At 62.2% G+C, this 57,671-nt stretch carries 53 protein-coding genes (2 of these 53 cut by a window edge); 31 read left to right on the forward strand and 22 right to left on the reverse strand.

Features of this window, described 5'->3' with window-relative positions; genetic code table 11:
- Window positions 1-719: the end of a CocE/NonD family hydrolase gene (locus AC1ECN_RS14115; RefSeq protein WP_477953267.1), read on the forward strand. The gene continues 1,285 nt to the left of window position 1, outside the view; 719 of the gene's 2,004 nt are visible here — the last part of the coding sequence; its start codon lies beyond the left edge, outside the window; it ends in the stop codon at window positions 717-719.
- Between the two features lie 3 nt (window positions 720-722).
- On the opposite strand, the gene AC1ECN_RS14120 is transcribed toward AC1ECN_RS14115, so the two are convergent.
- Window positions 723-1,634 carry an alpha/beta hydrolase gene (locus AC1ECN_RS14120; protein ID WP_477953269.1) on the reverse strand — a complete coding sequence of 304 codons (912 nt, stop codon included), beginning with the start codon at window positions 1,632-1,634 and terminating at the stop codon, window positions 723-725.
- A 224-nt stretch (window positions 1,635-1,858) separates the two neighbouring features.
- Between AC1ECN_RS14120 and AC1ECN_RS14125 the strand changes: the two genes are divergently transcribed.
- Together AC1ECN_RS14125 and AC1ECN_RS14130 are read left to right on the forward strand one after the other, a co-directional pair.
- A complete protein-coding gene (locus AC1ECN_RS14125; protein WP_477953271.1) occupies window positions 1,859-2,383 on the forward strand; it encodes an RNA polymerase sigma factor in 525 nt (174 codons plus the stop codon).
- The gene (locus AC1ECN_RS14130; RefSeq protein ID WP_477953273.1) at window positions 2,380-4,500 is read left to right on the forward strand and encodes a vWA domain-containing protein; all 2,121 of its coding nucleotides are present in this window, start codon (window positions 2,380-2,382) and stop codon (window positions 4,498-4,500) included. Before AC1ECN_RS14125 ends, AC1ECN_RS14130 begins: the two co-directional genes overlap by 4 nt.
- Before the next feature lie 63 nt (window positions 4,501-4,563).
- Here AC1ECN_RS14130 and AC1ECN_RS14135 read toward each other — a convergent pair whose 3' ends face one another.
- Entirely contained in the window at window positions 4,564-5,490 is a 927-nt protein-coding gene (locus AC1ECN_RS14135) for an SMP-30/gluconolactonase/LRE family protein (RefSeq protein ID WP_477953275.1), read from the reverse strand.
- Window positions 5,491-5,716: 226 nt separating this feature from the next.
- Here AC1ECN_RS14135 and AC1ECN_RS14140 point away from each other — a divergent pair, with 226 nt between their 5' ends.
- Window positions 5,717-6,793 carry a LacI family DNA-binding transcriptional regulator gene (locus AC1ECN_RS14140; RefSeq protein ID WP_477953277.1) on the forward strand — a complete coding sequence of 359 codons (1,077 nt, stop codon included), beginning with the start codon at window positions 5,717-5,719 and terminating at the stop codon, window positions 6,791-6,793.
- Between the two features lie 75 nt (window positions 6,794-6,868).
- On the opposite strand, the gene AC1ECN_RS14145 is transcribed toward AC1ECN_RS14140, so the two are convergent.
- Together AC1ECN_RS14145 and AC1ECN_RS14150 are read right to left on the reverse strand one after the other, a co-directional pair.
- Window positions 6,869-7,900 carry an L-idonate 5-dehydrogenase gene (locus AC1ECN_RS14145; protein ID WP_130657790.1) on the reverse strand — a complete coding sequence of 344 codons (1,032 nt, stop codon included), beginning with the start codon at window positions 7,898-7,900 and terminating at the stop codon, window positions 6,869-6,871.
- Between the two features lie 10 nt (window positions 7,901-7,910).
- The gene (locus AC1ECN_RS14150; protein ID WP_130657791.1) at window positions 7,911-8,852 is read right to left on the reverse strand and encodes a 2-hydroxyacid dehydrogenase; all 942 of its coding nucleotides are present in this window, start codon (window positions 8,850-8,852) and stop codon (window positions 7,911-7,913) included.
- 135 nt (window positions 8,853-8,987) lie between these two features.
- On the opposite strand from AC1ECN_RS14150, the gene AC1ECN_RS14155 reads away from it, so the two are divergent.
- The 13 genes from AC1ECN_RS14155 to AC1ECN_RS14215 all read left to right on the forward strand — a co-directional run bounded on the left by AC1ECN_RS14155 (window position 8,988) and on the right by AC1ECN_RS14215 (window position 23,492).
- A complete protein-coding gene (locus AC1ECN_RS14155) occupies window positions 8,988-9,752 on the forward strand; it encodes an SDR family oxidoreductase (RefSeq protein ID WP_018496302.1) in 765 nt (254 codons plus the stop codon).
- A 13-nt stretch (window positions 9,753-9,765) separates the two neighbouring features.
- Window positions 9,766-10,323 (forward strand): gluconokinase, encoded by a 558-nt coding sequence (locus AC1ECN_RS14160; protein ID WP_130657793.1) that lies wholly within the window; start codon window positions 9,766-9,768, stop codon window positions 10,321-10,323.
- Window positions 10,313-11,206 carry an NAD(P)-dependent oxidoreductase gene (locus tag AC1ECN_RS14165; protein ID WP_477953280.1) on the forward strand — a complete coding sequence of 298 codons (894 nt, stop codon included), beginning with the start codon at window positions 10,313-10,315 and terminating at the stop codon, window positions 11,204-11,206. The genes AC1ECN_RS14160 and AC1ECN_RS14165 overlap by 11 nt, the downstream gene beginning before the upstream one ends.
- Window positions 11,207-11,314: 108 nt before the next feature.
- On the forward strand, window positions 11,315-12,811 hold the full coding sequence (locus AC1ECN_RS14170; protein WP_018486092.1) for a sugar ABC transporter ATP-binding protein: 1,497 nt from the start codon (window positions 11,315-11,317) through the stop codon (window positions 12,809-12,811).
- An 18-nt stretch (window positions 12,812-12,829) separates the two neighbouring features.
- On the forward strand, window positions 12,830-13,870 hold the full coding sequence (locus tag AC1ECN_RS14175; protein WP_029873595.1) for an ABC transporter permease: 1,041 nt from the start codon (window positions 12,830-12,832) through the stop codon (window positions 13,868-13,870).
- A 51-nt stretch (window positions 13,871-13,921) separates the two neighbouring features.
- Window positions 13,922-15,019: an ABC transporter substrate-binding protein gene (locus tag AC1ECN_RS14180; protein WP_027688675.1), complete on the forward strand. Its 1,098-nt coding sequence runs from the start codon at window positions 13,922-13,924 to the stop codon at window positions 15,017-15,019.
- 95 nt (window positions 15,020-15,114) lie between these two features.
- Window positions 15,115-15,453 (forward strand): hypothetical protein, encoded by a 339-nt coding sequence (locus AC1ECN_RS14185; RefSeq protein WP_027688674.1) that lies wholly within the window; start codon window positions 15,115-15,117, stop codon window positions 15,451-15,453.
- A gap of 305 nt (window positions 15,454-15,758) precedes the next feature.
- Window positions 15,759-16,784 (forward strand): ABC transporter substrate-binding protein, encoded by a 1,026-nt coding sequence (locus AC1ECN_RS14190; protein ID WP_130657821.1) that lies wholly within the window; start codon window positions 15,759-15,761, stop codon window positions 16,782-16,784.
- A gap of 34 nt (window positions 16,785-16,818) precedes the next feature.
- A complete protein-coding gene (locus AC1ECN_RS14195) occupies window positions 16,819-17,736 on the forward strand; it encodes an ABC transporter permease (RefSeq protein ID WP_477953283.1) in 918 nt (305 codons plus the stop codon).
- Entirely contained in the window at window positions 17,712-18,461 is a 750-nt protein-coding gene (locus AC1ECN_RS14200) for an ABC transporter ATP-binding protein (protein ID WP_477953285.1), read from the forward strand. Before AC1ECN_RS14195 ends, AC1ECN_RS14200 begins: the two co-directional genes overlap by 25 nt.
- Before the next feature lie 37 nt (window positions 18,462-18,498).
- Window positions 18,499-19,872 carry an LLM class flavin-dependent oxidoreductase gene (locus AC1ECN_RS14205; RefSeq protein ID WP_130704118.1) on the forward strand — a complete coding sequence of 458 codons (1,374 nt, stop codon included), beginning with the start codon at window positions 18,499-18,501 and terminating at the stop codon, window positions 19,870-19,872.
- 58 nt (window positions 19,873-19,930) lie between these two features.
- Window positions 19,931-21,001, forward strand: coding sequence for an LLM class flavin-dependent oxidoreductase (locus tag AC1ECN_RS14210; RefSeq protein WP_075223767.1), 1,071 nt, complete (start codon window positions 19,931-19,933; stop codon window positions 20,999-21,001).
- A gap of 529 nt (window positions 21,002-21,530) precedes the next feature.
- Complete coding sequence (locus AC1ECN_RS14215) at window positions 21,531-23,492, forward strand: HAMP domain-containing methyl-accepting chemotaxis protein (RefSeq protein ID WP_130690500.1); 1,962 nt, start codon at window positions 21,531-21,533, stop codon at window positions 23,490-23,492.
- 147 nt (window positions 23,493-23,639) lie between these two features.
- Here the strand turns inward: AC1ECN_RS14215 and mctP are convergent, their stop codons facing one another.
- The 5 genes from mctP to AC1ECN_RS14240 form a co-directional block, all read right to left on the reverse strand.
- Entirely contained in the window at window positions 23,640-25,115 is a 1,476-nt protein-coding gene (gene mctP / locus AC1ECN_RS14220) for a monocarboxylate uptake permease MctP (RefSeq protein ID WP_130718401.1), read from the reverse strand.
- Window positions 25,105-25,302: a DUF3311 domain-containing protein gene (locus AC1ECN_RS14225; protein WP_018070686.1), complete on the reverse strand. Its 198-nt coding sequence runs from the start codon at window positions 25,300-25,302 to the stop codon at window positions 25,105-25,107. Before AC1ECN_RS14225 ends, mctP begins: the two co-directional genes overlap by 11 nt.
- A gap of 272 nt (window positions 25,303-25,574) precedes the next feature.
- Window positions 25,575-26,219, reverse strand: coding sequence for a two-component system response regulator MctR (mctR, locus tag AC1ECN_RS14230; RefSeq protein WP_477953288.1), 645 nt, complete (start codon window positions 26,217-26,219; stop codon window positions 25,575-25,577).
- Entirely contained in the window at window positions 26,216-27,601 is a 1,386-nt protein-coding gene (mctS, locus tag AC1ECN_RS14235; protein WP_477953290.1) for a two-component system sensor histidine kinase MctS, read from the reverse strand. The genes mctR and mctS overlap by 4 nt, the downstream gene beginning before the upstream one ends.
- Before the next feature lie 123 nt (window positions 27,602-27,724).
- The gene (locus tag AC1ECN_RS14240) at window positions 27,725-28,189 is read right to left on the reverse strand and encodes an Lrp/AsnC family transcriptional regulator (RefSeq protein WP_130680670.1); all 465 of its coding nucleotides are present in this window, start codon (window positions 28,187-28,189) and stop codon (window positions 27,725-27,727) included.
- A 163-nt stretch (window positions 28,190-28,352) separates the two neighbouring features.
- On the opposite strand from AC1ECN_RS14240, the gene AC1ECN_RS14245 reads away from it, so the two are divergent.
- From AC1ECN_RS14245 to AC1ECN_RS14265, 5 genes are all read left to right on the forward strand, one after another.
- On the forward strand, window positions 28,353-29,132 hold the full coding sequence (locus AC1ECN_RS14245; RefSeq protein ID WP_020572104.1) for an ABC transporter ATP-binding protein: 780 nt from the start codon (window positions 28,353-28,355) through the stop codon (window positions 29,130-29,132).
- A 47-nt stretch (window positions 29,133-29,179) separates the two neighbouring features.
- Complete coding sequence (locus tag AC1ECN_RS14250; protein ID WP_018070682.1) at window positions 29,180-29,953, forward strand: transporter substrate-binding domain-containing protein; 774 nt, start codon at window positions 29,180-29,182, stop codon at window positions 29,951-29,953.
- Window positions 29,954-29,965: 12 nt separating this feature from the next.
- A complete protein-coding gene (locus AC1ECN_RS14255) occupies window positions 29,966-30,691 on the forward strand; it encodes an ABC transporter permease (protein ID WP_477953293.1) in 726 nt (241 codons plus the stop codon).
- Window positions 30,692-30,703: 12 nt separating this feature from the next.
- The gene (locus AC1ECN_RS14260) at window positions 30,704-31,393 is read left to right on the forward strand and encodes an ABC transporter permease (RefSeq protein ID WP_130680671.1); all 690 of its coding nucleotides are present in this window, start codon (window positions 30,704-30,706) and stop codon (window positions 31,391-31,393) included.
- 120 nt (window positions 31,394-31,513) lie between these two features.
- Entirely contained in the window at window positions 31,514-32,422 is a 909-nt protein-coding gene (locus AC1ECN_RS14265; protein ID WP_024320296.1) for a homocysteine S-methyltransferase family protein, read from the forward strand.
- A 35-nt stretch (window positions 32,423-32,457) separates the two neighbouring features.
- Here the strand turns inward: AC1ECN_RS14265 and AC1ECN_RS14270 are convergent, their stop codons facing one another.
- Window positions 32,458-32,889 carry a MarR family winged helix-turn-helix transcriptional regulator gene (locus AC1ECN_RS14270; protein ID WP_018070678.1) on the reverse strand — a complete coding sequence of 144 codons (432 nt, stop codon included), beginning with the start codon at window positions 32,887-32,889 and terminating at the stop codon, window positions 32,458-32,460.
- Window positions 32,890-33,088: 199 nt separating this feature from the next.
- Here AC1ECN_RS14270 and AC1ECN_RS14275 point away from each other — a divergent pair, with 199 nt between their 5' ends.
- Window positions 33,089-34,903, forward strand: coding sequence for a chloride channel protein (locus AC1ECN_RS14275; protein WP_477953297.1), 1,815 nt, complete (start codon window positions 33,089-33,091; stop codon window positions 34,901-34,903).
- Window positions 34,904-34,995: 92 nt separating this feature from the next.
- On the opposite strand, the gene AC1ECN_RS14280 is transcribed toward AC1ECN_RS14275, so the two are convergent.
- The 5 genes from AC1ECN_RS14280 to AC1ECN_RS14300 form a co-directional block, all read right to left on the reverse strand.
- Window positions 34,996-35,766 (reverse strand): ABC transporter ATP-binding protein, encoded by a 771-nt coding sequence (locus tag AC1ECN_RS14280; protein WP_018070676.1) that lies wholly within the window; start codon window positions 35,764-35,766, stop codon window positions 34,996-34,998.
- Window positions 35,767-35,775: 9 nt separating this feature from the next.
- Window positions 35,776-36,759 carry an ABC transporter substrate-binding protein gene (locus tag AC1ECN_RS14285; RefSeq protein WP_075223773.1) on the reverse strand — a complete coding sequence of 328 codons (984 nt, stop codon included), beginning with the start codon at window positions 36,757-36,759 and terminating at the stop codon, window positions 35,776-35,778.
- A 40-nt stretch (window positions 36,760-36,799) separates the two neighbouring features.
- A complete protein-coding gene (locus AC1ECN_RS14290) occupies window positions 36,800-37,651 on the reverse strand; it encodes an ABC transporter permease (RefSeq protein WP_075223774.1) in 852 nt (283 codons plus the stop codon).
- A 10-nt stretch (window positions 37,652-37,661) separates the two neighbouring features.
- Window positions 37,662-39,014, reverse strand: coding sequence for an LLM class flavin-dependent oxidoreductase (locus tag AC1ECN_RS14295; protein ID WP_130665973.1), 1,353 nt, complete (start codon window positions 39,012-39,014; stop codon window positions 37,662-37,664).
- A 410-nt stretch (window positions 39,015-39,424) separates the two neighbouring features.
- Window positions 39,425-40,204 carry an IclR family transcriptional regulator gene (locus tag AC1ECN_RS14300; protein WP_075223775.1) on the reverse strand — a complete coding sequence of 260 codons (780 nt, stop codon included), beginning with the start codon at window positions 40,202-40,204 and terminating at the stop codon, window positions 39,425-39,427.
- Between the two features lie 217 nt (window positions 40,205-40,421).
- On the opposite strand from AC1ECN_RS14300, the gene AC1ECN_RS14305 reads away from it, so the two are divergent.
- From AC1ECN_RS14305 to AC1ECN_RS14340, 8 genes are all read left to right on the forward strand, one after another.
- Window positions 40,422-41,495 (forward strand): substrate-binding domain-containing protein, encoded by a 1,074-nt coding sequence (locus AC1ECN_RS14305; RefSeq protein ID WP_477953301.1) that lies wholly within the window; start codon window positions 40,422-40,424, stop codon window positions 41,493-41,495.
- A 34-nt stretch (window positions 41,496-41,529) separates the two neighbouring features.
- Complete coding sequence (locus AC1ECN_RS14310) at window positions 41,530-43,044, forward strand: sugar ABC transporter ATP-binding protein (protein WP_477953303.1); 1,515 nt, start codon at window positions 41,530-41,532, stop codon at window positions 43,042-43,044.
- Entirely contained in the window at window positions 43,041-44,003 is a 963-nt protein-coding gene (locus tag AC1ECN_RS14315; RefSeq protein ID WP_477953305.1) for an ABC transporter permease, read from the forward strand. The genes AC1ECN_RS14310 and AC1ECN_RS14315 overlap by 4 nt, the downstream gene beginning before the upstream one ends.
- A complete protein-coding gene (locus AC1ECN_RS14320) occupies window positions 44,000-44,941 on the forward strand; it encodes an ABC transporter permease (protein WP_477953307.1) in 942 nt (313 codons plus the stop codon). The genes AC1ECN_RS14315 and AC1ECN_RS14320 overlap by 4 nt, the downstream gene beginning before the upstream one ends.
- A complete protein-coding gene (locus AC1ECN_RS14325; RefSeq protein ID WP_477953309.1) occupies window positions 44,938-45,894 on the forward strand; it encodes an amidohydrolase family protein in 957 nt (318 codons plus the stop codon). Before AC1ECN_RS14320 ends, AC1ECN_RS14325 begins: the two co-directional genes overlap by 4 nt.
- Window positions 45,887-47,197, forward strand: coding sequence for an alanine racemase (locus tag AC1ECN_RS14330; RefSeq protein WP_477953311.1), 1,311 nt, complete (start codon window positions 45,887-45,889; stop codon window positions 47,195-47,197). The genes AC1ECN_RS14325 and AC1ECN_RS14330 overlap by 8 nt, the downstream gene beginning before the upstream one ends.
- 37 nt (window positions 47,198-47,234) lie before the next feature.
- Window positions 47,235-47,579, forward strand: coding sequence for a RidA family protein (locus tag AC1ECN_RS14335; protein WP_024320306.1), 345 nt, complete (start codon window positions 47,235-47,237; stop codon window positions 47,577-47,579).
- 135 nt (window positions 47,580-47,714) lie between these two features.
- Window positions 47,715-48,728 carry a succinylglutamate desuccinylase/aspartoacylase family protein gene (locus AC1ECN_RS14340; protein WP_477953313.1) on the forward strand — a complete coding sequence of 338 codons (1,014 nt, stop codon included), beginning with the start codon at window positions 47,715-47,717 and terminating at the stop codon, window positions 48,726-48,728.
- Window positions 48,729-48,753: 25 nt separating this feature from the next.
- On the opposite strand, the gene AC1ECN_RS14345 is transcribed toward AC1ECN_RS14340, so the two are convergent.
- The 7 genes from AC1ECN_RS14345 to AC1ECN_RS14375 all read right to left on the reverse strand — a co-directional run.
- The gene (locus AC1ECN_RS14345) at window positions 48,754-49,938 is read right to left on the reverse strand and encodes a hypothetical protein (protein ID WP_477953315.1); all 1,185 of its coding nucleotides are present in this window, start codon (window positions 49,936-49,938) and stop codon (window positions 48,754-48,756) included.
- A gap of 119 nt (window positions 49,939-50,057) precedes the next feature.
- The gene (gene iolD / locus AC1ECN_RS14350) at window positions 50,058-51,893 is read right to left on the reverse strand and encodes a 3D-(3,5/4)-trihydroxycyclohexane-1,2-dione acylhydrolase (decyclizing) (RefSeq protein ID WP_477953317.1); all 1,836 of its coding nucleotides are present in this window, start codon (window positions 51,891-51,893) and stop codon (window positions 50,058-50,060) included.
- Window positions 51,890-53,803 (reverse strand): bifunctional 5-dehydro-2-deoxygluconokinase/5-dehydro-2-deoxyphosphogluconate aldolase, encoded by a 1,914-nt coding sequence (locus tag AC1ECN_RS14355; RefSeq protein WP_477953318.1) that lies wholly within the window; start codon window positions 53,801-53,803, stop codon window positions 51,890-51,892. The genes iolD and AC1ECN_RS14355 overlap by 4 nt, the downstream gene beginning before the upstream one ends.
- Before the next feature lie 121 nt (window positions 53,804-53,924).
- Window positions 53,925-54,866, reverse strand: coding sequence for a sugar phosphate isomerase/epimerase family protein (locus AC1ECN_RS14360; RefSeq protein ID WP_477953320.1), 942 nt, complete (start codon window positions 54,864-54,866; stop codon window positions 53,925-53,927).
- 79 nt (window positions 54,867-54,945) lie between these two features.
- Window positions 54,946-56,118, reverse strand: coding sequence for a Gfo/Idh/MocA family protein (locus AC1ECN_RS14365; protein ID WP_477953322.1), 1,173 nt, complete (start codon window positions 56,116-56,118; stop codon window positions 54,946-54,948).
- A gap of 118 nt (window positions 56,119-56,236) precedes the next feature.
- Window positions 56,237-57,142: a sugar phosphate isomerase/epimerase family protein gene (locus tag AC1ECN_RS14370; RefSeq protein ID WP_477953324.1), complete on the reverse strand. Its 906-nt coding sequence runs from the start codon at window positions 57,140-57,142 to the stop codon at window positions 56,237-56,239.
- A gap of 93 nt (window positions 57,143-57,235) precedes the next feature.
- Window positions 57,236-57,671, reverse strand: the 3' portion of a protein-coding gene (locus AC1ECN_RS14375; RefSeq protein WP_024320314.1) for an ATP-binding cassette domain-containing protein. 377 nt of this gene lie beyond the right edge of the window; only the last 436 of its 813 coding nucleotides appear in the window; its start codon lies beyond the right edge, outside the window — the gene reads right to left on this strand; the stop codon is at window positions 57,236-57,238.

Consider the following 57,671-nt stretch of genomic DNA (forward strand, 5'->3'; position numbering starts at 1 on the left):
GGAATCTCTGTGCCCGGCTCGTCGATGTCCATCCGGACGGCACGGCAACGCGTGTCGCCTTCGGCGTCGTCAATCTTACCCACCGGGACGGCAATGCAGATCCCAAGCCGCTGATGCCAGGCGAGAGGGTGTCGATCMGGCTGGTGCTCGATGCCTGCGGTTATCGCTTCCGTAAGGGGCATCGCATCCGCCTTTCGCTTTCCACCGCCTATTGGCCGATGATCCTGCCGCCGCCTGATGACGAGGGCATCGAGGTCGATATCGCCGCACTCGGCCTCGGGCTGCCGATGCTCGGCGAGCACCAGCGGATAGACATCAAGGAACCGGCCAATCCCGATCCGCTGCCGAAATACATCGAGCATGCGGGCGCCGCGACCAAGCGGCAGGTCGTCCGCGACCTCTCGGCCAACCGAACGAACTATCACATCCACGAGGATACCGGGCTCGCCGAACACCCTGAGACAGGTCTCTCGACCCGGCAATTGCGGGAGGAAGTCTGGTCGATTTCACCCGACAATCCGCTGTCGATGACCGGGACGTCGACCTGGACCTGCGACATGCGCCGCCCCGGCTGGTTCGTGCGAACGGTCGCGACCGCACGGATTGCCTGCACCCGGACCGACTGGGTTATCAGCGCTGTCGTCACCGCCTTCGAGGACGATGTTCAGGTCTTCGAAAAGGTCTTTGCGGAAAAGCGGATCGCGCGCGACCTGATGTGACCATCAGGCCGCCGCAAAACGCCTTGTGGCCTCGCAGACGGCGCGGAAGCCGTCGCGTGCGCCATCGCTCATGTGGCGGGCGCGCAGCCAGGCATGCACCATCTGCGGCTCCTCCCGGAACCAGACTTCGACGCCCTCCGCGGTGAGCCGGGCGGCATAGTGCCGGCCGTCGTCCCGGAGCGGATCGAAATGCGCGACCGTGATGAAGGCCGGCGGCAGCCCGGCAAGCGAAGCTGCCTGCAGCGGCTCGGCGATCTCATTGCCTGCCGGTGACTGCAGGATCTGGCGGTAATAGGCGACATCCGCCGTCGTCAATCCCGGCGCCGCCGCCATTTCGACATAGGAGCCTGCAGCAAGGTCGCCGCCGAGCGCCGGATAGATCAGGACCTGGCCGACAACGCCGGACAGGCCCTCGTCGCGCGCCCGCAAGGCGAGGCCCGCCGCCAGATTGGCCCCGGCGCTGTCGCCGATCAGCACGACCTTGCTGTTGGCGGAAAGCAGATGCTTCAACACGGTAAAGCCGTCATCCGTCTGCGCCGGCCAGCGATATTCAGGGGCCAGCCGGTAATCGACCGAAACGAGTTCCGCACCGGCAAAGTCGGCAATCTCGGCGCAGATGGCATGATGGCTCTCGAGCGAACCGACAACGAAGCCGCCGCCGTGAAGGTAGAGCAGAATGGTCCGCGTGCTGATTTTGCGCGGACGGTAACGCCGGATCGGGATGCGCTGGAGCATGCCGTCCGCAAAGATCATCTCCGGGGGCAGCGGGCGGTCAAAGCGCGCACAAAGAGCGTCGTACCAATCTCGCTGCTGCTCGATCGACGCTTGAACGGCGTCTGGCGGATAGAAGGCATCGCAAATCGCCAAAAACTGCAGGATGCCCCTTTCGGTGGGGACAGGCGGTTGAGCGGACATGGAGGTCCTTTCGCGATTTGGGACGATGTAGGTCACGTCCTCGGCCGACTCTGTCCTCATCATGCGCCTTTGTGACGGGGACGATCTGTCTGGCCGCGACCCATGAATGTCGCCCCACTCAAAATTTCCGATAATTTTTTTGCCATCAACCAAAGGAAAGCCATCCGAGAAACGTCTCAATCTCGAAATAGCATCTTGCTTGGTAGCATGGGGTAGGTGCGGAATTGGACGCGGAGCTCATCGAACGAGCGCAGGGCGGTGACCGGGAGGCCTTCGGGCAGCTGGTGTCGCGCCATTATGATTTCGTCCATGCGACGGCATGGCGCTGGTCGGGCAGTTCCACGGATGCCGACGACATCGCCCAGGAGGTCTGCGTCAAGCTCGGCGCGGCCATCCGCAGCTTTCGCGGCGCCAGCCGCTTCAGGACATGGCTCTATACTCTGACACTCAAYGCCGCCCGCGACCATAGACGCAAGCTTGCACGAGAGGAGCACACATTTCGCGCCTACGCCGCCGAACCGCAGCCCGATGCGCCGGCGGGAAATGACGACGAGCTATCGAGCGAATTATGGGCAGCCGTGCGCGCCTTGCCGGAAAGGCAATGCGACGCCGTGCTGCTCGTTTACGGCGAAGGTCTCAGCCATTCGGCTGCTGCCGATATCATGGGCTGCTCGGAGGCGACCGTGTCCTGGCAGGTCCATGAGGCGCGCAAAAGGCTGAAGACCGTGCTCGGCAAGGAAGAGGTATGACCGTGGACAAGGAACTCGAAAAGCTCTCCCGCCTGACACCGCCGGCAGCGACGCCGGAGGCGCGTGCGCGTGCGCTTGCTGCCGCGATGCAGGCCTTCGACACCGCAGAAAATAATGCGCCGGCAGCCCAAGGAAATGCGAAAGGCTGGCGTCAAAGCTCCATCATCCACTGGATATGGAGCCCTGTCATGAACAAGAAATTCCTCGCTGGTTCAGCCCTTGCGACGCTGCTCGTCATTCCCGCCGCCGGTTATTTCACCTTCGAGCTGACCCGCAACCAATTGCCGATCGTCGACCAGACTGAGATTGCCGGAAACCTTACGAAAAGTGAGGCGTCGAAACAACCGGCCGCAACCGCCGGTCAGCCGGTTACGGTCGCGCCGCAAATACCGACCGGGAACGACAGCCTGGCTGAGCAATCTGTTGCTGTCGCGCAAGCGCTGCAGGACAAGGAGGCACCGGACCTCGCGAAATCCGATTCGTCGCAGACATCCGAATTCGATGCCAACGCCGCCCTCACGAACAAGCCGGAGGGTTCTGCCGCGGCACTAGGGGCGGCCAAACGCTCTGTACCGGCCGCTCCCGGCGTCGCCCCCCAACAGCAATTGGCCGAACCGATGGCCGCGATCGCCCCCTCGCCTGCTCCGCCTGCGGAAGGGCGTGTCCAGATGCAGCTCGATCCCAATCGCGAGCGGTTTGCCAATGCAGCGGCTAATCCGATCAAGAGCGTCGCGACGGAGCCGGTTTCGACCTTCTCGGCCGATGTCGACAGCGCGTCCTATGCCTTCGTCCGCCGGTCGTTGACAGGCGGGGCGATGCCCGATCCACTATCGGTCCGCGTCGAGGAGATGATCAATTATTTCCCCTATGACTGGCCGGGTCCCGATAATGCCGATCAACCTTTCAAGGCGACGGTGACTGTCATGCCGACCCCGTGGAACCACGACACGGAATTGATGCATGTGGCGATCAAGGGCTATGACATTGCGCCGGCGACCACGCCGCATGCCAATCTTGTCTTCCTGATCGACGTGTCGGGCTCGATGGACGAGCCGGACAAGCTGCCGCTGCTGAAGAGCGCCTTCCGGCTTCTGGTCAACAGGCTGAAACCCGACGATACCGTCTCGATCGTCACCTATGCCGGCAATGCCGGCACGGTGTTGACGCCGACACGCGTGGCGGAGAAATCGAAGATCCTGTCGGCGATCGACAGGTTGGAGCCCGGCGGCTCGACCGGCGGCGCCGAAGGCATCGAGGCGGCCTACGATCTTGCCAAGCAGGGCTTCGTCAAGGACGGCGTCAACCGGGTGATGCTGGCGACGGACGGCGACTTCAATGTCGGCCCGTCGAGCGACGAGGACTTGAAGCGCATCATCGAGGAAAGACGCAAGGACGGCATCTTCCTCACCGTTCTCGGCTTCGGGCGGGGCAATCTCAACGATTCGCTGATGCAGACGCTGGCCCAGAACGGCAATGGCAGTGCTGCCTATATCGACACCTTGGCGGAAGCGCAAAAGACGCTGGTCGAAGAGGCCGGATCGACGCTGTTTCCGATCGCGAGCGACGTCAAGTTCCAGGTCGAGTTCAACCCGGAACGGATCGCCGAATACCGGCTGATCGGCTACGAGACGCGGGCGTTGAACCGCGAGGATTTCAACAATGACCGTRTCGACGCCGGTGATATCGGCTCCGGCCACAGCGTTACGGCGATTTACGAGATCACGCCCAAAGGCAGCCCCGCAGTGATGAATGACGACCTGCGCTATGGGGCTGCCGATAAGGCGCCGGCCGCGGCCGCTGACAGCGCCCATCACGGCGAACTTGCCTTCGTCAAGATGCGCTACAAAAAGCCGGGAGAGGACAAGAGCGCGCTCATCACCACGCCTGTCGACGACAACAACGCGGTCGCCACCCTCGACGTCGCGCCGCAGGATGTCCGTTTCTCGGTGGCCGTCGCAGCCTTCGGCCAGAAACTGAGCCACGTCGCGGCCGTCGACACCTATTCCTATCAGGCGATCGCCGATCTCGCCGCGGCATCGCGAGGGGCGGATGCCTTCGGCTACAGGTCGGATTTCCTCGGTCTCGTCCGGCTGGCGGACGGCCTCAGTCAACGATGAGGCAAGAGGCACAAAACCGCGCTCAGCAGAGGCCGTCCCAAAAGGGCGGCCACTGCTGAGTGATCATCCCAGTCTCGATCCGTTGGCGGTGAGATAAACAGCGTAGAGAGACGTGCTCGCAGTGATGAAGAGACGGTTCAATTTCTCGCCGCCGAAAGCGACGTTGGAGACGCCCTCGGGAATATGGATCTTGCCGATCAAAGTGCCATCCGGATCATAGGCGTGCACACCGTCGCCGGCGCTCGTCCATATCCGGCCTTTCCGGTCGACGCGAAAACCATCGAAAAGGCCTGAGGTACATTCTGCGAAAACGCCGAGATCGGTCAACCTTCCCTCATTCGAGACCGCGAGCTTTCTGATGTGACGCGGACCGCCGGGCAGATGCGTTGCCCCGGTGTCGGCGACGTAGAGCAGCGTCTCATCCGGGGAGAAAGCCAGTCCATTCGGCTTGACGAAATCGGAGGTCACCTGATCGGTCGAGCCTGTTGCCGGATCATGCCGGTAGACGTGGCATCCGCCGATTTCCGCTTCGCCATAGTCGCCCTCGTAGTCGTGGAGGATGCCGTAGCTCGGGTCGGTGAACCAGATGGTCCCATCGGACTTGACGGTGACGTCGTTTGGAGAATTGAGCCGTTTGCCTGCAATTCGATCGGCCAGAACGGTGATCCTGCCGTTGAAGTCCGTGCGCGTGACACGGCGCGTCAGATGTTCGCAGGTGATGAGCCGGCCCTGATCGTCGACCGTGTTGCCATTCGAATTGTTGCTGGGCGAGCGGAATACCGATGTATGCCCGCTGGTATCGTCGTAGCGCATCATGCGGTTGTTGGGGATATCCGAGAAAACCAGATAGCGCCCGGCGGCAAACCAGGCCGGTCCCTCCAGCCAACGGCCGCCCGTCCAAAGCCGCTCGACGCGGGCGTGACCGACGAAGCAGCTTTCAAAACGCGGGTCGAGAACCTCAAACCTCGTACCGTCAATTTGCCCGAACATGATGCTCCTCCGTTTCCTTCAAATTGTTATCGATATCATCTTGTCGCGTTTTGAGGGCTTCGTACAGATGCCGATCGGCCGGCCTTTGCGAAAAAGCCCCAGGAATCCTGGTTCTTGGACTTTGGAATGGTGCATTCCTGCAATAATATCGATTGTACGATGATAGCGATAACTTTATCGTGTCTTAGACCACCCAACTCGGAAGCTTGTTTGAAAGCGGAGACCAGTGAAAAACGAGGATGAGCCGAAAGACAAGCGTCTAAAGCCGGGAGACGCGCAAAAGCTGACGATGGCGGAGGTCGCCAAATATGTCGGCGTCTCTGCCATGACCGTTTCACGTGCCTTTCGCCAGGATGCGAGCGTTTCCGAGGAAACCCGGAAGCGCATCATGGAAGCCGTCGACGCGCTCGGTTATGTGCTCGATCTGTCTGCCGGCAGTCTTTCGTCAAGGCGGAGCGGCTTCATCGCCGCCCTGGTGCCCTCGATCAACAATTCGAATTTTTCCGACACCGCACGCGGCATGACCGATGCGCTGCAGAATACCGGCCTTCAACTCCTTCTCGGCTATACCGACTATTCGGCGGAGAAAGAGGAAGAGCTGATCGAGGCGATGCTGCGCCGCCGCCCCGAAGGCATCATCCTGACCGGTGGTTCGCACACGGCGCGCGCGCGGCGGATGCTCGTAAAAGCCGGCATTCCCGTTGTCGAGACCTGGGAACTTCCGGAAGATCCGATCAATCAGGTCGTCGGCTTTTCCAACAGTGAGGCGATGTCCCTGCTGGTGCGGACGCTTGCCGGTCAAGGGTATCGGAAGTTCGGCTATATCGGCGGAACGACGGCGCGCGATACGCGCGGCAGCCAGCGGCGAAGCGGTTTCCAGAAAACTGTCGAAGAACTGGGCCTCGGACCGGGACGGATGATTTCCTTCGGCGTGCCGCCCATCACGATGGAACAGGGCGGCCAGGCAATCGTCAGCCTGCTGGAGCGCTGGCCGGACACGGAAGTGGTTCTCTGCGTCTCCRACCTTTCCGCCTTCGGCGCCATCATGGAATGCACGCGCAGGGGAATGAAGGTTCCGCGGGACATCGCCGTTGCCGGTTTCGGCGATTATGAGATCTCGTCCATCTGTCATCCGCGCATTACCACCATCAACGTGGATTGTTATGGCATCGGTCGCCAGGCCGCCGCCCGCCTGCTGGATACCCTCCATACCGGTGAGGCGACCGGCGATGAGATCACATTGACAGGCTATAAGGTTGTCTTGCGCGAAAGCACGGACCGGAACGGCGCGCCGACCGCTTGAGATTAAAGCGCCGCGCGTCTTTTCAGATGCGCGACGATGCAACACTTTGAATGGCTGCAGGGATCATACAGTCGGTCAGAAGGCGATCTGCACTTTCATGGACTTGCTGCGGTCGCCCGCCAGCTCGAAGGCGGCAACGGCCTCTTCGATCCCGAAAACACCTGTCAACAGCGGCTTCAGATCGACGCGACGCGCGTTGATCAGTTCGACGGCGAGCGCAAATTCCTCGTGAAAACGGAATGTCCCGCGCATCTCGATTTCCTTCGAAACGATCATGTTCTGCGGGATAGAGACATCGCCGCCAAGGCCGAGCTGCACGAGAATGGCGCGGGGCTTAAGCGTCTCCAGGCCGGCGCGCACCGCCTTCTCATTGCCCGACGCTTCGAACATGACATCGAAATATCCCTTGTCAGCGCTGTAAGCCGCAAGGTCGGCAGCATGGGTGGCAACGTTGATCGTTCTATCGGCGCCGCTGGTGCGGGCGATTGCCAGAACGCTGTCGGTCACGTCGGTCGCGACGATCTCACGGGCGCCGAGAACGCGCGCCGCGACGATCGCCAACATCCCAATGGGGCCGCAACCGGTGACCAGCACCCGTTTGCCCAGCAGCGAGCCGGCGCGGCTTGCCGCATGCAGCGTCACGGCAAAGGGTTCGGCAAAGGCGGCCTCGTGAATGGAAATGCCGTCTGCGACCTTGTGGCATTGCCAGCGCTCCGCCACCAGCCGCTGGCGAAAGCCACCCTGAATATGCGGCATCGGCATGGCGCTGCCGTAAAACCGCATGTTGAGGCAGTGGTTTTGCTGTCCTTTCAGGCAATATTGGCAATGGTTGCACGGCCGGCTCGGGGAAACCGCAACACGGTCTCCGACGGCAAGGTCGGTGACGCCGGAGCCCAGCGCCTTGACCGTTCCGGCGATCTCATGGCCGAGGATCATCGGTTCGCGCAAGCGAACGGTGCCAAACCCACCGTGGTTGTAATAGTGCAGGTCGGAACCGCAGATGCCGCCGGCTTCGATGGCAATCTCCACCTGCCCGGCGCCAGCAACCTCCGGCTCGCGCTCTTCGATCCTCAGATCCTTGGCGGCATGAATGACGATGGCTTTCATATCGGGACCCTCACACGACGGGAGTTGGAAGCGGGCTACCTGCAAAATGCGCAGCGAGATTGTCTCTGACCAATTGGCCCATGGCCTTGCGGGTCTCGACAGTGCCAGAGCCGTGATGGGGCTGCAACACGACGTTTTGCAACGTCAGGAAACGGGCATCGATCTTGGGTTCGTTCAGGAAGACATCAAGGCCCGCAGCCTGGATGGTGCGGTCTCGAAGGGCTGCGATCAGCGCTTCTTCGTCGACGGTCGTCCCGCGGGAGACGTTGATCAAGATGCCGTTAGGGCCGAGCGCTTTAAGCACCTCAGCATTGATGATCTTCATGGTCGCCTCCCCGCCGGGGACGATGACGATCAGAAAGTCGGCCCAATCGGCAAGCGCGATAAGGTCGGGCTCGTAGGTATAGGCAACATCCGTGTGGTCATGGCGAGCGAAATAGGAGATGTCGCAGCCGAACGCAGCAGCCCTTCTGGCGATTGCCTTGCCGATCCGGCCCATGCCGGCGATCCCCACCTTCTTGCCCGAGACGCGCGTCACCAGCGGCATGGCGACACTGCCCCACTGGCCGGAGCGAACGAGGACATCGGCCTGAGGGACCTGCCTTGCTGTGGCAAGCAGCAGTCCGATGGCGATATCGGCGACATCTTCGGTCAGCACATCGGGGGTATTCGTGACGCGAATGCCGTTGGCGCGGGCATAGGACAAGTCGATTGCGTCGGTGCCGACGCCGTAACAGGAGACGATTTCCAGTTTCGGCAATTGCGCCATCAGTTCTGCGGACGCTCCCAGTTCGCCGCGGGTCGCTATGGCGCGGATATCCTTGCCGACCCTGGAGATCAGCTCCTGCCGGTCTGTCGCTTCCCAGAGGCGATGGATGCGGTAGTTCGCCTCCAGATCCACCATGTCCCATTCCGGATAAGCTCCGGCCATCAAGATTTCTACCTCAGGCATTCCGTTTCCATCCCGCATTTTGACAGTTGATTATGTTATCGATAACATATAATTCGGAAAAGGGATGTCAAGTGAGTTTCACCGTCAGCGGCAGTTGAAGCCGTTGCCCGCGGAGAGACCGGAGGAGTGATTTGCATGAAGAACTTGTTTGATCTTACCGGACGGCGCGCCCTGATCACCGGCTCGAGCCAGGGGATCGGCTATGCCCTGGCCGAAGGCCTGGCGCAGCATGGCGCCGAGGTGATCATCAATGGCCGCACGCCCGAAAGCGTCAAACGTGCGGTCGAGAGCCTCAAGGATCAAGGCCTGTCTGCCCATGCGGCGATCTTCGACGTGACCAGCAAGGACGCTGCCAAAGAAGGTATAGACGCGATCGAAACCGATATCGGGCCGCTCGACATCCTGATCAACAATGCCGGCATGCAGTTTCGCACGCCGCTGGAAGATTTTCCGGCGGACAAATGGGAGCTGCTGCTGACCACCAATATTTCGAGCGTATTCTACGTCGGCCAGGCAGCGGCCAAACCCATGATCGCCCGCGGACAGGGCAAGATCATCAACATCGCCTCCGTTCAAAGCGAACTGGCGCGCCCCGGCATTGCTCCCTACACGGCGACCAAGGGCGCGGTGCGCAATCTGACCCGCGGCATGTGCGCCGACTGGGCCAAATACGGTCTGCAGATCAACGCTATTGCGCCGGGCTATTTCAAGACGCCGCTCAACCAGGCGCTCGTCGACAATCCCGAGTTCTCGTCCTGGCTCGAGAAGAGGACGCCGGCCGGACGCTGGGGCAATGTCGAGGAGCTGGTGGGTGCCGCCGTTTTCCTGTCGGGCCGCGGCTCGTCGTTTATCAACGGGCACACGCTTTATGTCGACGGCGGCATCACGACCTGCCTCTGATAGAGACGAGACCATGGGCTTCGAGCAAAAGGCATCGCCTCTGGCCATTGTCGTCATGGGCGTCAGCGGCTGCGGCAAATCCTCGGTTGGAGAACATCTCGCCGCTCGAAACGGCGTGCTGTTTCTGGAGGGCGACCAACTCCACCCGGCTCAAAATGTCGAGAAAATGGCGCAGGGCATACCGCTTGCTGACGACGACCGCCTGCCCTGGCTCGACCGGATCGGCGAAGAAATAAGGACCGCGCAAGAAACGTCGCAAGGATTGGTGGTTTCCTGTTCGGCGCTGAAGAGAAGCTATCGCGACAGGCTAAGACAGGCCGCGGGCGGGCGCCTGGCCTTTGTTTTCCTCGAAGGATCCCGCGACCTGCTGCTGTCGCGGATGCAGGCTCGCCAGGGCCATTTCATGCCGGCGTCGCTGCTCGACAGCCAGCTGCAGACGCTGGAGCCGCCGACCGGTGAAGCTGGTGTGGTGACGGTGGCGATCGATAATGCGTTGGATGATATTGTGGCGCTGGCTTGTCAGGGACTGAGCGGCATGGCCGTCAAGGGAGGAGATTATCATGCAGGATGACTACAGAGCAGATGTCGCCGTCATCGGTGCCGGCATCATGGGAACGGCGATCGTCACCCGATTGATCGAAACCGGGCATAAGGTATCGGTCTTCGACCTGGATACCGAAAAAGTCGCGGCTTTGGAGGCCAAGGGCGCACGCGCGGCCGGCTCCGTGGAGGAAGCGGTCTCACGGTCGGCGTTTTGTGTGCTCAGCCTCAATCACGCCAGCATCGTCCGCGCCGTCGTCTTCGGCGAAAAGGGTGTTGCGGCGGCGGCAAATGTCGACAAGGTGTTGATCGACATGTCGTCGATCGACCCGGCCGACACGGCTGACATGGCGATGCGGCTGCGTCGGGAAACCGGCATGGCATGGGTGGATTGCCCGCTCTCCGGCGGCGTGCCGGGTGCGCTGAGCGGACGCCTGACGATCATGGCTGGCGGCAGCGCTGAGGATTTCGAACGGGCGCGCGTGGTGATGCGGCATCTTGCCGCCAATTACACGCTGATGGGTGCATCCGGCGCCGGGCAGACCACGAAGCTGATCAATCAGCTGTTTTGCGCCGTGCTGTTTCAGGCCGTCGCCGAAGCGGTCAAGCTCGCTGAAGCCGGCGGCGTCGATCCGGCCGCCATTCCGGCAGCCCTTGCCGGCGGCAGGGCTGATAACCGGATAATGCAGGAATTCATGGCAAAATTCGCTGCCCGGGATTTCTCTCCGACAGGCAGAATCGACAACATGTTGAAGGACCTGGATTCACTTCAGGCCTTCGCGCTGAAGACCAAGACGCCATTGCCGATGACCGGCTCGGTGGTCGAAATTCATCGCCTGATCTGCGCTGCCGGCCTCGGGCCGAAGGACTCCGCCGAGATGATGCGTCTTCTCGACGGATTTCAGGCCGGCTGACATCAATCTCTCCGAGAAATTCGAGATCGTCATCTTTCCGCTTGACCATCCATAAATGTTATCGATAACATATGATCAATGACAACCGCAGCTTTGGGAGGAGCCACAGTGGAAGCCAAGAGACTGCTGGAGTTCCAGTCGATCACCAAGAGCTTCGGCGGCACGCAAGCGCTGCGGGACGTCTCGATCGACCTGCGCGAGGGCGAAATCCTCGCGCTGCTGGGGGAAAACGGCGCCGGCAAATCGACGCTCATCAAGACGCTTGCGGGTATCTACAAGCCCGATAGCGGCGACATCCTTTTTCGCGGCCAGAGCTACCATCATCGTCCCCCGAAGCCGAACGAACGGCAACAGGTTGCCTTCATCCACCAGGATCTCGGTTTGATCGAGTGGATGACGGTCGGCGAGAACATGGGCCTGTCACAGGGCTTCTCGATGCGTCGCGGCCTGATCGATTGGAACAGGACCCAGGCGCGCGCCAAGGAAGCCTTGAAACTGGTCGGCTGCGATTTTGACCCCACCACGCGGGTCTCGGCGCTGTCGCGCACCGAAAAGTCGCTTGTCGCCATTGCCCGTGCGCTTGCCGTCGAAGCCGACGTTCTGGTGCTCGACGAGCCGACGGCGAGCCTTCCCGCCGATGAAGTCGATCGGCTGTTCAATGCAATCCGCCCCTTAAAGGATCGCGGCGTCGGGATGATCTACGTCTCCCACAGGCTGGACGAGATTTTCCGGATTGCCGATCGGGTCGCTGTTCTGCGCGACGGATGCATGGTGGGACAGAAGCCCGTCAGCGAGACCACCCCCGACGAGCTGGTGACGATGATCATCGGCCGCAGCGGCGACAGCCTCTTTTCCAAGACGGCGATTACGCCCGGCAAGGCGATCGTCAAGGTTCGTGATCTCGTTTGCGCCGGCACAGGCGCGATATCGTTCGATATCCGCGAGGGCGAGCTTCTGGGCCTGGCTGGATTGCGTGGCGCCGGTCAGGAACGGATCGGCCGCGCGCTGTTCGGTTGCGAGCCCTTCAACGGCTCGGTTCTGCTGCATGACGAGGCCCCCGACCTTTCCAGCCCGCGGCGGGCCATGGCGTCGGGCATCGGCTTGATCGCCCGTGACCGGACGGAGGAGTCCGTGGCGCTCTCACTTTCCATTCGGGAAAATACCTACCTCAATCCGGGCGCCGTCGGACGTGGGCTTTTGTCCTTCCTGTCGCCGCGCGGCGAAGCTGATCTTGCCCATAAGATCGGTCATTCCGTCGGCCTGCGGCCGAACGACCCGGATCTGCCGGTGGAGGCCTTGTCGGGCGGCAATCAGCAAAAAGTCGTCGTCGGCCGCTGGCTGGCGACCGGCCGCAAGCTGCTGGTCGCAGAAGATCCGACCGCCGGCGTCGATATCGGGGCGCGTGCGGAGATCTACCGTCTGATCACCCAGGCGCTCGAGGCCGGCCTCGCGGTTGTCGTGGTGTCGACGGACTTCGAGGAAATCGCCCATATCTGCCACCGCGCGCTGGTTTTCTCGCGCGGCAAAATCGTCAGCGAACTGACTGGAAGCGCTCTGACGACGGAGGCGGTCATCACGGCCGCATCCGCATCGGAAGCCGCTTGAGCCACCGGGAGAACAGCCATGCAATCCATTGAATCCACGGCCCTGGAGCCGACCAAGAGCGAAATGGCAGGTCTGTCCACAGGACAGAAGATCGGACGCCTGATCCCGGTCTACGGGCTGGTGATCCTGACCGTCGGGCTGATCGTCATCTTCTCGATCCTTCTGCCCGATACCTTCCCGACCCTGTTGAACGTCCGCTCGATCGTGTCCGACAAGGCCATCATTGCGCTTCTGTCGTTGGCTGCGATGATCCCGATGGCATCGGGTCGCATCGATCTGACCGTCGGCTATGGCATCGTGCTCTGGCACATTCTTGCCATCAGCCTGCAGACCGCCTACGGCCTGCCCTGGCCGGTCGCGGTCGTCATCGTTCTGGCGCTCGGCGTTCTTACCGGCTGCATTAACGGTCTGCTGGTCGAGGTTGCGAAGATCGACAGCTTCATCGCGACGCTCGGCACCGGAACGGTTCTATACGCGCTTGCGCTCTGGCACACCGGCGGGCGGCAGGTGGTCGGCGTCCTGCCTGATGGTTTCTATGCGCTGAACGGCACCATGCTGTTCGGCCTGCCGATCACCGGCTTCTACGTGCTCCTGATCGCAATCTGCATGTGGATCGTGCTCGAATACCTGCCGATCGGCCGCTATCTCTACGCCATCGGCGCCAATCCGAAGGCGGCCGCACTCAATGGCATTCCGGTCCGCAAATTCGTGATTGGTGCCTTCGTCACCTCGGGGCTGCTTGCGGCTCTGACCGGGGTCCTTCTCGCCTCGAAGCTGCGGATCGGCCAGGCGAGCGTCGGCCTCGAATATCTCCTGCCGGCGCTTGTCGGCGCGTTCCTCGGATCGACGACGATCAAGCCGGGGCGGGTGAATGTCTGGGGCACCTTGATCGGCGTCATCATCCTGGCGGTCGGAATATCAGGAATTCAGCAATTCGGCGGGTCGTTCTTCGTCGAACCGCTGTTCAACGGCGTGACCCTGCTGATTGCCATCGGCATAGCAGGTTACGCCCAGCGCAAGCGCGGAGCTGTGAGGAGGATCACACCCGCATCCAAATGAGGATGCCGGCTCATCCCGGCATTTCAGAACAAACAAAATGGAGGAGTGAACATGAAGCGCAGAACATTATTGCAGGCAACGGTCGCAACCGTCGCCGTTATGCTGAGCATGCCGGCATTGGCCGATTCAATGGCTGACGCCAAGGCCGTGGTCGAAAAGTATGCTTCCAAGGTGAGCGCCTGGGATGGCCCGACGAGCGGCCCGAAGGGCGCCACTGGAAAGAACATCGTCATTCTGGCCGCCGACATGAAGAATGGTGGCATCCTCGGCGTGGTCAATGGCGTTCAGGAAGCGGCAGGCGCGCTCGGCTGGACGGTGAAGGCGCTTGACGGCGCCGGCTCGATCGGCGGGCGGACGGCGGCGTTCGGCCAGGCCATGGCGCTGAAGCCGGATGGCATCATCATCAACGGCTTTGACGCGGTCGAACAGAAGCCGGCGATGGAAGCGGCCAAGGCTGCCGGCATTCCGATGGTTTCCTGGCACGCCGCCTCGGCGGTCGGTCCGGTTCCAGAAGTCGGTGTCTTCGCAAACGTGACCACCGATGCGATGGAAGTGTCGAAGTCCGCGGCGGATTGGGCCTTTGCCGATGCCGGCGGCAAGCCGGGTGTCATCATCTTTACCGACTCCACCTATGCGATCGCGATTGCCAAGGCCGATCGCATGAAGAAGGAGATCGAGGATCTCGGCGGCACGGTGCTCGAATATGTCGACACGCCGATCGCCGAAACCTCTCAGCGCATGCCGCAGCTCACCACATCGCTTCTGCAGAAGTATGGCGCGAAGTGGACGCATTCGCTGGCGATCAACGACCTTTATTACGACTTCATGGGACCTTCGCTCGCCTCGGCCGGCATTGCAGGCGACGGAAAACCGGTGAACGTCGCAGCCGGCGACGGTTCGGAGAGCGCCTATCAGCGTATCCGCGCCAAGCAGTTCCAGGCCGTCACGGTGGCCGARCCGCTCAACCTCCAGGGCTGGCAGCTCGTCGACGAATTGAACCGCGCCTTTGCGAAAGCTCCATGGTCCGGCTATGTGTCGCCGCTGCATGTGGTGACCAGCCAGAACGTCGAGTTTGACGGTGGACCGAAGAACAGCTTCGATCCCGACAACGGCTACCGCGATCAATACAAGAAAATCTGGGGCAAATAACCCTCCCAATCAGGGCGTATCGACCGATACGCCCTGATATTCCGACAACACACCACCATCGATCCAGCTCCGGCGAGTTTTGGAAAAGAGAACCTATGATCATTCGTTATGCTTTGTTTGAAGGCGAAATCCATTCCGGTCGGGAAGAAGAATTCCGCGAATTCGTGCGGCAGCGGCTCGTTCCTCTCTGGACGAAATTTCCGGGCGCCGAGGAAATCCGGGTGCTGGACGGGATGGAGCGCGACGAAGGCGCCCCGATCTATGCCATGGCGCTCGCCATTCGTTATCCCGATATGGATGCGGTGAAGGCAGCACTTCTCTCCGACGTGCGGTCGCAGAGCCGAGAGGTCACCGGCGAACTCCTGCAGCTCTTTACGGGCAAGGTGCATCACCACGTATTCTCGGCCAACGAATACGCGCCGCATAAGGCCTGACATCAGGCGAGCCGGACGTTCAGACGGTTCGGGCGCCTGAAAGGGCGTCAGTTGAGCTAAGACGCTTAAGCGCCCGCGGACGAACGTCCCAGGCGCTTTTTTCATGCCTGCCAAACGCGACCATCCTGCGAAGGCGCCGGATGCGACCGTTCCGGTTGCCCGACTTTTGAGGACAATTTTTCCTCAGCGCCACTTTCATTAAACTAAATAGTCTATCGATTTAGTAGATTATATTCCATCTTACCGTGCATCGCTCCTGCAATCAGCAATCCGAAACGGGAAGATCGACGATGACATTGGCAAAGATGACATTGGCAAAGACATTCAAAATTGCGTTGTTCAGTCTGCTTGGTCTCAGTGCCATTCACGGTCCGGCGGCAGCCGAGGCAGACGCTGCCCTCCTTCCCAAGGTGCCGCCGGGCACGGTGCTGACGATCGGCGATCCGGTCACCCAGAAAGCTCTCGAAGTGTCCGGCCTCGGCAAGGAGCTCAGTTTCGAGGTCAAATGGGCCAATATCAGCGGCGGGCCGCAGACGTCGGAAGCTTTCCGCGCCCATGCGCTCGATGTCGGATCGGTGGCCGAGATCCCCTCGATCTTCGCCAACTGGAACAATCTGCCCGTTCGCAACATCGCCTATCGCGAACGCCGTGACCCGATTGCCAATCCCATCTACCGCTTCGGCATCGCACCGGGCGCGACCGTCAAGACGCTGGCGGATTTCCGCGGCAAACGCATCGCCTTCAGCCCGGGACAGGCCCAGGGCACACTCGTTCTGCGTGCCCTCCATGCCGCAGGCTTGAAGAGCAGCGACGTCACTCTGGTGGAACTGCCAAGCACCAGCGATGTCTATCCGAAGGCATTGGCGAGCAAGCAGGTCGACATCGCGCCGCTCGGCGGCGTCTACATCAGGCGCTACATCACCCAATACGGACCTGATGGCGCGACCCTCCTGGAGCATGGCCTGCGGGATGATCCGAGCCATCTTTATGCGCCGCAATGGGTTCTGGATGATCCCGCCAAAGCGGCAGCTCTCGCCGAATATGTCGGGCTGTGGGCGCGCGCCACCGAATGGGTGAACCGCAACCCGGACCTCTGGATCAAGGAATATTACGTTGGTCAGCAGGGCCTCAGCCAGGAGGACGGGGAATATCTCGTCAAGCTGACTGGCGAACAGATCGTTCCCGCCGATTGGAGCGAAGTGAAGAAGCGTCACCAGGAAACCATCAATCTGCTGGCGGACGAGCTCGGCTACAAACCCCTCAATGTGGAGCAGATTTTCGACAACCGCTTCGAAAAGCTCGGCGCCGAAGCTTTGGCCAAGAGCCAGTAACGTTCGACACCCCTTCGGAGAGGAGATCTGCAACATGGCAACCGCTTGGGATGCAGATGAGGCCAAACTATCCCTGACATCAGGCGGGAGAGTTGCGCATGGAGGTTCACGCGCGGCAAAGCCGGTTGGCCCGGCGAGCTCCGCCGGCCTGACTGGCTCCGCCGGCCCACGGGCCCGGCGCAGGCTGGGTCCCGGACCCGCGATCCCTTTCGGGTTGCAGATCGGGCCGGTATTGCTTGTCCTGACCTGGGTCGTCGGTTCGGCATTGGGATGGATCGACCCGCGCATCCTGTCGGCGCCGTGGACTGTCATCGAGGCTTTCGTAAGGCTCATAGAGCAGGGTCGCCTGCAGGACAATTTCGTGACGTCAGCGACACGCGCCCTGCTCGGGCTTGGCATCGGATTGCTGATCGGCACGATCCTGGCGGTGATCGCCGGTCTTTCCCGGATCGGCGAAGCTCTGATCGACGGGCCGGTCCAGATCAAGCGCGCGATACCGACGCTGGCCCTGATCCCCTTGCTGATCCTGTGGTTCGGCATCGGCGAGAGCATGAAGGTTACGACCATCGCGCTGGCCGTCATCGTGCCGATTTATATCCACACCCACAACGCGCTCCGCAGCATCGACAGCCGTTATGTCGAACTGGCCGAGACGCTGCGGATGAGCCAGAAGGACTTCATCCTTCAGGTCGTGCTGCCCGGCGCTTTGCCGGGTTTCCTTCTGGGCCTGCGGTTTGCCGTCACCCTCTGCTGGGTTTCTCTCGTCGTGGTCGAGCAGATCAACGCCACCAGCGGGCTGGGTTACATGATCGATCTTGCCCGAAATTACGGGCAGACCGACGTCATTCTCGTCGGCCTGGTGGTCTATGTGCTGCTGGGACTCGTCTCGGACGGTCTCGYCCGCCTGCTTGAACGGAGGGTTCTCTCATGGCGCCGCACCCTGGCAAACTGAAGCCCGCAACCAAGGCCGTCCACGTGCGAAACCTCGCACGCCGGTTTGCGACGAAGACGATCCTCGACGGCGTCGATCTCGATATCGAGGAAGGCGAGTTCGTCGCCCTGCTTGGCCGCAGCGGCTCCGGCAAAAGCACGTTCCTCAGGGCTCTTGCCGGTCTCGATCATGGTGTCGAGGGAGCCGGCACCCTCGAGACGCCGGAGAGCCTTTCGGTGGTTTTCCAGGACGCCCGCCTGCTGCCTTGGCGCACCGTCATCCAGAACGTCACGCTTGGCCTACATGGACCTTCCGGCCAGGAAGCCGGACGGAAGGCTTTGGCGGAGGTAGGACTTGCAGGCCGGGAAACGGCCTGGCCGAACCAGCTTTCGGGTGGCGAGCAGCAGAGGGTCGCTCTTGCCCGTTCGCTGGTGCGCGAACCAGCCCTGCTTCTCGCCGATGAGCCGTTCGGCGCGCTCGACGCGCTGACCCGGCTGAAAATGCACGATCTGCTGCGGGAGTTGTGTGCAAGACACCGTCCCGCCGTGCTGCTCGTCACCCATGACGTCGACGAGGCGATTTCGCTGGCCGACCGCATACTGGTTCTCGACGAAGGCCGCCTCATCGAGGATCTCAAGATCGATCTGCCGACGCCGCGCGATCACGGCGATCCGCGTTTTGCGCAATTCCGAATCCATCTTCTCAGCCGGCTCGGGGTCGAGCTTCCGGGCCGCAAGGCCGCCTGACATTAGCAACAGTTCAGTTTGATCTGGAGATAAGCCAATGAGCACATCGAAACGGCAAATGCGGCTTGGCGCGTTCATCATGGCGACGGGCCATCATATCGCCGCCTGGCGCCATCCGGAGGCGCAGGCCGATGCCGGCCTCAATATCGATCACTACCGCGAGCTCGCCCAGACCGCCGAACGCGGCAAATTCGATCTCGTCTTCGTCGCCGACAGTCCGGCGGGATGGGACCGCGCCAAGGACCCGGAGGCGCTTCGCCGCACCGCCCAGGGCGCACATTTCGAGCCCCTGACCCTTTGGGCGGCCCTCTCGCAGGTGACCAAACATATCGGCTTCGTCGCCACGGCATCGACGACCTACGAGGACCCCTACCTTCTCGCCCGCAGGTTCGCCTCGCTCGACTATATCTCCAAGGGCCGCGCCGCATGGAACGTCGTCACGACAGGTGCGGATGTTTCGAAGAATTTCTCAATCGCAGGCCATCCCGCCCATGCTGATCGTTATGAGCGGGCCGAGGAATTCGTCGACCTGGTGAAGGGCCTATGGGATTCTTACGAGGACGATGCCTTCATTCGCGACAAGGAAAGCGGGGTCTATCTCGATCCCGACAAGGTGCATCTCGTCGATCACAAGGGCAAATTCTTCTCGGTGGCCGGTCCGCTCAACGTTGGCCGTCCGGTTCAGGGCTATCCTGTCATCGTCCAGGCCGGCGCATCGGAACCCGGGCGCGAACTTGCCGCCCGCACGGCCGAGATGATCTTTACCGCCAACCAGACCTTCGAGGATGCGCAGGAATTCTATTCCGACGTCAAAGGGCGGCTCGCCCGCTACGGACGCCGGCCGGACGAACTGCTGATCAGTCCCGGCATATTCCCGGTTCTCGGCGGGACGGAAGCGGAAGCCCAGGCGAATTACGACCATATCCAATCGCTGGTTCATCCCTCCATCGCCTGGAATATCCTTGCCCGCCACTACAAGGGCGTCGATCTTTCCGGCTACTCGCTGGATGATCCCGCCCCTCCCCTGCCTGATAATACCGAACTCAACAAGAGCCGCCTCAAGCTGGTTTCCGACCTGGTATCGCGCAACAATCTGACGCTGCGCCAGTTCTATCTGGCGGTCGCCACCGCTCGCGGCCATCGGACGGTTGTGGGAACACCCGAGCAGATCGCTGATGCGATGCAGAGCTGGTTCGAGAACGGTGCTGCCGACGCCTTCAACATCATGCCGCCGATCCTGCCCACCGCCTTGACCGATTTCGTCGATCAGGTCGTCCCGATCCTGCGCAAGCGCGGCCTGTTCCGGCACGAATACGAAGGCACGACGCTGCGGGAGAACCTGGGCCTTCAGCGCCCGCCGAATGGCTTTGTGGTTCAGGCGGAGCAGCAGCAGGTGCAGGCCGCCATATGATTTCCCAGGGGGCTTCCCCTGGTTTCCTTGTTCCAACCACACAGAACCGCAGCATCGCATGAGCAATAATTCCGAATTTCTCTGGTATATTCCCAACGACGTCAAAGCCGGCCATCGCGGCGATTCCGCCGTCGAGAACCACAACAGCCTGGATACGCTGACCAGCCACGCAAAGGCGCTGGAGGAACATGGCTGGAAGGGCGCGCTCATCGGCACCGGTTGGGGCCGCCCCGACACGTTTACCGTCGCAACTTCGCTCGCCGCCCGGACGACCACCTTCGAACCGCTCATTGCGATCCGTCCAGGCTATTGGCGACCGGCGAATTTCGCTTCCGCGGCAGCGACGCTGGACCATCTGACCGGCGGCCGCGTGCGGATCAACATCGTGTCGGGCAAGGACAACCTTTCTGCCTACGGCGACAGCGAGGGCGATCAGGCGCACCGCTACGGTCGCACCAAGGAGTTCATGCGGCTGGTCCGAAGATTATGGACCGAAGACAATGTCACCTCGGCGGGCGAGAACTTCCGGGTTGCCGACTCCACCGTGGTGCCACGCATCCAGGTCCGCGGCGACCGCCGGCACCCCAAATTCTATTTTGGCGGCGCTTCGGAGGCGGCCGAGCGGGTGGCCGCCACCGAGGCCGATGTCCAGCTTTTCTGGGGCGAGCCCCTCGACGGTGTCGGCGAACGGATCGCGCGGCTCAAGGCGTTGAGCAGAGAACTGGACCGCGACCTCCCGCCGCTGGAATTCGGCCTGCGGATAACGACGCTGGTCCGCGACACCACCGAACAGGCCTGGACTGACGCCGAGGCGAAGGTCGCCGAGATGGCCAGAAGCAAGGGCACCGGCTGGCATGATCACCAGCGCGCGCTCGCCGTCGGCCAGCAGCGGTTGCTCGATCTGCATGAGCGCGGCGACGTCCTCGACGACAACCTCTATACCGCGCCCGGCAAGTTCGGCGGCGGCGGCGCCGGCACCACCTGGCTGGTCGGTTCGGCAGCGGATGTCGCCCGCTCGCTGCGCAAATACCAGGATCTCGGCATCACCCACTTCGTGCTGTCCGACACGCCCTATCTCTCCGAAATCAAGCGGCAGGGCGATCAGCTTCTTCCGCTGCTACGCGGCTGAAGCCGGAAGCGCCAACGTTCCGGCACCGCAGCTGCAATTCATGCCGGTTGCCGAGACCTTTCGGCAAATCACTACCCGATGCCAGGACGGCGTCGCGTCGTCGCAGGCAAGCCGCAAAGCCTTGTCGCGCAGGGGAGTCCGAGGATTTCGCAACTACCGGGAGAGCGCTCGTCAAATTGTCCATCCGAAAAGCGCAAATGCTATCCAAATAGAGCGCTATAGCCATGCTCTGCCGGCTCCGTTTACACTCTCTAAAATATATTCCTCTAATTTTTTTAGATATCGGGACGACGTTCTTTGAGGGCCGTCACCTCCGCCATGATGGCGGGTCAGGCACCCGAATTTCGCATCAAAATCGGCTTTTATTGCTTTGACGGATGTCCCGTATCTCAAGCGCGATTCCGGGCACAGGAGTGCCTGTCGGATGCACTCGGAGACACCGAGGCTCTGCATTTGAATGAGACATGACAAGCAATCCTGGCTGCCGAGACATCCTTCCAACAAACCTCACCGCGAGGGGAGAGTGCATATGAAGAATATCATGAGTTTCGGGGTTGTGGCGCGCCTGGCGCTTGGCTTCAGCGTTCTCCTTTTGCTGATGGTCGGCCTGACCATCTATTCGACGGAAAAAGTTGCGCAGATCAACGATAAGCTTGGAACCATCAACGACGTCAACAGCGTGAAGCAGCGGTTTGCCATCAACTATCGCGGCAGCGTGCATGATCGGGCAATCGCCATCCGCGACGTCACTCTGGTGACGTCTGCCGATGAACGGAAGACCGCCGAGGCATTGATCGAGAAGCTGGCCGCCTCCTACGCCGAGAATGAAAAGCGCATGGCGGATATGGTTGCCTCTCCGGCCGGTGCGACGGAACAGGAAAAGACCATTCTCGGTGAGATTGCAGACATCCAGGCGAAGACCAATCCTCTGGTCGCCCAGATTATTGCACTGCAGGAGAAGGGCGATGGCGAAGCCGCTCGCAAGATCCTGCTCGAACAGGCGCGACCGGCTTTCGTTGCCTGGCTTGGCGCCATCAACAAATTCATCGACTATCAGGAAGCGCTGAACAAATCGATTGGTGGCGAGGTTCGCAGCACGGCAAGCGGGTTCAAGCCATTGGCCCTGACCGCGCTTGGCATTGCGGCTGTTCTTTCACTTGTTGCCGCCGGTGTGACGGCACGCACGATCGTCGGCCCGCTGGCAAAACTTCAGCTTTCGCTGAAGGCGATGGCGGACGGCAATCTTAATGGTGATCGCCGCCTCGAAGCGCGAGGCGATGAGATCGGCAAGCTCGCACGGGCGGTGGCCGGGCTGCGCGACGCAATTTCGGCAAAGGCGGAGCGGGAAGCCGACGCCGAGGCGAAGAGAGCCGTGTCGGAGCGGCATCGGCTCGAGCAGGATGCCGATGAACGCCGCACCCTTGCCGAGCAGACGGACCAGGCTGTCGGTCAGCTTGGCGATGCATTGCAGGCGCTGGCTGACGGCGACCTCACACAGCAGATCGGCACTCCGTTCATTCCGTCTCTGGAAAAGCTCCGCGCCGACTTCAATTCTGCGGTCGAAAAGCTCCGTGCCGCCATGCAGAAGGTTGCCCAGAACGCCAGCGCCATCGCCGCCGGTGCACAGGAAATCCGCTCGGCCTCGGACGATCTCGCCAAGCGGACCGAACAGCAGGCAGCCTCGGTGGAGGAAACCGCCGCTGCCCTGGAAGAGATTACGACCACCGTTGCCGACTCGAGCAACAAGGCTCAGGAAGCCGGCCAGCTCGTCCGCAAGACGAAGGATAGTGCCGAGCGGTCGGGCAGCGTCGTTCGGGATGCGGTCGATGCCATGGGCAAGATCGAATCCTCCGCCACCGAAATCGGCAGCATCATCGGCGTCATCGATGAAATCGCGTTCCAGACCAACCTGCTGGCGCTCAATGCCGGCGTCGAAGCCGCCCGTGCCGGTGAGGCAGGCAAGGGCTTTGCCGTTGTCGCTCAGGAAGTGCGCGAGCTGGCGCAACGCTCCGCCAAGGCGGCAAAAGAAATCAAGGAACTGATCAACGCTTCGAACGGCCACGTCAAAAGCGGCGTGGCCCTGGTTGGCGAGACCGGAAGGGCGCTGAAAGAGATTGCCGAGCAGGTACAGCAGGTCGACGGCAATGTGGGGGCCATCGTCGGCGCTTCGCAAGAGCAGGCGACGGGGCTGAAAGAGATCAATACCGCCGTCAACAAGATGGATCAGGGGACGCAGCAGAACGCCGCCATGGTGGAAGAAGCCACAGCGGCCGCCCACAAGCTCGCCAAGGAAGCCGACGCGCTGTTCCAGCTGCTGGGCCAGTTCAACATTGGCGGAGCGGTGGCACCGAAGCGCGTATCGCAGCCCGCTGTCGCGGCGCCCCGTGCTCAGCCGACGCCCTCGCCTGCGCGCCAGATGATTGCCAAGGTGGGTAAGTCGTTCCAGACGAATGGGAATGCAGCCGTGGCCGACGACTGGGAAGAGTTTTAAGTCGCCCTGATCTTTCTCCAGCTTATGCCGGAACGCCAAAGCGGGATAATTTTGCGAAGGGCAGCGTTTGCTGCCCTTGGCATTCTTGGATCGAGAAGGTGAGCATTATATTGTCCGAAAACCGCTCACACTTTTCGGCATCATGCTCTAGGCCCGGACCGGAGCCTTGGCCGGAAGCAGGGCGTTGACCACGAGGGCAACGGCGATGTTGGCCGCAAGCGCCAGCAGTCCCGTGTAGACGGTGAAGGGTTCACCGCCGAGGCTGATCAGATGCAGAGGCTTCCAGCCGGCATCCCAGACGAGGAAAGTACCGCCGCAGAAGCCGACGAACCAGCCGGCAAGCAGGCCGGGTGCACGGAACCAGTTGGTATAGAGGCCGAAGACCAGCGCCGGAAGCGTCTGCAGGATCCAGATGCCGCCGAGCAGCTGCAGGTCGAGTGCGAATTGCGTCGGCAGGAAGATGATGACGAGAAGCGCACCGATCTTCACGACGAGCGAGGTGATCTTTGCAACCTTCGCCTCGCCTGCATCGCTGACATCAGGATCGACATAGGCTTTCCAGAAATTGCGGGTGAAGAGATTGGCGGCGCCGATGCTCATCACCGCTGCCGGCACCAGCGCGCCGATGGCGATCGCCGCAAAGGCGAAGCCGGAGAACCAGCCCGAAAACAGCGTCTTGAACAGCGTGGGAACGACGTCATTGGCACTGTCGAGCTTCAGGTTGGCGGCATGCCCCATATAGCCGAGCAGCGCCAAAAGGCCGAGCAGCAGCGTATAAGCGGGCAACATGATCGCATTCTTGCGGATCGTCTTGCCGCTGTTGGAGGCAAAGATGCCCGTCAGCGTATGCGGATACATGAAGGCTGCGAGCGCCGAACCCAAGGCGAGCGTGGCATAGGCGACATACTGATTGCCACCGAGCAGCAGGTTGCCGGAACCCTTGGCCTGGAAGGCCGCATCGGCCGAAGCAAAGACATTGGCGTAGCCTCCGAGTTTCGACGGGATCAGTGCGACGGCCGCGATCACGACGATATAGATCATGATGTCCTTGACGAAGGCGATCAGGGCCGGCGCGCGCAGGCCCGCGGAGTAGGTGTAGAGCGCCAGCACGATGAAGGCGATCGCCAGCGGCAGTTCACCATGCAGCCCGAGCGCCTTCAGCACCGCCGTCATGCCGACGAGCTGGAGGGCAATATAGGGCATGGTGGCGATGACGCCTGTTGCCGCGACGGCGAGTTCGAGACCGCGCGATCCGTATTGACCGTGGACGACGTCGCCAGCCGTCACATAGCCGAAATCCTTGGCGCGTTTCCACAGAACGGGCATCACCATGAAGACGAAGGGATAAACGACGATGGTGTAGGGCAGCGCAAAGAAGCCGTAGGCTCCCACGGTATAGACCAGYGCCGGGACGGCGATCACGGTGTAGGCGGTATAGAAATCGCCGCCGACGAGGAACCAGGTGATCCAGGTGCCGAAATTGCGTCCGCCCAGGCCCCATTCGTCTATACTCGCCAGCGTTTCCGGCTTACGCCAACGAGAGGCAACGAAGCCCATGACGGTGACGAGCACGAAAAAGAAGATGAAGACGGCAAGCGCCGTGCCGTTGATGTCAGTCGTCATGGCGAGTGCTCCGATAGGCGATCCAGGTCAGCGCTGCGGTGATCGGCACCCAGAGAAGCTGATACCAATAGAAGAAGGGAAAGCCGAAAAGAGATGGCTCGCGGACATTGTAAAATGGCGGCCAGAGCAGACCTATGTAGGGAATGACAAGCAGCCAGAGCGCTGCCTTGCTACGTGGTTTTTCCATGTCGGAATACCTTTCAGGCGCCGCGGGCGGCGGTCGCCATGTTCCAGTTGTCGGCGTGGAAGGCAGGTCTGTCAGCCGGCGGCCGCGGCAGGCCCGGCGCGGGTCGCTCGAGGTTTTCCGACCGATCGGAAGCTGATGTAACGCATGTGAATTCCTCCCAACGGCTCGCACTTGGCCAGCCGTGGATGGAGTCCTATGGCGCCGGTTTTAAGCTCGCAAGATCGAGGCGGCACTGAAATGCCGAGGCCTACCCAGAAGTGGGTAGACGCGATTTATCCGACTTTCGAGACGATGCCGTGATCGAGCGCATAGCGGATGAGGCCCGCTGTGGTGGCAATACCGAGCTTCTTCTTGAGGTTCTTGCGATGGGTTTCCGCCGTGGCGGAGGTGATCCCGAGCGTTTCGGCGATCTCCTTGTTGCTTCTGCCGGCAACGATCAGCCCGAGAATGTCGCGTTCGCGCGGTGTCAGGGGATCGCTTCCCTCCTCTGCGCGTTCGCCCATCAGCGCGTCGAAGACACCGGACGAGAAATATGTCCCCCCACCCGCCACTGTCTCGATCGCCGAGACGATCTCGTCGGTCGAAACGTCCTTCAGGATGTAACCGGCAGCGCCATGCATGACCGAGGAAGAAATATACTCGCGGCTGTCATGCATGGAGAGCATCACGACCCGCGCCTGGGGAAGTTCGTTCCTGAACAATTCGATTGCATCGATGCCGCTCAGCTTCGGCATGTTGATGTCCATCAGCACGACCYGCGGCAGGACTTGCCGGCCGATCTCCAGCCCCGCTTGGGCGAGCCCCGCCGTGCCGGCAACTTCGATATGGTCGAATGTTTCGAGCACGGCCTTCAACCCGTCCAGCACCAGCGGATGGTTGTCGATCAAGAGCACCCTGATTTTCGGGCGTTCCGTCATACAGCTTCTGCCTGCCGATCGGCGGGACGACTAGCCGATTTCGGCAGCATCGCCGTCAGCGTCGTGCCGGCCTCGCTGCTGTTGATCAGCAGCAGGCCGCGGAAGTGGGCCATTCGCTCCTGCATGTTGCGCAGGCCGAGACCTGATCTGCCGGACACACCGTCCTTGATGCCGTCGAAGCCCGTACCGTTGTCGGTGATCGTCATGCGGGCGCGGCCGTTATCGCTCCAGAGCTTGACCGCAAGCCGGGAGGCGCCCGAGTGCCGCTCGACATTGTTGAACGCTTCCTGGGCGACACGATAAAGCGCGGTATTGGCTTCGGCCTTCAGCGTGTCGGTGAAGCCTGAGGCGTCGATCTTCGTCTCGATCCCCGTCCGCTCGGCAAAATGATAGCAAAGTGCCTCGAGAGCAGCCGTCAGGCCGAGGTCATCGAGCACGCGCGGGCGCAGATCGTGCGACAGCCGTCTGATTTCCTTGATGGCGCCATTCAGCGCCTCGACACCGCGGTCGATGGTGACAGCCGCATCGTCGACATTGGTCCTGACCTTGCGGCCGGCAAGGTCCATCGCATAGCGCACGCCGACGAGATTTTGGGAAATGCCGTCGTGCAACTCGCGGGCTAGCCGCGCGCGCTCTTCTTCCTGCGTATCGATGACCCGCTGTGTCAGCTGCTTGAGCCGGCTGTCGGCCATGCGGCGCTCGTGGAACGTCAGYAGCATGCAGGTCGTGAAAACGACAAGCACCGAAGGCACGGCGATCAGCGCGACGATGACGAAGGTCCGTTTTATGTTGGCGCGCATCCCGGCGTTGGCGGCAGCACTTTGGGCAAAGACGTCATCCAGGTAAACGCCGGTGCCGACGACCCAGTGCCATTTGTCGAGACTGACGACGAAGGAGAGCTTGTCGGCGATCTGTCCGGTCGATGGTTTCTGCCATTTGTACTGATGCAGGCCCCCGCCCGCTCTTGCCGTGGCGATCAGCTCGGCAATGACCTTGTCGCCATCCGGATCGGTGAGGTCGAGCCAATTGTGCCCATGGCGGAAACTCTGGCGCGGATGGACGATGTTGTTGCCGTCGTAATCGTAAACGAAGAAATATCCGTCCTTGCCGTAGTCGAGCGAGGTCAGGATCGCCGCCACCTGCTGCTTGGCGGCTTCATCGTCGGGACCGGCATTGTCATAGATCATCTGGATGGCGGACAGGGCAAGGTTGGTCAGGTTGAGGATCTCGGCTTCCTTGGTCTTCAGCATGTTCTGTTCGAACGTGTCGATGCTGTTCTTGGCGAGGTTTGCCGATTGCCAGGTGATGAAGGTGGTGATCGCAAGGATCGAAATGACGAGTGGAACGATCGCCAATGCGATGATCTGGTGTCGTAACGTCAACGATCATTCCTCCCGAGAATTTGCGCCGGGAATTATGCCCTTTGTCAAATGCGAGTCCAGCGGCTTGTCGGCGTCCCGATCCGTGGCAGCCGGAACCAATGCCGGCGGGGCATCGCGTGCGCGCTAGTCCAGGGGCACGAACAGGCCGAGCTTGACGTCCCGCAACACGACATTCGTGTGCATGCGGCGGACCTGCGGATTGTCAGCCATGATCAAGGCAGCGATATCGTCATAATGCTCGACGTCGCGGGCGGTGACGATCGCGATCAGATCGACCGCGCCTGTGACGTAATAGACCTGCTGGATGTGATCCTGCTTCTCCGCCCAGAGGCGGAACTTCGCCAGCGCGTCGTAATTGTCCCGCTCGATCTCCATCCCGACGATGAACACCATTGCTGTGCCCGTCGCTTTGCGGTCGACGACGGCCACCTCCGCCTTGATAATCCCTTCCTCGCGCAGCCGCTTCAACCGCCTCTGCACGGCCGAGACCGACAGTCCGATCCGTTCGGCGATCGTTTCGGCTTTCAGCTGGCAGTCGCGCTGAACGATATCGAGAATGTCACGGTCAAAACGATCGAGATGTTCCATTGTCCAATCCTGGTTCTCGCCGCAGCAATTCGCGCATTCTGCCGTACTTGCCGCACGAGGAAGATTATTTTGCATAAAATATGCAGAATAGATGAAAACTGCGCGAAAAAACCGCGTTATTTTATCATTATCCTTCGCAAGCTCAATTCAGCCGGAACCATGCATGCCAGATCAACCCTTTCCTGCTCTTCGTGTCGAAGATCTTCATAAAAGCTTCGGCTCGCAAGAGGTTCTCAAGGGTATTTCGGCGCAAGCCGAGAAGTCTGACGTGATTTCGATCATCGGCTCGTCGGGCTCCGGCAAGAGCACCTTTCTCAGATGCATCAATTTCCTGGAAACGCCGGATCGTGGCCGCATTGCCGTGAACGGCGAGGAGATTGCGCTGAAGATGGGGCGGGACGGCCGGTTGCAGCCGCGCAGCTGGCGGCAGATCGAACGGATACGCACCGGGCTCGGGATGGTCTTCCAGAGTTTCAATCTCTGGGCCCATCGTACGGTGCTGGAAAATGTCATCGAGGCGCCGGTGCACGTCATGGGCATGTCGCGACGCGAGGCGATCGAAAAAGCCGAGGCCCTGCTCCACAAGGTCGGGCTGTTCGACAAGCGCGATGCCTATCCCGCTTTCCTCTCCGGCGGTCAGCAGCAACGCGCGGCGATTGCGAGAGCGCTCTGCGTCGATCCTGATGTCATGCTGTTCGACGAACCGACTTCGGCTCTCGATCCGGAGCTGGTCGGCGAGGTCCTGAAAGTCATCCGCGATCTCGCGGAAGAAGGCCGGACCATGCTGATCGTCACGCATGAAATGCGCTTCGCCCGGGATGTCTCCAGCCGTGTTCTCTTCCTGCATCAGGGACGGATCGAGGAAGAAGGCCCGCCGGAGCAGATATTCGGCGCGCCTGTCAGCGCCCGCTGCCGGGAGTTCACCGGCCTCAGCGCCCACTGATGCATTTCGAGCTCTCATCGACAACACAAACCAGGAGAATCCTGCGAATGAAACTGCTCCCCACGCTTTTCGCCGGTGCGGCACTCGTGCTTTCCGCCGTCACCGCACAGGCCGAAGTCCGCTTCGGCGTCATGAACGAATCCTATCCGCCCTTCTTCGCCAAGGACGCCTCGGGCCAATGGCAGGGATGGGAAATCGACCTGATGAATGCCGTATGCGAAGAGATGAAGGAGAAATGCTCGATCGTCGAGATTTCCTGGGATGGTCTCATTCCGGCTCTCCAGAGCAAGAAGTTCGACGTGATCTGGTCATCGATGTCGAACACCGCGGAGCGCTCGAAGGTGATCGACTTCACCGACAAATATTACAACACGCCGAGCACCTTGATCGGCCCCAAGGACCAGAAGCCGGGCGCCACCGCCGAGGACGTGAAGGGCAAGACCATCGGCATCCAGGTGTCGACGATCCAGTCGGAATATTACAAGAAGTATTTCGCCGCCGCTGCCGAGGAAAAGACCTACCAGACGCTCGATGAGGCGTTCCAGGATCTCGCCTCCGGCCGTATCGACTATGTCTTCGGCGATTCACTGGCGCTCGACGCGTTCCTGAAAAGCGATGGCGGCAAGGATTGCTGCGCCAAGATGGGCGACGTCGCCGACGACAAGGAGATTCTCGGCGCCGGCGTTTCGGGCGGCCTGCGCAAGGAAGACACGGAGCTGAAAGCCAAGCTGAACACGGCGATCGCTGCCGTCCGTGCCAGTGGCCAGTACGACACCATCAACAAGAAATACTTCGATTTCGACATCTACGGCGCGAAGTAAGCAGTCCGAACGATGGCGACCGCGCAAYAGGGTATTCTGGACCTGCTGTCTCCCTATCCTCCGGGATGGGGCGGCGTTCTTTTGGCAGGTGCAGTCTCAACGGTCGCCATCTCGGCTTGCGCCTTCGCGATCGGCCTGCTGCTCGGCACCGGCGGCGCGCTTGGAAAGCTTTCGGGCAACCGCATGCTGCGCCTGCTGCTCGATCTCTATACCACGCTGATCCGCGCCGTTCCCGAGCTGATCCTGATCGTCGGGCTCTATTATGCCGGCACCGACGGCCTCAACCGGCTGCTCGCCGCGTTGGAGCTGCCGCCGGTCAATGTGAACGGCTTCGTCGCGGCCGTCGCCGTGCTGGGCTTCGTGCAGGGTGCCTACATGACGGAGGTGCTGCGCGGCGCGATCCTTGCCATTCCCGTCGGCCAGATCGAGGCCGCCAAGGCCTTCGGCATGGGACCGGTGCTGAGGTTCCGCCGCGTCCTGCTGCCGGCGCTCCTTCCGAACGCGCTGCCGGGTCTTGCCAATCTGTGGATGTCGGTCACCAAGGACAGCGCGCTGGTGGCGGTCGTCGGCTACCAGGAACTGGCGCTCGCCACCCGTCTTGCCGGGGCAAGCACCAAGCATTACTTCGTCTTTTTCCTTGCTTCGGCCCTTCTCTATCTCGCCATCACGCTTGTTTCCAACGTCGTCTTCAAACTGATCGAGGGACGGGTACGGCGGGGACAGCCGCGCCTTGCCTGAAGAAAGCGCCCCATGAGTTTCACCTGGATCTCTTCCTATTGGCCGCTGCTTCTGACCGGCGCCTGGCAGACCGTTTGCCTGCTGGTGATCTCCGTGGTGTTCGGCTTCGCCCTCGCCATAGGCCTCGCGTTTGCGCAGGTCAGCGGCGGCAGGCTGACGCGGCTCCTGGCGCGGAGTTACTGCACCTTCTTTCGCGGCACGCCGCTGCTGATACAGCTGTGGCTTCTCTACTATGGGGTTGGCTCGCTGCTGCCCATGGTCCCCGGCATCCGCCAGAGCCTGTTCTGGCCGATCCTGCGCGAGGGCTTCTTCTTCGCCGCCGTCAGTTTTACCCTGAACTATGCAGCCTATGAGGCAGAGGTGTTGCGCGGCGCGCTGCTTGCCGTTCCCAAGGGCGAGCTCGAAGCGGGCCGGGCCTTCGGCCTGTCGCCCTGGATGCTGACCCGCCGGATCTGGCTGCCGCGCGCCATTCGCATCGCCCTGCCGACGATTGCAGGAGAGATCGTCATGCAGCTCAAGGCGACGCCGCTCGCCTTTACGGTGACGGTGATGGATCTCTACGCCGTGGCAAACAAGGTTCGGCAGGACACGCTGCTCGTCTATGAACCGCTGCTGGTCGTCACCCTCTTCTATCTCGCCTTGACCGCAGTGATCGCCCACGTCTTTCGACGTCTCGAAGCGCAGGTGCCGGTTCGCCGCTAGGCCGACGGAAAAGGACTGGCCCATGAATTCCCTGGCGTACGAACCACGTGCACCCCGCCCACCTTGTTATGAAAAGCCCGGCGCCGCTGACGGCGCGACAGCCTGAATGGAGACCTCTTCATGAGCACGACGCGAATTCTCGATGGCGGCATGAGCCGCGAACTGCTGCGGCTGGGTGCCGAGCTGAAACAACCGGAATGGTCGGCATTGGCGCTGATCAACGCGCCGGATATCGTCCGTAGGGTACATCAGGAATTCATCGCCGCCGGCTCTGAGGTCGTTACGACAAACAGCTACGCGCTCGTGCCCTTTCACATCGGCGAGGACCGGTTCTGGAAGGAGGGGGCGGCGCTGATCCGTCTCGCCGGTCGCTTGGCGCGCGAGGCGGCCGACGCCACCACGGATCGGAAGGTGCTGGTTGCAGGTTCGCTGCCGCCGATCTTCGGCTCATACGAGCCGCAGAACTTTCAGCCTTCGCGGGTGCAGGATTATCTCGAGGTGCTTGTCGAAAACCTTTCTCCCTTCGTCGATATATGGCTCGGCGAGACGTTGAGCCTGATCGCCGAGGCAGAGGCTGTCCGCAAGGCGGTGGCGACGTCAGGCAAGCCGTTCTGGATGTCCTTCACATTGGCGGATGACGAGGCAGCCATAAGGGGCGGCGAACCAAAGCTCCGCTCCGGCGAAAAGGTCGAGGATGCGGCATCCTGGGCGGTTTCATCGGGTGCCGAAGCCCTCCTGTTCAATTGCAGCAAGCCCGAAGTCATGCAGGCGGCGGTGGAGACGGCAGCGCGTGTCTTCCGAAAGATGGATGCTTCCATCGAAATCGGCGTCTACGCCAATGCCTTCGAAGGGGAGCAAGGTGAGGCAGCCGCCAATGAAGGCCTGCACCAGACCCGCGACGATCTGAATGACGACGCCTATTCGCGCTATGCCTGCTCCTGGGCCGAAGCCGGCGCGACCATCATCGGCGGCTGTTGCGGCATCGGTGCCGCCCATATCCATCGACTCAAGAAGACGCTTTTGGGTTAAAGCGGCACGTCGGGAACTCGGCTATTTCGCAATGGTCATTTGGCGTTCGACGCCGTCTTCTGGAGTTCGAGGAGAAGCTCGATCAATTTCGGGGCCATCTCCCTTATTTCCGAAAGGTGGACGGCGCTCAGTCGCGTCAGAAGCTCATCCGCCTTATCAGTGAGCAGAATGGTCTGGCGGCGCCTGTCGGCCGGATCGGTATGACGTTCGACCAGTCCCGCATCCGAGAGCCGCCCGACAAGTTCGGTCGCCGTATGCGGCGCGATAATCAGCCGCTCGGCCAGCATGCCGATGGTCATGGCATCGCCCCGTTGTCCCCTGATCGCCAAAAGGGCCTGATGCTGCTGCGCGGGCAGTCCCTCCGACTGGGCGGCCGAAGCGCTGAAGTCCATGAATTGGCGAAGCGCAAATCGGAGATCGGCGAGAGCCTCGTAGTCCTCCTGTCTCAGCGGCGCGGTCTTCTTCAAAGCTCTTCTCCTCTGCCGCAACGGCTGCCAGGGTCAGGAGCCATTCCGCCATCTCGAATAGATGGGCACCCGACAGCCGGTCAAGTGAAGCATCCCATGAGACATTTTCGCCTTCATGCTTTCACCCATTGATTTATATCGTATCACGATATATTGACGCGCCTCAAGCGTATCCATTTCCGGCGTAGCAGAGGCTTCCATGGCGCAGCATCCACCAAACAACCGGCCGCACGATTTCACCGGCGGCCTTTCCCGGCGCGAGGCCGGCGACTTCACCACCGACCGGCGGGTCCTCCTCCTGGTCGGCATGTCCATCATTGTCGGCACCGCCGGGGCATTTGCTGCCTGGTGTCTCGTCAGCCTCATCACGCTGGTGACGAATGTCATCTGGTTCGGTGAGATCGGCATCCAGCCCGCCTCTCTGGCTGCCGTTCCGCGTTCGCTGTGGGTGGTGCTGGTTCCGCCGCTCGGCGGTCTCGTCATCGGACTGATGGCCCGCTTCGGATCGGAAAAGATCCGCGGCCACGGCATCCCCGAGGCCATCGAGGCCATCCTGATCGGCGGCAGCCGGATGTCGCCGAAGGTCGCGGTCCTGAAGCCGCTGTCGTCGGCAATCTCCATCGGAACCGGCGGCCCGTTCGGCGCCGAGGGGCCGATCATCATGACGGGCGGTGCGATCGGATCGCTTTTCGCACAATTCTTTCACATGAGTGCGGCCGAGCGGAAGACGCTGCTTGTCGCCGGCGCGGCTGCAGGCATGACGGCCATCTTCGGTTCGCCGATCGCTGCGGTCATGCTGGCGGTCGAACTGCTGTTGTTCGAATGGAAGCCGCGCAGCTTCATTCCCGTCGCCGTTGCCGCCTGCGTGTCGATCTGCTGGCGTCCGCTGCTGTTCGGCACTGGCCCACTGTTCCCGACCCATTTCCAGGTGATCTTGCCCTGGTGGGGGATTTTCGCCTGCGCGGCGATGGGCATCATCTCAGGTCTGCAATCGGGATTGCTGACGACGCTGCTCTACCGGATCGAGGACCTGTTCGAGGCCCTGCCGATCCACTGGATGTGGTGGCCGATGCTTGGCGGTCTCGTCATCGGTCTCGGCGGCCTGATCGAACCGCGGGCAATGGGCGTCGGTTACGACATCATCGATGGCTTGCTCAACAACCGGCTGCTCGCCCCGGCTGTCATGTCGATCCTGCTGGTGAAGACCGTCATCTGGTTGTTTGCCCTGTCGTCGGGCACTTCGGGCGGCGTGCTTGCGCCGCTTCTCATCTTCGGCGGTGCTCTCGGATGGCTGGTCGGCCTTGTCATGCCGGGCAACGATCCCGGCTTCTGGGCGCTGCTCGGAATGGCGGCGATGATGGGTGGAACCATGCGCGCGCCGCTGACGGGCACTTTCTTTGCGATGGAGATCACCGGCGACGTCAGCACGCTCGTTCCGCTGCTTGCCGCAACCGTGGTGGCCTATGCCGTCACCGTCCTGCTGCTTCGCCGCTCGATCCTCACGGAGAAGATCGCCCGCCGCGGTCAGCACATCACCCGCGAATATGGCGTCGACCCGTTCGAACTATCCCGAGCAAGGGAGATCATGATCAGCGATGTCGACACCCTTCCAGTCGCCATGACGGTGGGAGAAGCGTGCGATTTCTTCGCCTCTCAGCAGAAAACGCACCGGATCTATCCGGTGGTCGATGCGACAGGCAGGCTGGCCGGCGTCGTATCGAGAGCCGACGCTCTGCTCTGGCAGGGGAATCCGGACCTCGCCAGTCAGACGCTCGCGGAAAACGTGACGGATGATTCCGTTCCGGTGGGGCATCCTGACGATACGGTCGCATTCATCGCCGATCTGATGCTGTCGACGGGCGACGGACGCATTCCGATCGTCGATCCGGCCTCAGGGAAATTGTGCGGCCTGATCGCCCGTAAGGATCTGCTGCGGCTGCGCAGTTCCTACAGGTCGGCCGAGCTGGATCGGCGCCCGTATCTCACCGCCGGAGCGAGGAGCAAGTCGCGATAGCGGTCCGCGGGCGTCCTCCGCATCGCTACTGCTATTGCCGCGCGGCCCGCATGGATCAGGTCTCATGCGGCGCGCGCTGACGATTGAAGACTTCAGTGCAGTCCGAACAGGTTCAGCAACTCTTCGCGGTGTCGAACGAATTCCGGTGCGCTGCGGTCGCGGGGACGGGGCAGGTCGATTTCGATCAGACGCGGCTCGCCGCCCTTTTCCCGCGGCAGGATGAGGATCCGGTCGGCCAGGTAGATCGCTTCCTCGAGATCGTGGGTGACGAGGATGGTCGTCACATCCTCATCGCGCCAGATCCGTGCGAGCTCCTGCTGCATGCCGATCTTGGTCATCGCGTCGAGCGCGCCGAGCGGTTCGTCGAGCAGCAGGATCTCGGGCTGGACGGCCAGAGCCCGGGCGATGCCGACGCGCTGGGCCATGCCGCCGGAGAGCTGGCGGGGATAGGCCGCCTCGAATTGCTGCAGGCCGACGAGCTTGACATAATGGCGCGCCCGCCCCCTCGCCTGCTCACGCGACAGACCGCTTGTTTCCAGCCCGAAGGCCACATTGTCGAGCACGGTCAGCCAGGGCAGAAGGCGCGGTTCCTGGAAGATGACGGCGCGCTCTGTGCCCACACCGCGTATCGCCTGGCCATCGACGAGGACCTCGCCGGTATCGGAATCCTCAAGGCCGGCCAGAACTCTGAGCAAGGTCGTCTTGCCCGAGCCGCTGGCGCCGACGATGGCGAGGCTTTCGCCGGAGCGGACGTGGAGGTTGATATCCCTGAGAACCTGCAGCGGTGCCCCGTTCAACCTGTAGGATTTGGAAAGGTGACGGATCGTCACCTCCCCGCGACGCGTGTCCTCGGCGATGCTCATCACCATTCCTCAGTTGCTTGCCGGCTTGGCGTCGGCGGTCAAGAGGATGTCCTTGGCCGCCAGCTGGCCTTGCTTCAGCTTGCCTTCGCGAACCAGCACGTCGATCCAGAACTGGATATCGCGCTCGACCGGCAAACCGCCGGCGCGCACGCCATAGCCGCGGAAGTACTGTGCGATATCAGCATTCTCACCCCGCTCACCGAGCGCCTTGGCCAGGATCTTCTTGGTTTCTTCCGGATGCTCGCGGGCGTAGTCGAGAGCGCGAGCCGACTGCTCCACGAAAATCTTCGCAGCTTCAGGATGCTCGCGAGCGAAATCACGGCGCAGGACTACGAAGCCCCCGGCTATGTCTCCAAGCACATCGGTATCGTCGAAAATCGGACGCAGGCCGCCATTCTTCAGCGCAGCCCCCTCGAAGGTCGTCTGCCAGTAGCCGAAGGCGGCAATATCGACCTGCTTGGAGCGCAGCACCTGCTCGAGCTGCGGCCCGGGAACGACAAGCTGATTGGCTGCATCCGCCGGCAGGCCGACGGAATGCAAGGCTTCGCGGATGGTATAGTCGAGATGGGCGCCGAGCGTATTGACGGCGATGCTCTTGCCGGCAATGTCCTTGATATTTTTGATCGGGCTGTCTTCGAGCACGTAGAAGGTCGACTGGACCTCGTCATTGATGCCATTTGAGGGATAGGCGGCGACAAAATCGTTGCCGCCGATGATCGAATTCAGGACGGCGGAAGTTGCGGCGCTGCCGATCTCGACATCACCCGATGCCAGAGCGATCAGCGAGGCCGGGCCGCCCTGGGCGTAGCCGACATTTTCCAGCGTGATGCCCGTTCCGTCGAAATAGCCGAGTTCGGCGGCGAGTTCATGGGCGGCAAGACCACCCTGGCTGGCGAGATAGCGCAGCTTAACCGTATCGGTGGCTGCGGCCGGCGTGGCAAGGCCGAGAGCGATCGCTGCCGGTAGGAGGAGGTTGCGGGGATGGAACGTCATGTGGTGGGTCCTTTCGGAAGAGGAAAATCGGTGAAGCAGATCAGCGGCTCGGCTGAGACCAGCGGCAGAGACGGCGCTGCAGCAAAACGAGCAAGGCATTGGCGGCAAGCCCCAGGAAGGCGAGCAGAAGGATCGCCGCAAACATCAGCGGGATCTGGAAATTGTACTGGGCGTTCATGACCTGGAAGCCGATGCCCTTGTTGGCGCCGATCATCTCGGCGGCAATCAGGAGAAGAAGTGCCGTCGTCGCCGAGAGACGCAGGCCGACGAAGATTGCCGGCACCGACGCCGGCAGGATGACGCGGCGGAAGATGGTCAGCGGTCCGGCGCCATAGGTCCGCGCCATCTCGATGAGCTTCTTGTCCACTTCCTTGACGCCGCCGATCGTGGCGAGCAGCACCGGAAACAGTGTGGCCCAGAAGATCACGAAGATCTTGGATGTTTCGCCGAGGCCGAGCAGCAGGATGAAGATCGGATAGAGCGCGAGCGCCGAGGTCTGGCGAAAGAGCTGCAGGATCGGGTCGAGCGCCTGTTCGACCGCACGAATCTGGCCCATGAACAGGCCGAGCGGAATGCCGATCACGACGGCAAAGGCGAAGGCGGTTCCGGATCGCTGCAGACTGATGGCGATGTCATCCAGCAGCGCGCCGTTGGCCAGATTGGTCCAAAGAGCGGACAGGATGACGTCCAAAGGCGGGAAGATGGCGGGATTGACCCAGCCCCTGGTGCTCGACACCTGCCAGAATACGAGGAAGCCGATGAGAAGGCCGTAGCGCGGCAAAAGCGATGCGAGCACCCCGCGCAGATGCGAGGCGAGTGTGGAAAAATTGCTTTCACTGCTTTTCAGGCGGCCGAAGCTTCTCGGAAGAACCTGGTTGATTTCATAGGACATCGACCGCTCCTCACTCTGCTGCCTGGAGAGCTGCACGTCCTGCAGCCCATCGATTGCTCGGGAAAGGCAGGCCGAGGTTTTCGCGAAGCGTCTTGCCCTCATAGGCCGTCCGGAACAGGCCGCGACGCTGCAGTTCCGGGATGACCAGATCGACGAAATCGTCGAGCGCCGTCGGCAGCCAGGGCGGCAGAATGTTGAAGCCGTCGGCAGCTTCGTTCTCGAACCATTTTTGCAGCGTATCGGCGATCTGTTCGGGCGTTCCGACGATGGTGTAGTGACCGCGGGCAGACGCGATCCACTGATAGAGTTGGCGAATGGTGAAGTTGTTTTCGTCGGCGATCTGGCGGATGAGCGCCTGGCGGCTCTTCATGCCTTCCGTCGGCGGCGCCGGCGGAAGAGGGCCGTCGAGGTCATAACCGTGCAGGTCGAGCGTGCCGCCGGTCAGACCATTAAGGAGGCCGATCCCGTCCTCTTCGACGATGAGCGAGGTCAGACGGTCGTATTTCTCGCGCGCCTCCGCCTCGGTCCTGCCGACGAAAGCGGATACGCCGGGCATGACGAGGATGTGATCGGGATTTCGGCCGAGACCACGGGCGCGTGCCTTGATGTCCCGGTAGAACTCCTGGGCGGTTTCGATATGCTGATGGGCGGTGAAGATGACTTCGGCCGTTGCTGCGGCGAGCCCGCGTCCGTCTTCGGATTGGCCGGCCTGGACGATGACGGGATGCCCCTGCGGCGATCGCGACACGTTGAGTGGACCGCGCACGCTGAAATGTTCGCCGCGATGGTCGGTGTCGTGCAGCTTCGCCGGATCGAAGAACACGCCGGATTGCTTGTCCCGGATGAACGCGTCGTCCTCGAAGCTTTCCCAGAGTTTGCGGACAACGTCGACGTGCTCGGCGGCGCGGCGATATCGTTCGGCATGCGGAAGCTGCGTGTCGCGATTGAAGTTTTGCGCCGTCAGGTCGCCCGTCGTGGTCACGACATTCCAGCCGGCGCGGCCCTCCGAGATCAGGTCCAGCGAGGCGAACTTGCGGGCAGTCGTATAGGGCTCTTCGTAGGTGGTCGAGGACGTGGCGATAAAGCCGAGATGGGTGGTGAAGGGCGCAAGGGCGGAGAACAGCGTCACAGGTTCGAAGCCGGCGACGCGGGCATTGCCGCCTTCGCGTGCTCCACCGAAACCGACAGCCAGTCCGTCGGCCAGGAAATAGGCATCGAAGAGCCCGCGCTCTGCCGTCAAGGCGAGACGTTTGTGAAACTCGAAACTGGTCGCGCCGTCGGCCGGCTGGTCGGGATGCCGCCATGAGGCAACATGCTGTCCGCCGCCGGGAAGAAATGCCCCAAGTCTGATTTTCCGTGTCATTTCGTGTCCTCTCCGTTTGTCGTCAACAGCTCGGCCTTCCCCAAGGCCAAGTATAAAATTGGCTGTTGGACTGCTAAAATACGTTCTCTATTAATTTTATAGAGAAACTTAATTTCATAGTTTCGGCGGAAGAGTGAATAGATTTCCCGGATTGGCGTGAAATCGGAAATCAACGATCGGGGCGGCTACTTCGGGATATGCGAGCGCAGGCTGGCAGACGGGGTCTACAGGCGTGGCGAAGAGCCCGGCTGAGACGAAATCAGGATTGGTCTTCTTAGTGTCCTGGGCTCGCTGCAACACCGCCGGAGCGAGCATGACCCGATTTGACGAGGGTGCAAAGGAACGCCGGCTTACGCACACGCGCCCGTGCCATCGGACATCAATGCCTTGATGTGCTCAGGGCTTCAGCCTCATTTTGGCCGGGTCGGGGCATGGTCGAGGCCGGCGGCGGCCTTCTTCAGGCAGTCGAGGTAGCGGTCGCGGTTGGCAATGCCATCGTCACGCGGGGTGACGAGGCAGAGCGTTGCGGCGGCATGACCTTCCTCGCCCCGCACCGGTACGGCAAAACAGTGGGTGAAGCTGTCGACGATGCTGTTGAAGGTGAARAGACCTTCACGCTCGGCCTGGCGCACCTCGGCGATGAAGCTTTGCGGCTCTAGCCATTCGCCGTTCGGCAGGCGGAAATCCTGCGGCGGAATGAAGTTCAGGATCTCCTGATCCGACAGATGCGCGACGAGCAGGCGGCCCGACGCCGTCCACGGGATCGGCACCGACTGCCCGACATCCGTCGAAATGCGGAAGGGGCGCGCGCCTTCGCGCATGCGAACGACGGTGTATCTGTTTCCATCCAGCATGCAGAACTGCGCCGTCTCCCGCGTCTCGTCGGCAAGCTGTTCCAGCGTCGCCTCGCATTCGCGGGTAAAGTCGAAATGGTTCTCATAGGCTGCGCCGAGGAAATACAGCTTGCGGCCGAGATAGACACGCCCCTCGCCGCCGGTGAATTCCAGGATGCCATTCTGCAGCAGCAGGTTGACGAGCTCGTAAACCGACGAGCGCGGCGCGCCGATCTGCGCGGCGATTTCATTCGGCTTCAGGGCCTGCCGTTTCTGGCGCAGGAAATCGAGGATCTCGAAGGCGCGGTCGAGCCCTCGGGCGCGTTTGCCGGCTGCTTCGTCCTGAACTGCATCCATTGCTGTCGATCCTTTTTTGTCCGGCCAAGCTTTTCAAGCCGTCTGCCGCATCTGTCAATCGATCCCGTCATTCCCAGCGAATGAAATTTTTGCACCCCTCTTGCGAGGTGAAAAAATCGGCATAAGATCGCCTCGTCCGGTATATAGATCACATGTACATTATATTGGACATAGATGGCAAGCGGTCAACGCTGCCGCACACAAAAAGGGGAACGACATGAAGAATTTTGAAAACGGCATTTCCGCTTCACTGCGCCGCCACCTTCTCGCCGGCGCTGCCGCCGCTGCGGCACTCCTCGTCTTTTCGGCCGGCACGGCCTCGGCCGGCGCCAATTGCATCAAGGGTGACAGGAAGGCGCCCTATACGATCGGCTGGGCGAACATCTATTCGGTGCCGACCTGGATGAAGCAGACCGAAGGCACCATCACGGCTGAAGTGAAGGAGCTGAAGAAGGCGGGCCTTGTGAAGGACCTGATGATCACGGACGCGCAGGGCAACGCCCAGACGCAGATCCAGCATATCCAGTCGATGATCGACGCCAATGTCGACGCCATCGTCGTGATCGCCGGCTCCTCCAACGCGCTTGACCGCGTCATATCAGATGCCTGCGACAAGGGCATCGCCGTCGTGAATTTCGACAGCCTTGTCAACACCGACAAGGTGACGGCGAAGATCAACACCGATTCCAACGAATGGGGCGCGACCGCTGCCAAGTGGATGGTCAGCCAGCTCGGCGGCAAGGGCAAGATCATCATCATGAACGGCCCGGCCGGCATTTCGGTGAGCGACGACCGCCGCAAGGGCGCCCAGCCGGTCCTCGATGCCAATCCCGGCCTCCAGGTGATCACCGAGACGAACACGGAATATAACGTCGCCCCGGCACAGGAAGCGATGACCAGCCTACTCTTTGCCAATCCCGAAATCGACGGCGTGCTGTCGCTCGGCGGCGCGCTATCGGCCGGCTCGGTGCTGGCCTTCGAGCGCCAGGGCCGCGACCAGGTGCCGACGACAGGCGAAAACGCAAGGCAGTTCCTGGAGCTCTGGAAGGAGAAGGGACTGAAGGGCTGGGCCACCATGCAGCCCAACTGGCTCGGCGCGCTGTCCGTTTACACTGCTGTGCAGGCGCTGGAAGGCAAGGACGTTCCGGCCTTCGTCAAGGTGCCGCTGCCTGTCATCGACGACAGCACGATCGGCAGCTACCTCGCCCGGGCCGACAAGTTCCCGGCTGACGGCTATATCTACTCGGACTACGATAAGGCGCTCTTCGACAAGCTGCTTGCCACCAAGTAATCCGCCCAAGTAACTCGGGTTGAGGAAAGCCGTCATGACGGAAGAAAAACCCCTGCTGGAAGCCCGGCAGGTGTTAAGGGGATTTTTCGGCAATCCCGTTTTGAAGGGCGTCGACATCGCCCTTCTGCCGGGCAGGGTTCACGCCCTGCTCGGCGAAAACGGCGCCGGCAAGTCCACGCTGATCAACCTCCTGTCCGGTGCTCTCCAGCCGGACGGCGGTTCCATCCTCGTCGACGGCAAGCCGGTCGAACGCTTCAGCCCGGCGGCTGCGCGCTCGGCCGGTATTGCCGTCGTTCAGCAGGAGCTGAGCCTCACGGCCAGTCTCTCGATTGCCGAAAACATCGGGCTCGGCGCATTTCCGCGCCGGTTCGGTCTCATCGATTACAGAGCGCTCCATCGCGGCGTTCGACACGTTTGCGACATGGTGGGGCTTACCGAGCCGCTCGACATGCCGGTCGCCGACCTCGCGCTCGGCCGCCGTCAGATGGTGGAGATCGCCAAGGCGCTATTCCGCAAGCCGCGTGTGCTGATCCTGGACGAACCGACTTCGTCGCTTTCCGCGCACGAAGCCGGCATCCTTGCCCGCCTGATCGAGACGCTCAAGGACCGCGGCACGGCACTTCTCTATATTTCACACCGCCTCAACGAGGTGCAGGCGCTCTGCTCGCACGTCACGGTGCTGAAGGACGGCCTGGTCACCGCCGACCAGTCGTTGTCCGGCATCGACGGCGAAGGGCTGGTGCGCCTGATGGTCGGCCGCGAGACTGGAGACCTGTTCCCGCCGCGCTCCGTCACCGCACCCGGGGCGATGCGCATCAGCATCGAAGGTTTTTCCGCCGGCATGGTGCGTGACGTCAGCTTCTCCGCCCGCGCCGGCGAGATCGTCGGCATCGGCGGGCTCGTGGGGCAAGGGCAGGAAGACTTGCTGCTCGGCCTCTACGGCGCGATTCCAGCCGCAGCTTCCAGAGCGGAGGTATCCGGCAAACCAGGCCTCCCCGCTGATGTCGGCGAGGCGAATGCCGCCGGCATCGTCTATGTCCCGGCCGACCGCAAGCATGCGGGGCTGGTGCTGCCCCATTCCATCGCCTCCAATCTCATCCTGCCCTCGCTCGGACGGCTCGCCCGCAAAGGGCTGCGCGACCGGCCGGCGGAAACCGGCCTGGTCGCCGATCTGGCGCGCCGGCTGACGATCAAGGGCGATACGGCCCGCCCGGTGCAGACGCTTTCCGGCGGCAATCAACAGAAGGTGGCGCTCGCCAAATGGCTACCGCTCGATCCCTCCGTTCTGCTCCTCAACGATCCGACGCGCGGCGTCGACATCGAGACCAAGCGGGAAATCTACCTGATGCTCCGCGCCTTCGCCGCCGAGGGGCGGCTCGTCATTCTGGCCAGTTCCGATACGCCGGAGCTCGTGCATCTCTGCGACCGTGTCGTGGTTCTGCGCGAGGGGCGCATCGCGGCCGTGCTGTCGCAGGATGAAATCAGCGAAGGAGCGATCGTCGGCGCAGCTATGGGTATCAAGGCCACGACGCAGGGAGAGGCGGCATGAGCACAAGTTCGTCATCCCGGCTCTACGGCGCGATCCAGCTTCGCCGCAACCGCGGCCTTGCCGGCCTCTATCTGGTCGTCGCCGCCTTTCTCATCCTCTATGCGCTGCTCTTTCCCGGCATCCTTTCGATCGGCGGCTTCTCCAAGTTCACGCAGAACTGGTTCCCGCTCGCGCTCGTCACCATGGCGCAGGCGCTGCTCATGCTGAACGGCGGCATTACGCTGGCGATCGGCCCGCTCGTCAGTCTTGGAGCGGTGATCGCCGCGACGACGATGGAAGGAGCGCTCGGCGTGCCGGGCGGCATTCTTGCGGTCTCGCTTGCCGGCCTTTCGATCGGCGCCGTCATCGGCGCCATCGTGACCTATCTGAGGCTTCCTGCAATCATCGTCACGCTCGCCGGCTCCTTCATCATCGGCGGGGTCGCACTTATCCTGCTGCCGCGGCCGGGCGGGTTCATTCCCGATTGGCTGTCGACGGTGCTGGCCGGCCACACGCCCGTCGCCTTCCTGCTGCTCATTGTGATCCTCGTACTCTGGAAGGCCTTTCTCGCAACGCCGCTCGGCCTCGGCATCTACGCGGCCGGCGACAATCCGGTCGGCGCGTTCCGCTCCGGCGTCCCGGTCGAAAAGGTGAAGGTCGCAGCCTTCGCGCTGTCCGGTCTTCTCGCAGCCCTGACCGGTCTCTTCGTTGCTGCGCAGACCGGCTCGGGTGATCCCGTCATCGGCACGCCCTTCACGCTGAACTCGATCGCCGCCGCCGTGCTCGGCGGCGTGGGTTTCCTCGGCGGCAAGGGCACGATGCGCGGCGCGATCTGCGGCAGCCTGCTGCTTTCGGTGATGATCAACGTCATGTTCTTCCTGGGCTTCCCGCCGGTCGCCCAATATGTCGCTCAAGGGCTGATCATCGTCGGCGCAGTCGCCGTTCCGGAACTTCTCGGGCAATGGAGGGCAAGGCGATGAACATCATCAGGTCCGTGTTCCGCAATCCATCGCTGCTGACCTTCCTTCTGGTCGCGCTCGTCTGGATCGCCGCCAGCGTCTCGCTGCGTGGTTTCGGTGCCTATGGCCACCTGCGCTACCTGCTAGAACTCGCCGCGGTGATCGGCATTGCCGCCGCCGGCCAGACGCTCGTCATCCTGATGGGCGGCATCGATCTTTCCGTCGGCGCGGTCATCACCGTCACGGCGATCCTGCTGCCGCTGATCTCGCCCGCCTGGGACCCGACCGGCCTCGCCGGCATTGCGGCTGCCCTTGCCATCGCCACCGGCATCGGCCTGATGAACGGCGCCGGTGCTGCCTATCTTCGCGTGCCGCCAATCATCATGACGCTTGCCATGGCGACCTTCCTGCAGGGCCTGCTCGTCATCGTCGCCGGCGGCAGCGCGGTCACCGTCAGCAACCCGGCGGTCATTCTGCTCGGGCAGCCACGGCCGCTCGGCATTCCCTCGGGCATCATTCTGTGGCTCGTCGTCTCGATCGTCGTCCAGCTGTTCGTCCACCGCATGCCGATCGGCGCGCGTTTCCTGGCGCTTGGGGCGAACCCACTGGCGGCCCGGCTTTCCGGCGTCAGCGTCACGCGCAACACGCTGATCGTCCATACGCTGTCGGGCTTTTTCGCAGGGCTCGCCGGCATTCTCGTGCTCGGCATGAACCGGCAAGGTTATGTCGGCATCGGCGACCCCTACCTGCTGACCTCGATCGCCGCCGTCGTGCTCGGCGGCACCTCGATCCTCGGCGGCCGCGGCACCTATGCCGGGACCATTCCGGGCGCAATCCTGCTCGTCACGACGACGGCGCTGATCACGGTCGTCAACGCCTCGCCCGGCTGGCGCTCGATCATGTTCGGCACGCTGATCCTTGCCCTTCTGCTCGTTTCCGGCCGCGAGGCGCGCCGATGACGGAGCGCTACGAGGGGCCGGTGATCGACCCGCATCACCACCTCTGGGACCTCAGCCTGCAACGCCATCCCTGGCTGCAGAAGGCCGGAACTTCCGGCGAGGAGATGGTTTTCGGAAGCCTCGCGCCGATCCTGCGCGACTATGGCATCGACGATTATCGCGCCGATGCTGCCCGCCAGAACGTGGTTGCAACGGTGCATGTGGAAGCCGGCTGGTCCGTTGCCTACCCATTGGAAGAGAGCCGCTGGCTGGATGGCCTCGACCGCAGCTCTGGCGTGGCGCACCGTTATATCGCGCGCGTGCCTCTCGATGGGCCCGACGCCATGCGCCTGCTCGAGGCGGAAGCGGAAAATCCCGACGTCGTCGGCATCCGCGATATTCTGAGCTGGCACCCTGAAGCGGCGAAGAGTTTTGCTTCGCGCCCGAACCGCATGGGCGATCCCACCTGGCGGGCGGGGCTGGCCCATGCCACCCGGCTCGGGCTGGTCTTCGATCTGATGCTCTATCCCTGGCAGATGAGCGAGGCGCTCGAACTGGCGCGCGCTTTTCCGCAAACGCTTTTCGTGCTCAACCATGGCGGCAGCCCGGCCGACCGGACGGAGGACGGCATGGCGCTCTGGCGCCGTGGCCTGCGGGCGCTCGGCAACGAGCCGAATCTGCGCCTGAAGATCTCCGACCTTGTCGCCTACGACAACGCGTGGACGCTCGAAAGCCTGCGGCCGGTGATCGAGCATTGCCTCGAGTGTTTCGGTCCGGCGCGCGCCATGTTCGCGAGCGACTTTCCGGTCGCGGGCCTGCATGCCTCTTTCGACGAGGTCTACCAGGTTTTCCGCACGGTCGCCGCGCAGCTGTCTTACGACGAGCAGCGCGCCCTGTTCTTTGCCACAGCCAACGACACCTATCGGCTCGGCATCGCCGATCCGGCCGACGCCCGGAGGGGCTGCCATGTCTGACCTTCATATCACAATGGAAAACGTGCTGATCGACGAGCGGGTGCGCGGCTTTCCGCCGGGCAATCCGCCGCTCCCGCTTGCTGCAATCGGCAAGCAGGGATGGAAGCCCTATGACGGCAGGATGGCCCTGCCGCTGATCTCGCTCGACCGGCAGGCGTTCTCCGGCAATGTCGAACTGATGATGGCCTATGTGAAGAGCCACGGCGCCGACATCGCGCCGCACGCCAAGACACCGATGTCGACGGCGCTGGCGGAGGCACTTCTGCCGGCAGGCGCCTGGGGCACGACGGTCGCCGATATCCGCCAGGCCGCCGTCCTGCTCAAGGCGGGACAACGCCGGCTGATCCTCGCCAACGAAATCGGCGGGGCCGCCGCTGCCTGCCGGCTCGCGGCCCTGCTTGGCCACTATCCCGATGCCGAACTCCACATCTTCGTGGATTCGACAGCGCTCGTCGATGCTCTCCGTACCGCATGGCAGGAGCGTGCCGATCTGCCGCCCCTCGGCCTGCTGGTGGAGTTCGGCACCGGCCGCGCCGGTGCTCGCAGCGTCGACGCTGCCGAGGCCATTCTCGAGGCGATCCTTGCCGCGGAGACGCCGGCCTTCCGGCTGACCGGCATTGCCGCCTATGAGGGTGCGGCGGCGACCGCCGATGCGCAAGAGACGATGCGTCGCATCGACGCGCTGATGGCGGTGACATCAGATTTCCTGCCGAAGCTGCGCGCCCGCATCGGCGACGAGCGGCCGCTCCTGGTCACTGCCGGCGGCTCGGTGTTTTTCGATGTGGTGATTGCCAGGCTTTCCGCCGCCATCGCAGCCGATCCCGCCTGCCGTCTGGTGCTGCGCAGCGGCGCGATCTTCTTCCACGATCACGGCATTTACGAACGCGGTCTTGCCGGCCTCGATGCACGCGGCGGTTTCCGCATCGGCGGCGAGACGGTTTCGGCGGCGGCAGGTTTCCGTCCGGCGTTGCGGGTCTGGGCCGAGGTCCTCTCCCGGCCGGAGGCACGGCTGGCGATCTGCGGCATGGGCATGCGCGACGTGGCGATGGACCAGGGCCTGCCGCGGCCGTTGGTGCTATATCGCAATGGGGCCTATTTTGCCGATCTCGAAAGCGCTGAAGTGTTTCGGCTCAACGATCAGCACGCTTTCGTGGCCCTTGCCGACGGCAGCGACGTCGCGGTCGGCGACGTTATCGAGTACGGCATCTCGCATCCCTGCACCTGCCTTGACCGGCATGCCATCCTCTACGGCCTCGACCCGGACCATTCGGTGACCGCGGCCTATCTGACCAGCTTCGGCTGACCTCTCCCTCCAAAAGCAAGAAAAGGAAAACCCGCTTATGATCCAGCGTTATCAGAAAGGTTCGCGTATGAGCCAAGCCGTCAGCTACGGCGGTCTCGTCTATATTGCCGGCCAGGTCGCGGAAAATCGCAAGGCTGATATCGAGGATCAGACCCGCGACGTGCTCGGCAAGATCGACGCCCTCTTGAAGGAAGCCGGTATCGACCGCTCACGCCTCATCGCCGTCAATGTCTTCTTGCCGGCGATTGTTGATTTCGAGGCGATGAACAGCGTCTATGATGACTGGATCGATATCGAAAACCCGCCAGCCCGCGCCTGCACCGAAGCACGTCTGGCCGATCCCGATCTGCGCGTTGAAATGACCGCGATCGCCGCACTCTAACGCATCGACCCGAAAATCGGATTCGATTTTCGGAAAGCACGATGCGTAGGTTGAAAGTGTTACAGCGTCATTTGTGCATCTCAAAAGGACGCGCGGCGCTGTAACGGCATCGCAACCGCCCGCACTGGAGACATCATGCACAGCGGTCTCGTCAATCCGATCGACTTTTTGCGCGAGGGCCGGCAGGCCGGCCACCTCGCCATTCCCTATTCGATCGACCGGTCGCCCTATTATCAGATCCGCATTCCGATCCTTCGCCTGAAAAATGGCGAGGGGCCGTCTTTGCTGCTGATGGCCGGCAACCATGGCGACGAGTATGAGGGCGAACTCCAGCTCGGCCGGTTGATGCGGCTGCTGAATGTCGCGGAAATTCGCGGCGCCGTCACCATCCTGCCGATGGCGAACCTGCCGGCGGTGATGGCGGCCAAGCGCTGCTCGCCCTTCGACGGCGGCAATCTCAATCGGGCGTTTCCCGGCGATCCCAGTGGCTCGCCGACGGCGCGCCTGGCGCACTTCCTCGAACACGAGCTGTTTCCGCGCCATGACGTCGTGCTCGACCTGCATTCGGGCGGCACCTCCATGGCGCACCTGCCCTGCACGCTGATCGAGCGGCAGGCCGATACCGCCCACTTCGAACGGTCCGTTTCGCTGATGCGCGCCATGGGGGCGGCGCATGCCTTCATCGCCGACAACGGGCCGACCGCACCGACATCGATGGGGGCTGCGGCAAGGGCCGGAACCATCGCTCTTTCCGGCGAGTTCGGCGGCGGCGGCACCGTGACGCCTGAGACAATGACCTTCACGGCGGCGGCGATCGACCGGCTGCTCGTCACACTCGGCATCGTCGAGCGTCCGGTCCTGTCACGCATGCCGCTCGCCGAGCCCGGACCGTTGCAACTGCTGTCGCTATCCCGGCACAGCCAGGGCATCTATGCGAACCGCAGAGGCTGGTTCGAGCCGGCCGCAGCCCTCGGCGCCATCGTTGCCGCCGGCGAGCTTGCCGGATCGTATCATGATCTGGAACGCCTGGAGCAGCCGGAGGAAGAGCTGCGCTTTGCCGAGAGCGGCATTGTCATTTCCCACAGGCTGCATTGCGACAGCCAGGCCGGCGACTGCCTGATCCAGGTCGCCGAACCCATCGCATCCTGAGGAAAGGCTCTAAGCGCTAATCGGCTTAAGCGATTGCGTCGACCGCTGCCTTGACCCAGTCGAGACGCTTTGCCGGTATCAGGCCGTAATTGTAGAAGTTCACGCCATCAGCGCCGGCATCGACGGCGGCCTTGGCGCGTGCAGCGAGCACCGCCGGCCCGCTGACCTCAGGATAGAAGACGCGCAGGCCCACCCCGAGGAACTTGCCCGGTCCGATTGCCGCCCGGCCGGTCCGGATGACATCGCCGATGGCATCCGGCTCCATGTCGTAGCAGCAGAGGATCGCCCCGTCGCAGAGCTTGCCGGCGGCTGCCAGATCGACGCCGCCGAGCCAGCCGTCCTTCAGGTCGATGAGCACGATGCGTGTCGCCGGATCGGCGACCGCCTTGATCTCGCCGATCAGGCTGGTCACCGGTTCGCTGCGCCAAGTGAGATAGGCATAGAGATCAGGATGATCGCGAAAGGCATCGATGCCGGCGGCCGGGAAGTCGGGGAATTGCCGTTCCGGGACAGCTCGTTCGCAGAGTTCCGCGATGAAGCGCGCGACCGTTCCGCGCGCGCCTTCGACCGGCACGCCGGACTTTATGGCGCGCGCCGTGCAATGGTCGCAGAAGCAGAGCGAAAGCAGGAAATCGTCTTCGGCGTTGAGCCCGACACCGTCTTTCTCGTGATGGTATTCATGCGCGAATCCCATGAAGTTCGGGCTCTCGAGTTCCACCATATCGGGTCGGTAGTTGGTCGTGATGTCGCGAACAAGGGTGACGGCATAGTCCCGCGCCGCCGGGCTGGAAGGGCAGAGATTGTAATAGTTGGGATTGCCGAAGGCGTTCCGCGTCACATGATCGGGATGCAGCATGCCAAGACGGGTATTGTGTAGGCAGACCGTCCAGCAGGAGACCTTGAGACCCGTCGTGTCGCGCGCCCGGACGAGTGCTTCCAGCATGTCGCCGCGCTCAGTGACATTCCCAGCCATCAGCGGCCGGATCAGCTTATCCCGCCACAGGCTCTCATCCGGTCGGAAGTAGACGGTCCCGTCCTCGGGGAAATAGGCCTTCTGCTGCGGGCTCCGCGGCTGCAGGAACCGGCCGGCGTGATAGGAAGTCGCCAGGCTGACCGTCGTCAGGCCCGCACGGCCGCGAAGCTCGGCGGCAAAGGCGTCGAGCCCCTGGTCCTGAATGTCCCAGGGGTAGGTCCACATGGAAAGATGCATGGCGTGCTCCCGTCAAATCTGTCCATTTTATAGAACACGTGTCCATAATAGTGTCCAGACTGATCTTTGCGCGCAGGCGTCCGCCGTGTGGCGGGAGCATCCAGCCAAGTTGCTGTCCTTCAATCAAACGCGCGTTGATTGGCGGCATTCTCGTTGTAACGCGCGCGCGCCTGCTCGAGCCGCTCCGGCCCCCCGACCTGCGGAACGGCAACGTCCCACCAATGGCCGCCTGCGTCGGTTCCGGGAACCGCATCGGTGTCGATCACCAGAACGCTCGGAATATTCCGTTCCCGCGCCGCCACAATGCGTGCCTCAAGCTCGGCGATGGACCCAATCTTTTCGGCATGGGCGCCCATCGAGGCGGCATGCGCGACGAAATCGATCTCGGGCTGCACGTCGACATTGCAGTCCTTGTACATGTTGTTGAATTCGGCGCCGCCGCAATCGATCTGAAGACGGTTGATGCAGCCGTAACCGCGGTTGTCGGTCAACACCGCGGTGAACGGCACCCGCCGCATGACGGCGGTGGCGAGTTCCGAATTGGCCATCATGTAGGAGCCGTCGCCGACGAAGCAGATGACGTCCTTGTCGGGGCGCGCGAGCTTGATGCCCATGGCGCCCGCCACTTCGTAACCCATGCAGGAGAAACCATATTCCATGTGGTATCCGCCCTTGGCAGATTGCCACAGCACCTGCAGTGCGCCCGGCATGGTGCCGGCCGCGCACATGACCACGGAGTTTTCCTTCGCCACCCGCTGCACGGCGCCGATGACTTGCGCATCGGTGGGCAGGTTTCCAGGTCCGTCCGCCTCCGGCGCCGCCGTCACGCGTTCGACCGTTTTGTGCCAGTCGGTCCTGCTCCCGGCATCGACGCCGGCCCCGCGATACGCCTCGAGCGCGGTGGATAGGCGCGCCAGCGTGACCTTGGCATCGCCGACACAGGGCAATGCCGAATGCTTGGTTGCGTCATATCCGACAAGGTTGATCGAAGCGAGCCGGCGCGAGGGATTGCGGAAAAGCGCCCAGCTGCCTGTGGTGAAATCCTGGAAGCGCGTGCCGATGCCGATCACGAGGTCCGCCTCGGCGCAAAGCGCGTTGGCCGACGCCGAGCCGGTCACACCAGGTGATCCGAAATTCAGCGGGTGCTCCCAGCTGTTGGCGCCCTTCCCGGCTTGCGTTTCGACAAACGGGATATGGTGCTTTTCCGCGAATGCGGCAAGTTCGGCCTCGGCCTCAGAATAGATAACGCCGCCACCGGAAATGATGACTGGCTTGCGCGCAGCCCGGATGGCATCGGCGAGATCTGCGACCTCTCGCGGATCCGGTTCGGGACGGCGGATGCGCCACACCTTCGGTTCGAAAAATGCCTGAGGGTAGTCGTAGAGCTCTGCTTGCACATCCTGGCAGAAGGCCAGCGTAACGGGGCCGCAGCTGCCGGGATCGGTCATGACGGCCAGGGCGCGCGGCAAGCAAGTCAGGAGATGCTCGGGACGGGCGATCCGGTCGAAATAGGCTGAGACCGGCCGGAAGCAGTCATTGGCGCTGACGGTCCCGTCATTCATATCCTCGATCTGCTGCAACACCGGCTCGGGGCGGCGATTGGCAAACACATCGCCGGGTATGAAAAGCACGGGCAATCTGTTGACATGGGCAAGCGCGCAAGCCGTGACCATATTGGTGGCGCCGGGGCCGATCGAGGATGTCACGGCCTGGGCGCGCCGGCGCTTCAGCGTCTTTGCATAAGCGATCGCCGCATGCGCCATGGTCTGTTCGTTCTGGCCGCGCCATGTGGGAAGGGCGTCGCCAATCCCATGCAGCGCCTCTCCGATGCCGGCGACGTTGCCGTGACCGAAGATCGCCCAGACGCCTTCGATGAAGCGTTCGCCATCCTCGGTCATCTGGACCGAGAGCCATTTCATCATGGCCTGCGCGGCTGTCATTCGTACCGTTGTCATTCTGCTGCCTCCTGCACGCGCGCCCGCGCGCCGTCCCAGACCGTGCAAAGCCGGGAATATCGTTTCGCCATCTCTTCGACGGCCTCTTCGTCACTGATCGAGCCCTCGAACCAGCCGCGGGCGACGGAGCCGAAGATTGTCCGGCCGACGGCAAATCCCTTGACGAGCGGGAAGCTTGCGGCAACTTCGAAGCTCGCCTTCAATACGTCCTCCGGCGCATCCAGGCCGAGGACCACGATCCCTCTGGTATGACGATCGTTTTCCTCGATGGCGGCACAGACCTGCGTCCAAGCTTCGGGCTCGTCCATCGGTTCGAGCTTCCACCAGTCGGGATAAATACCTTCGACATAGAAGCGGCGGATCAGCGTCGCGGTTGTGTCCGTGGTGATGCTTGCGACCTTGGAAGGGATGACCTCGAGCAGGAATTCCAACTTGTTGCGGCGCGAGGCCACGTAAAGTCGCCGTACTTCCGCCAGTTGCCGGGCCCAGGTCGCCTCGTCGTCATCCGGGTGGCAGAAGCAGAGCACCTTGACGACGTTCTCGCGCGCCCATTCCGAAAGCCCCCCGCAATCGGAACCAAGCGATGGCTCCAGGCTAAGCGGCCGCGACCCCGGCCACTCGYAGGGTCTGCCGATCCAGAGGCCGGTCCCGGAGGCGGCGTGGAGTGCGCGCCGGCCGATCCGGTCGTCGCAGAGGATTCCGTAGCCGGAACGCCCGTTCTGTACTTTCAGGGCCGCTTCAAGGCAAAGCTCCTTGAAGGCGCCACCCTTCGACGGCGTGTAGCCCGCCATGCTTTCGAGCTGCATCCGGTGATCGAAGGCGAAGACTCGCATCTCGGACCAGACGCCATGCCGGTTGGTCGACCAGTGTATCTGCTCCAGCGCCGGATCATTGCGCAGATCGGGGCGCGTCATGCCGCGCTCGAGGAAGAAATTCAGTTCCTGCAGCGACGGATATGCCGGCGTGCAGCCATGACGAGAGACGGCAAAAGCGCCGCAGGCATTGGCGTATCTGAGCGTGGTCGGCCAATCCTCGCCATCAAGCCAGCCTTTCAGCAGCCCGGCGAAAAAGCCGTCTCCGGCGCCGAGAACGTTGAAGACTTCGACCGGGAAACCCTCGCCCGAAATGCCCTCGTCCAGATTGTCCGGTATTGCATCTTCGAATGCGACCGCCCCTTTGGCGCCGCGTTTGCAGACGAGCGTCGCCGCAGTCACGGCGCGCACGGCCCGCAGTGCCGCTACGGTATCGGTCGTCCCGCCGGCGATGTGGAATTCTTCCTCCGTCCCGACAATCAAATCGAACAGATAAAGCGTCGTCTGGAGCTTTTCGGTCACCTTCCCGCTTGCCACATAGCGGCTTTCTCCCTCGCCATGGCCGGCCACCCCCCAAAGGTTTGGACGATAGTCGATGTCGAGAGCCGTCCTGGCGCCATGCTTGCGGGCAAAGCCGAGCGCCTTGAGCACGGCTGCTTCCGTGCGCGGATGGGAGAGGTGCGTTCCCGTCACCAGCACCGAACGGGCGCTGGAAACGAAAGCCTCATCGATATCCTGCTCGCAAAGCGCCATGTCGGCACAGTTTTCCCGGTAGAATATCAACGGGAAACGTTCCTCGTCCCGGATCCCGAGAATGACAAGCGCCGTCAGCCGCTCGGGATCGGTCACGACGCCCTTGCCGTCGACACCATGCCGGGCAAGCTCCTCGCGAATGAACCGGCCCATATGCTCATCGCCAACCCGGGAGATCAGTGCCGACTTGAGGCCCAGTCGCGCCGTGCCGCAGGCAATGTTGGTCGGACTGCCGCCGATATATTTTTCGAAGGATCCCATATCCTCCAGCCGTCCTCCGACCTGCGCCCCATAGAGGTCGACGCCGGCGCGCCCGATCGTGATCACGTCCAATGTCTTGGTCATGTCGGTTTCCTCGCAATAGTATTGAATTCGGTCATGGTGATCGGGTTGGGCATCGTCGGCCTCTTCACAAGAAACGAACAATGCAAGGGAGCGCGGGCGAACGACCGCCCGCGCCTGTCCATCAGCGGCTGATCGTTGCCTGCAGCGCATCGATGGAGGATTGGATGCCGGCCTCGGTCGACATGGTGAAGTCTTCCATCTCGAGGCTGACCCAATCGTTGTAGCCGACCATCCGCACGACGGAGAAGAACTCCTTCCACCATTGCAGGTCATGGCCGGCGCCGACGGCGACATAGTTCCAGCTGCGATTGGCGACGTCGGTTACGTCCTTGAGCTCGAGCAAGCCGTTGACGTCGGCGAGGCCCCGCTCGATGCGAGTATCCTTGCCATGGCAATGATGGATGGCATTGCCGAGCGCACGGGCGGAGGCGATCGGGTCGGCGCCCATCCACATCAGATGCGACGGGTCGAGGTTCATGCCGACTTTCGGACCGACTTCGTTGCGCAGGCGGAAGAGGGTCTCGGGGTTCCATACGAGCATTGCCGAGAAGTTTTCCAGCGCATATTTTTCGACGCCGACTTCATCGGCGAGCTTGACCAGGCCGTGCCAGAGCGGGAAGGCTCGATCTTCCCACTGATATCGGTCGCGCTCAGGCATCTCGTTCGGCCAGCTCTTGGTGTAGACGAGCCAGTTCGGCACCGTGTCGCCGGGGGCGGCTTCGGGCAGGCCGGACATGGTGACGATCTTCTTCACGCCGATTTCGCCGGCGAGCCGGATGGTGTCTTCCATTTCCTTGCGGTGGCGCTTGCCCATGACACCCGGATCGAGCGGGTTTGCCGAGCAATTCAGCGCGGCGATTTCCAGGCCGCGGGCTTCGATTTCCTTCAGCCTGGTCTTGAGCAGGCCCCTGTCGGCCAGCAGCTCGTCCGCACGGAAGTGCGGCCCGCGCGACCAGCCGCCGCCGGTCATCTCGATACCCTCGACACCAAGTTTGACGCATTTGTCGAGCATGTCCGTGAAGGAGAGGTCGCCCATCACGTCGGTGCAGATCGATAGTTTCATGTCATTGTCTTTCTAAAAAAGGGTGTCGGGGACGCGCCTGGGAGGAGGATGGAGGAGATCCGACGCGCCCCCTGATCGATCACTTGAACTCGACCCAGGCCGAACCTGCGTCCGCCGAGCGAACGCAGTTTTCCAGCCAGCGCACACCTTCGGTGCCGGCTTCGATGCCGGGATAATGATGGCCCTTGAGGAATGCCTCGTCGCCGCGGCGTTTTGCGTCGATCGCCTTCGCGATCCAGAGGTAGATGTTCGCCCAGCTGTCGCCGAGGCCCTCGGTATGCAGCGCGCCCATGCGATCGTAGGCGAGGCTTTCCTCTTCGAGGTAGGGCATGCCGTGATGCAAAGTACGGTTCGGTTCACCCTGCACTTCGTAAATCAACTGGTCGGGATGGGAATCGGACCATTCGACGGAGGCCTTGGAGCCGACGAAACGGTAGCGCTGCGAACCCATATTCCCGGCATCCACCGAGGACACCCAAAGACGGCCGCGGGCGCCGTTGTCGTAATGCATGAGAACGGTCGCGTGGTCTTCCAGCGGCGCACGGGTCGGAATGAAGGCCTTGCGGTCGCAGAGCAGCTTTTCGATCTTCATTTGCGGCAGCACCACTTCKGAGAGATAGTAGAGGTGCGTGCCGATATCGCCCAGAACGAAGGTCGGGCCAGCCGTCTTGGGATTGGTGCGCCATTTCACGGCTTCGCCGGCGCCGACATCGTCGCCCGCGTTAAAGCCGTGGGTATATTGCATGTCGACGATGCGGATATCGCCGAGCATGCCCTTCTTGACCATCGCCGCCATCTGATGAACCAGCGGATGGCCGGTGAAGCCGTAGGTGACACCGACGATCAGGCCCTTCTCTTTCGCCAGCCTGGCGACCTCGTCGCATTCGGCGACGGTGAAGAACAGCGGCTTTTCGCAAATGACGTGAAGACCGGCTTCCAGGCACGCCTTGGTGATCTCGTAATGGGTGAAGTTCGGCGTGGCGATCGAGACGACCTCGACACCGTCCTCACGCCCGGCCTCCTTGGCGATCAGCTCCTTATAGTCGCCATAGCACCTGTCCGCAGCGACGCCGATCTGCGTGCCGAAGTCGCGTCCGCGTTCGGCGTCGAGATCGAAGGCTCCGCAGATGAGCCGGTAGGTGCCGTCCCGCTGGGCGCCGGTTCTATGCTTGTAGCCTACCTGCCCGGTGCGGCCGCCGCCGACCATGCCCCAGCGCAGGGGGCGCTCGATGGATCTTTCTCCGTTGATCATCTTCTGTCCTTCCAGGAATGATGTCTGTGATGTTTGAGCGTTCCGGGCAGAACCCCGGTCGCGGTCGCTTGCGCCAATCGCCTGGCTGCATCGCGAACCGCTAGAGGGGCATCGCGCGTTATTTCGCGGTCCAATATTTGTCGACAAAGCGCTGCATTTCGGCGCGCATGAACTTGCCGGAGTGGTCGGCCTTGTCCTCCCAGGCGAAGACGCATGCGGTCATGATGCCGTCGAACCCGATCTCCGCCAGCGTGCTGAAGAAGTCTTCCCAGGGAACCTCGCCCTGGCCGATGTTCAGGTGCTGATGCACCCTGGCCTGCGTGCCCGGAGGGTTGAGGATGTAGCGGAGCCCCGAAGAGGCCTTGTGATTGAAAGTGTCGCCGACATGGACATGGGCGAGCACGTCCTTTGCTTCCCGGAGCATCGCCCTGGTATCATCGCCGAAGTAGAAGGTATGCGGCGCGCAATAGAGGAACTTGACGTTCTTCGAGTTGACCGTCCTGATGATATCGAGCGCCGGCTGCAAGGTTTCGCACCAATCCTCGGGATGCGGTTCGACGTGCAGGTTGATGCCTTCCTTTTCAAAGATCGGCACCAATTCTTCCATCGAGCGCCACCAGGCGTCTTCGCAGGCCTCGATCATGGAACCGGTATGGCAGCAGTAGCACGAACCCTTGTCCGGATGGGGCCCGCGGCCGAATTCCGAGTTCATCGTGTCGACGCCGAGTTCGACACTGATCTCGATGGCGCGCTTCCAGTGCTTGACGGCAGCTTGCCGCTCGTTTTCATCGTTCGAGGCCCACCGATACATCGGCAGGATCGAGGCAATGCCGACATTGGCATCGGAGAGCGCTTTCTTGAATGCCTTGGCGCGGGCCGGAAACACGCGCGGCGCCTTGAACCACTCGAGAAAATCGGCCCGGGGGCTGAGCTCTATCCACTCGTATCCGAGTTCAGCCACTTTCGAGGGCAATTCTTCGAGTGAGAGGTGGCGATGCATAAAGGGATCGATTGCAATCTTCATGGCTGTTTACCCGTCCGATGATTGTGCTGGGCCATCCCGCCGGGGTAGGCGAGCTCTTTAGAGTTTCTGGAGTTCATCCGTTTCGACGGCTGGTCAGACCGGCGGGGGATGTCCGCTATGCGCCGTCGAGTACGCTTCGATTTCGGCTTCGAGTTCGGCCATGGCCTCGCCTCCTGCCATCAGGTCGGTAATCTCTTCGCGCGTCTTTTCACCCTTGCGGAAGTCGGCCGCCTTCGCACCCTTGATGAGCACCGCGAAGTGGTCTCCCACCGTCATGGCGTGAATGACGTTGTGAGTGATGAAAATGACGGCGAGACCGCGACGGCGCGCTTCCAGGACGATACGCAGCACATGCGCCGCCTCCTTGACGCCGAGAGCGGCGGTCGGCTCGTCGAGGATCAGCACCCGGGCGCCGAAGTGGACGGCTCGGGCGATTGCCAGAGATTGCCGCTCCCCGCCCGACAGGCCGCCGATCAGGCGGTCGCCATCGTCGATGCGGGTGATGCCGAACTCGCGCACGGCCTTGACC

Source organism: Rhizobium sp. 01N447_2 (genome assembly GCF_056399245.1).

Coding starts and splice junctions, on each gene's coding strand:
- AC1ECN_RS14340 (WP_477953313.1), top strand. CDS start 47,715: ATGCACAGCGGTCTCGTCAATCCGATCGACTTTTTGCGCGAGGGCCGG.
- AC1ECN_RS14200 (WP_477953285.1), top strand. CDS start 17,712: ATGGCGCCGCACCCTGGCAAACTGAAGCCCGCAACCAAGGCCGTCCAC.
- AC1ECN_RS14290 (WP_075223774.1), bottom strand. CDS start 37,651: ATGTCCTATGAAATCAACCAGGTTCTTCCGAGAAGCTTCGGCCGCCTG.
- AC1ECN_RS14370 (WP_477953324.1), bottom strand. CDS start 57,142: ATGAAGATTGCAATCGATCCCTTTATGCATCGCCACCTCTCACTCGAA.
- AC1ECN_RS14205 (WP_130704118.1), top strand. CDS start 18,499: ATGAGCACATCGAAACGGCAAATGCGGCTTGGCGCGTTCATCATGGCG.
- AC1ECN_RS14295 (WP_130665973.1), bottom strand. CDS start 39,014: ATGACACGGAAAATCAGACTTGGGGCATTTCTTCCCGGCGGCGGACAG.
- AC1ECN_RS14240 (WP_130680670.1), bottom strand. CDS start 28,189: ATGGAACATCTCGATCGTTTTGACCGTGACATTCTCGATATCGTTCAG.
- AC1ECN_RS14260 (WP_130680671.1), top strand. CDS start 30,704: ATGAGTTTCACCTGGATCTCTTCCTATTGGCCGCTGCTTCTGACCGGC.
- AC1ECN_RS14165 (WP_477953280.1), top strand. CDS start 10,313: ATGCAGGATGACTACAGAGCAGATGTCGCCGTCATCGGTGCCGGCATC.
- AC1ECN_RS14155 (WP_018496302.1), top strand. CDS start 8,988: ATGAAGAACTTGTTTGATCTTACCGGACGGCGCGCCCTGATCACCGGC.
- AC1ECN_RS14190 (WP_130657821.1), top strand. CDS start 15,759: ATGACATTGGCAAAGACATTCAAAATTGCGTTGTTCAGTCTGCTTGGT.
- AC1ECN_RS14160 (WP_130657793.1), top strand. CDS start 9,766: ATGGGCTTCGAGCAAAAGGCATCGCCTCTGGCCATTGTCGTCATGGGC.
- iolD (WP_477953317.1), bottom strand. CDS start 51,893: ATGACAACGGTACGAATGACAGCCGCGCAGGCCATGATGAAATGGCTC.
- AC1ECN_RS14285 (WP_075223773.1), bottom strand. CDS start 36,759: ATGACGTTCCATCCCCGCAACCTCCTCCTACCGGCAGCGATCGCTCTC.
- AC1ECN_RS14120 (WP_477953269.1), bottom strand. CDS start 1,634: ATGTCCGCTCAACCGCCTGTCCCCACCGAAAGGGGCATCCTGCAGTTT.
- AC1ECN_RS14345 (WP_477953315.1), bottom strand. CDS start 49,938: ATGCATCTTTCCATGTGGACCTACCCCTGGGACATTCAGGACCAGGGG.
- AC1ECN_RS14275 (WP_477953297.1), top strand. CDS start 33,089: ATGGCGCAGCATCCACCAAACAACCGGCCGCACGATTTCACCGGCGGC.
- AC1ECN_RS14335 (WP_024320306.1), top strand. CDS start 47,235: ATGATCCAGCGTTATCAGAAAGGTTCGCGTATGAGCCAAGCCGTCAGC.
- AC1ECN_RS14265 (WP_024320296.1), top strand. CDS start 31,514: ATGAGCACGACGCGAATTCTCGATGGCGGCATGAGCCGCGAACTGCTG.
- AC1ECN_RS14225 (WP_018070686.1), bottom strand. CDS start 25,302: ATGGAAAAACCACGTAGCAAGGCAGCGCTCTGGCTGCTTGTCATTCCC.
- AC1ECN_RS14210 (WP_075223767.1), top strand. CDS start 19,931: ATGAGCAATAATTCCGAATTTCTCTGGTATATTCCCAACGACGTCAAA.
- AC1ECN_RS14315 (WP_477953305.1), top strand. CDS start 43,041: ATGAGCACAAGTTCGTCATCCCGGCTCTACGGCGCGATCCAGCTTCGC.
- AC1ECN_RS14280 (WP_018070676.1), bottom strand. CDS start 35,766: ATGAGCATCGCCGAGGACACGCGTCGCGGGGAGGTGACGATCCGTCAC.
- AC1ECN_RS14320 (WP_477953307.1), top strand. CDS start 44,000: ATGAACATCATCAGGTCCGTGTTCCGCAATCCATCGCTGCTGACCTTC.
- AC1ECN_RS14245 (WP_020572104.1), top strand. CDS start 28,353: ATGCCAGATCAACCCTTTCCTGCTCTTCGTGTCGAAGATCTTCATAAA.
- AC1ECN_RS14145 (WP_130657790.1), bottom strand. CDS start 7,900: ATGAAAGCCATCGTCATTCATGCCGCCAAGGATCTGAGGATCGAAGAG.
- AC1ECN_RS14150 (WP_130657791.1), bottom strand. CDS start 8,852: ATGCCTGAGGTAGAAATCTTGATGGCCGGAGCTTATCCGGAATGGGAC.
- AC1ECN_RS14175 (WP_029873595.1), top strand. CDS start 12,830: ATGCAATCCATTGAATCCACGGCCCTGGAGCCGACCAAGAGCGAAATG.
- AC1ECN_RS14215 (WP_130690500.1), top strand. CDS start 21,531: ATGAAGAATATCATGAGTTTCGGGGTTGTGGCGCGCCTGGCGCTTGGC.
- AC1ECN_RS14360 (WP_477953320.1), bottom strand. CDS start 54,866: ATGAAACTATCGATCTGCACCGACGTGATGGGCGACCTCTCCTTCACG.
- AC1ECN_RS14185 (WP_027688674.1), top strand. CDS start 15,115: ATGATCATTCGTTATGCTTTGTTTGAAGGCGAAATCCATTCCGGTCGG.
- AC1ECN_RS14310 (WP_477953303.1), top strand. CDS start 41,530: ATGACGGAAGAAAAACCCCTGCTGGAAGCCCGGCAGGTGTTAAGGGGA.
- AC1ECN_RS14135 (WP_477953275.1), bottom strand. CDS start 5,490: ATGTTCGGGCAAATTGACGGTACGAGGTTTGAGGTTCTCGACCCGCGT.
- AC1ECN_RS14305 (WP_477953301.1), top strand. CDS start 40,422: ATGAAGAATTTTGAAAACGGCATTTCCGCTTCACTGCGCCGCCACCTT.
- AC1ECN_RS14330 (WP_477953311.1), top strand. CDS start 45,887: ATGTCTGACCTTCATATCACAATGGAAAACGTGCTGATCGACGAGCGG.
- AC1ECN_RS14325 (WP_477953309.1), top strand. CDS start 44,938: ATGACGGAGCGCTACGAGGGGCCGGTGATCGACCCGCATCACCACCTC.
- AC1ECN_RS14250 (WP_018070682.1), top strand. CDS start 29,180: ATGAAACTGCTCCCCACGCTTTTCGCCGGTGCGGCACTCGTGCTTTCC.